The sequence below is a fragment of the Ideonella sp. sgz306126 genome, assembly GCF_056032705.1.
Window position 1 is genome coordinate 56,239 of the sequence record NZ_JBVYWP010000007.1, and the last position, 40,874, is coordinate 97,112.

Consider the following 40,874-nt stretch of genomic DNA (forward strand, 5'->3'; position numbering starts at 1 on the left):
CCGCGACATCGCCCGCCGAGGCCAGCGCCCAGATGTCCTTGAAGGCACCGACGCGGCGCCGCGCCTGCGGCACCAGGGCCGGATCGAAGCGCCCCAGCGGGCTGACCAGGTAGTCCACGTCGGCCAGCGACGACGGGCCCAGCGCCTGGCGCACCCGCGCGAGCTGCGGCGCGGCATGGCGGTCGTCGTCGCGGGCCCGTGCGCAGAAGAATTGCAGATCCTGCAGCAGGCGCTCGGGGACGTCGCTCACCCCTCGCTCCATCGCGCCCAGATGGGCCGAGAGCCGCGAGGTCATGCGCTGGCTGAACGGGTCGGCCCCCAGCAGGCCGGCCGCCTGCGCTTCATAAAAGGCCGACGCGAGCTGCCACAGCCCGGCCGTGCGCCCTTGCGCGCCGGCGGCCAGCCCGCCGAAGAGTCGGCTCATGCGCCGCTGGGCCTCGGTGTCGCCGCGCATCGTGCCGAGCATCGCCGATTCGATCGCGCTGCGCACCCGGGCGTCGGGGCGGAGCGGCGCCGCCGGGGCCGGCAGCGTGTTCAAGGCCTCGGCCGGCGGGGCCTGCCACAGGTCGGCCGGGTGGATGCGGTCGGCACCGGCCAGCGTCAGTGCGGCGCGGTACTGCGGGAACATCGCCAGCGGCGACACGTCCTGTCCGGCCAGCAGGCGCTGCAGGTAGTCGAGCGTGGCGAAGGACACCCGTTCGAGCACGGCGACCGCCTCGGCGCTGACCCCGGCCGGGTTGGCGGCCAGCCGCTGCAAGGCCTGCTCGGCCGAGTTCAGGCAGCGCGCCGGAGCCGGCAGGCCGATCATCTGCAGCGCCCCGACCGCCTGGTGCACCAGTGCGCGCGCCTGCAGCAACGCGGGGGGAACGACGTCGTCCTGGCCGCCCGCCATCGTGGGCCGCTGGTCCAGGTCGCGCAGGTGGCGCCGCAGCGACTTGTTGGCGGTGTCCAGCGTGCGGCGCAACTCGTCGCGCACCCAGGCCAGTGCGCTCAGATCGCCAGGCAGCTCTTGCTCGCGGGTGGGGTCCATGGTGTGGGCAGAATGTGTCCAGGGGCCGATCAGGCGATCTTGAAGCGATCCACCGACTGGCGCAGTTCTTCGGCCGTGCGCGACAGGTCGTGCACCATCTGCGCGGTCGACCGGGTGCCGTCGCCGGTCTGCTCGGTCACCGCGAAGATGTGCTGGATGTTGACCGCCACCACGTTGGCGGAATCGGCCTCCTGGCGCGCCTGCTCGGAGATGTGTGCGATCAGCGACGAGAGCTCGCGGGTCACGCGGTCGATGTCGCCCAGCGCCGCGCCGGCCGCGTCGGACAGCCGCGCGCCCTGCACCACGCCCTGGGTGGAATGCTCCATGGCCGCGACGGCATCCTGGGTGTCGGTCTGAATCGTCTTGACCAGCGCGGCGATCTGCCGGGTCGCATCGGCCGAGCGCTCGGCCAGCCGCTGGACTTCCTCGGCCACGACCGAGAAGCCGCGGCCGGCCTCACCAGCCGATGCGGCCTGGATGGCAGCGTTCAGCGCCAGCACGTTGGTCTGCTCGGTGATGTCCGAAATCAGCTCGGTGATTTCGCCGATCTCCTGCGACGACTCGCCCAGCCGCTTGATGCGCTTGGACGTCTCCTGGATCTGCTCGCGGATCGCGTTCATGCCGCCGATCGTGTCGGCCACGGCCTGACGACCGTTCGACGCCGCCTGCAGCGACTGGCGCGCCACGTCGGCCGTCTGCTGGGCCTGGGCCGACACCTGGTTGATGCGACCGGCCATCTGCAGCACCGACTCGCCGGTCTCGCGGATTTCGCGCAACTGCTCGGTGGACGCGGCCAGCAGCTCGGTCGAGGTGTCCTCGACCTGCTGCGTCGTGCCGGTCACCCGCGCCGCGGTGCTTTGCACCTGGGCGACCAGCGAGCGCAACTCTTCCACGGTGTAGTTCACCGAGTCGGCGATCGCCCCGGTGATGTCCTCGGTCACCGTCGCCTGCTGGGTCAGGTCGCCCTCGGCCACGGCCTGCAGCTCGTTCATCAACCGCAGAATCGCGGCCTGGTTGGCGTCGTTCACGCGCTTGGCCTCGCGCTCCAGGGCCTCGGCCGCCAGCCGCTGCTGCTCGGCCTGCGCCGCGCGCTGGGCCTGACCACGCACATAGAGGCGCAGGAAGCCCAGGCCGCCCAGCACCATCGCAGCGCCCGACAGCAACAGCACCAGCATGTGGCCCAGCCCCAGGCCGCCGCCGGCCTCCAGATCGGACTGGACGGCCTCGAGGCCCTTGCGCAGCGGCTCGCTGTCGCCGACGATGGCCGCCTGGGCCTCGCGCGCCGACACCAGGCCCTGCAGGTTGCCGAGAATGCCGCTGGCCTGGACCCGGGTCTTGTCGTACTCGGCGATCAGCTGCTCCAGGCGCTCGCGGGTGGCGGCGTCGCGGGTGCCCGGCAGGTGCAGGTCGGCACTGCCCTTGAGCAGGCCATCGGCGATGTCGCGGAAGGTGTTCAGATCCTTGCCGAGCAGGAACACCGCCTCGGGGCTGACGCCTTCGAGCGTCAGGAATTCGTTCGCGCTCTTGCCGATGCGCTGGGTCAGCATCACCAGCTCGCCCACCGCCGAGACCTCGGAGGCCGATGCGCCGGACTGCAGCTTCAGCGACGACACGGTCTCCGCCAGCTCCAGCAGGTCGGACGACTGCCGATTGATCTGGTGCAGCGACTGCCCCACCTGGGTCAGCGTGGTCTGCTGGGCCAGCACGATGGCGGCGTTCTTCTCGGCCCGGTCGATCAGCGGCAGCAAGGGGGTGATGTCCGCATGGGCCTTGCCGCCGATCGCGTCGATCTGCGCGTTGCCCTGGGACAGGCCGCGCAGGTTGCTGGCCAGCACCTGGCCGCTGTCGCGCACTTCCGGGAACGCCGCGGGGTTGCCCACCAGCGCCTGCGACACCGACTTGGCCAGACGCTGGGACTGCATCAGGGCCTGGCCCGTCGCCGCCAGCTGGCGCGCCTGGCGACCCGCCGACCCCAGGGCCAGCGCAGCGGTGACCGCGAAGACCACCGCGCCCGCCCCGATCAGGCCGAGCAGCAGGCGTTGCTGCTGCGCCACCGGCTGGGTGCCGATCAGCGGCAAGGCCGCGCCCCCCTCGTCCAGCACCGAAGCAGCCTCCAGGCGCGAGGCCACGGGATCACGCGCGGCCCCGTCGGTCGCCGCGGCGCCGGCGTCCGGCGACGACGCCGGCTGCTGCGCCGCCAGTCGCTGATCGATCTCGGACAGCAAGGCATCGACCTCCTCGTCGCCGGCCTCGGTGCCTTGAGGGGCCGGCATCGCCGGCGCCGGCGCCGCACCCGGTCGGAACTTGTTTTTCAGCTGGTCGAGCAAGCTCATCTCATCCTCGCAATCATCACGGCCCGCCCGGGGCCGCTGGCTTCTTATCGGGTTCCCGGCTCAATCCGCCGCCACATCGAGAAAACGCGGATCTTCAGCCAGCGCCAGCAGATCCAGCGCCTGCCAGGATCGGCCCGCCGCATCGCGCCAGCAGGCGTCGGCGAACCGCGGCTGCCCCGCGGCCGGCGCGGCCGGCAGGCGCTGCAACTGCGAGGTGTCGCGCAGCCCCATCAAGCGGTCGACCTGCAGGGCGCAGTTGACCCGCAGCGCCGTGTTCATCACCACCAGCTGGGCGCCCGCCGGCGCAGGGCCGTGTTCGCGCAAATGCAGAAAGCGGGCCAGATCGACCACCGCATGCAACTGGCCGCGCAGGTTCGCCACGCCGGTCAGCCAGGGCGCCGCGTGCGGCACCGGCAGCACCGCCTTGGCGGCATGGATCTCGCCGGCCTGGGTCAGCGGCAACAGCAGCCCGGCGCCGGCGCATTCGACCGCCAGCCAGCCCGCGTCGCGCGGTTGCTCGCGCACCGCCTGCAGACGCTGCGCCAGTCGGACCTGCAATTCCCGCAGAGCTTCCTTGTTCGACATCGGTCAGGAGCGCAGCGCCGCGAGGCGGCTCAGCCCAGCGCCTCGATCTTGGCCATCAATTCCGCCGCATCCACCGGCTTGACGACGTAGTCGCGCGCACCCTGGCGCAAGCCCCAGACCCGGTCGGTTTCCTGACCCTTGCTGGTGCACATGATGACCGGGATGCCCGCGTAGCGGGGGTCGCGCGTGATCGTGCGGGTGAGCTGGAAGCCGTTGGCGCCCGGCATCACGACGTCCATCAGGATCAGGTCGGGCTTGTGCTCGGCCAGGCGGCGCATCGCTTCCTCGCCGCCCTCGGCGGTGGCCACGCTGAAACCGCGGCGCGTCAGCAGGTCCGACAGATAGAACAGCTCGGTTTTCGAGTCGTCGACGAGAAGAATGTGCTGGATAGGCATGCGCTGGGTCCCCGGCCAAGGATCAGCCGCCGCGGTGTCTTCGAAGGAAGACGAAGTCCACGTCATGATGATCAGTCATTGTGGGAGCGGAACTGGGCGACGACGCGCAACAGCTGCTCCTTGGTGAAAGGTTTGGTGAGATAGTCGTCCGAACCGACCATGCGGCCACGGGCCTTGTCGAACACGCCGTCGCGCGACGACAGCATGATCACCGGCACGCCATGGAACCGCGGATTGCGCTTGATGATCGCGCAGGTCTGGTAGCCGTCCAGCCGCGGCATCAGGATGTCGCAGAAGATCAGGTCCGGCTCGTGATCGTTGACCTTGGACAAGGCGTCGAAGCCATCTTCGGCGAGCACCACGTCGTAGCCGCCCTGGCGCAGGAAGATCTCCGCGCTGCGCCGGATCGTGTTGCTGTCGTCGATGACCAGCACCTTGGTCGCCGCCGTGGTCGGTCCTGACGCCGTTTCGTCGCTCACCTCGCGCCCCTCAACGTCGGTTCTTGCCCAGCGCCTGGCGTACCTGCCGGGCCGGCAGGCAACGCGCGGTTCGCGCTCAGATCTGAACCATTTCGAAATCTTCCTTGCGCGCGCCGCATTCAGGACAGGTCCAGTTCATCGGCACCATGGCCCAGGTCGTGCCGGGAGCGAGGCCGTGTTCGGGATCGCCCGCCGCTTCGTCGTAGATCCAGCCACAGATCAGGCACATCCAGGTTCGGTATTCGCTCACGGGTCCGATGCCACTCACTACAATTGGCAGCGAGTATAGCGATGGCCCCCAGGCGAAAGCCAAGGGTTTGTCGGCACATGCACAACAATGCTCAAACTTTTCCTGAAGTTGCCGGCCGGCCCATCCGATCGTTCGCGCATCCTCTTCTGCCAGGCCCCACTGAATGACCACTGACACCCTCCCCGCTGCCGGCAGCCTGCCCGAAGAGACCGGCGACGCGCCGGTGCCGGCCTGCGTGCTGAGCTTCAACGCGAGCGATCCCAGCGGCGCCGCAGGGCTCAGCGGCGACATCGCCACGATCGCGGCCATGGGGGCCCATGCGCTGCCGGTGGTCACCACCGTGCTGATGCGCGACACGGCCGAAGTGTTCGACCAGCACGTGATCGATGACGACGCCGTGGTCGAGCAGGCGCGCGGCATCCTCGAAGACGTCACCGTCGGCGGCTTCAAGGTCGGCTTTCTGGGCAGCGCCGAGAACGTCAGCGCGGTGGCGGAGATCCTGTCCGACTACGCCGAGGTGCCGCTGGTGGCCTACCTGCCGAACCTGTCCTGGATGGAGGAGGACGACCAACAGACCTACCTCGACGCCTTCCGCGAGCTGATCCTGCCGGCCTGCGAGGTGCTGGTGGGGAGCCACAAGACGCTGACCGACTTCCTGCTGCCCGACTGGGACAACGAGCGCCCCGCCTCGCCGCGCGAGCTGGCAGTGGCCGCCACCGAGCACGGCGCCGAATTCGTGCTGGTCACCGGCGTGATGCTGGCGGCCGCCAAGGGCGCCAGCCAGTTCGTCGACAACGTGCTGGCCTCGGCCCAAGGGGCGCTGGCGGGAGAGAAGTTCGAGCTCTTCGAGGTGTCGTTCGTCGGAGCGGGCGACACGCTGTCGGCGGCGCTGGCGTCGCTGCTGGCGGTGGGCAGCGAACTGCAGGCCGCCGTGGGCGAAGCCTTGCAGTTCCTCGACCAGAGCCTGGATGCCGGATTCCGGCCCGGCATGGGCAATGTGGTGCCCGACCGTTTCTTCTGGGCCTTGCCGCCCGAAGAAGAAGGCGCCGAGGGCGACACCCCGCCCGAACCCGGCAACCCCCTCGATTCCCTGCCCCCTGGAGCTTCGCGCCGTGTCCACTGATTCCACCAACGCCCAGTTGTTCGAGCGCGCCCAGCGCAGCATCCCCGGCGGCGTCAACTCGCCGGTACGGGCCTTCCGCGCGGTTGGCGGCACGCCGCGCTTCATCGCCCGTGCGCAGGGTGCCTATATGTGGGACGCCGAAGGCACGAAGTACATCGACTACATCGGCTCCTGGGGCCCGATGATCCTGGGCCACGGCCACCCTGCCGTGCTGGACGCCGTGCTGAAGGCCGCGCACGAGGGCTTCAGTTTCGGCGCTCCCACCGAGCGCGAGATCGAACTCGCCGAGGAGATCATCCGCCACGTGCCCAGCATCGAGCAGGTGCGCCTGGTCAGCTCGGGCACCGAGGCCGGCATGAGCGCGATCCGCCTGGCGCGCGGCGCCACCGGCCGCAGCAAGATCGTCAAGTTCGAGGGCTGCTACCACGGCCATGCCGACGCGCTGCTGGTCAAGGCCGGCTCGGGCCTGGCCACCTTCGGCCACCCCACCAGCGCCGGCGTGCCGCCCGAGGTGGTGCAACACACGCTGGTGCTGGAGTACAACAACCTCGAACAGATCGAAGAGGTCTTCAAGACCCAGGGCGACGAGATCGCCTGCGTGATGATCGAGCCGATCGCCGGCAACATGAACTTCGTGCGCGCCCAGGTGCCCTTTGTGAAGCGCATCCGCGAGCTGTGCGACCAGCACGGCGCGCTGTTCGTGTTCGACGAAGTGATGACCGGCTTCCGCGTCGCGCTGGGCTCGGCCCAGAGCGTCTACGCCAAGGCGATTCCCGGCTTCCGGCCCGACATCTCGGTCTTCGGCAAGGTCATCGGCGGCGGCATGCCGCTCGCTGCGTTCGGCACCAGCCGCAGGATCATGCAGAACCTGGCGCCGCTGGGCCCGGTCTACCAGGCCGGCACGCTGAGCGGCAACCCGGTGGCCACCGCCTGCGGTCTGGCCACGCTGAAGGAAATCGCCAAGCCCGGCTTCTACGAGGCACTGGGTGCCAAGACCCGGGCGCTGGTGGCCGGCCTGACCCAGGCGGCGCGCGCCGCGAACGTTCCCTTCGTCGGCGACAGCGAAGGCGGCATGTTCGGCTTCTTCTTCGCCGATGCGCTGCCGCAGAACTACGGCGTCGTGATGGCCACCGACAAGGAACGCTTCAACCGCTTCTTCCACGGCATGCTGGATCGCGGCGTGTACCTGGCGCCGGCCTTGTACGAAGCCGGCTTCGTCAGCGCCGCCCACACCGAGGCCGACCTCGCCGCCACCGTGGCGGCGGCCACGGCCGCGCTCGCCGCGGCATGAGCGACCTCCGCCTGACGAGCTTCGCCGGCCAGCCCGCGCTCGCGCTGCGCGCGCCCGACGGCGCCCGCGCCACGGTGCTGCTGCACGGGGCCCACCTGGTGTCCTGGGTGCCCGCCGGCGGCGAGGAGCAGCTCTACCTGTCGCCGACCACGCGGTATGGCACCGGCGCGTCGGTGCGTGGCGGCGTGCCCGTCGTCTTTCCGCAGTTCAACCGGCGCGGCCCCCTGCCCAAGCACGGGCTGGTGCGCACGCGCACCTGGGAAGCCGCGGAATCCGTGGTGCGCGGCAGCCATGCGATCGGCGTGCTGCGGATCACCGACGACATCGCCACCCGGGTGCACTGGAGGCACGGCTTCGAGGCCGAGCTGACCGTGAGCCTGGCCGGCCAGGAGATCGCCATCGAGCTGGCCGTCACCAACACCGGCGACACGCCGTTCGACTTCACCGCGGCGCTGCACACCTATCTGCGCTGCAACGAGCTGCTCAAGCTGCAGCTCGAAGGCCTGCAGAACCACGGCTACGAAGACTTTCTGAACGGCGGCGCGGCGGGCGAACAATGGGGCGACGTGCTGACCTTCGTCGGTGCCATCGACCGCGTCTACCACCGGGTCGAGGCCCCTTTGACGCTGCGCGAGCTGGGCCGGCGCACCCGCATCGCCATGAGTGGCTTCGACGACGTGGTGGTCTGGAACCCCGGTGACGACGGCGTTCAGCAGCTCGGCGACCTGCCTGACGAAGACTGGCGCCGCATGCTCTGCGTGGAAGCCGCCCGCCTCCGCGAGCCGGTGCACCTGGCACCCGGCGACGACTGGGCCGGCATGCAAACATTGACCACCGCGTAACGCCCAGGGCAAGCCCTTCGCGGGCGGTCGCCGCCTGAACTCCCCAGCTTCTCTCCCCATGCACATCCACATCCTCGGCATCTGCGGCACCTTCATGGGCGGCATGGCGGCGCTCGCCCGCGAAGCGGGCCACACCGTGACCGGCTGCGATGCCAACGTCTATCCGCCGATGAGCGACCAGCTGCGGGCGCTGGACATCCGCCTGATCGAAGGCTTCGGCGCCGACCAGCTGGCGCTCAGGCCCGACGTCTTCGTGGTCGGCAACGTCGTGTCCCGCGGCAATCCGCTGATGGAGGCCATCCTCGACGACGGCGCGCCCTACACCAGCGGCCCGCAGTGGCTGGCGGCGAACGTGCTGCAAGGCCGCCACGTGCTGGCCGTGGCCGGCACCCATGGCAAGACGACCACCACCTCGATGCTGGCCTGGGTGCTGGAGCACGCCGGGCTGCAGCCGGGCTTTCTGGTCGGCGGCGTGCCGCAGAACTTCGGCATCTCGGCGCGCCTGGGACATCTTCGCGCCGGCGCGCCGTTCGTCATCGAGGCCGACGAATACGACACGGCCTTCTTCGACAAACGCAGCAAGTTCGTGCACTACCGGCCCCGCACAGCCGTGCTGAACAACCTCGAGTTCGACCATGCCGACATCTTCGCCGACCTGGCCGCCATCGAGACCCAGTTCCACCACCTGGTGCGCACCGTGCCGGCACGCGGCCGCTTGGTCGTGAACGCCCGCGAAGAAGCCTTGCAGCGCGTGCTGGCCCGCGGCTGCTGGAGCGAAGTCACCCGCTTCGGCAGCCGCAAGGAAGAGCCCGGCAGCCTGCGCGCGCGCGGCGAGCCGTCGAGCTTCGACGTGCTGCGCGGTTCGATGAAGATCGCCCGCGTCGAGTGGCCGCTGCTGGGCGAGCACAACCAGTTGAACGCGCTGGCGACCCTGGCCGCCGCGGAACACGTGGGCGTGCCGCCTGAGGCCGCCGCCGCCGCCCTGGCCGAATTCCAGAATGTGCGCCGGCGCATGGAGCTGCGCGGCGAGGCCGGCGGGGTCAAGGTCTACGACGATTTCGCCCACCACCCGACGGCCATCCGCACCACCGTCAACGGCCTGCGCCGCAAGGTCGGACCGCAGCGCATCCTGGCCGCCTTCGAGCCGCGCTCGAACACCATGAAGCTCGGCACGATGAAGGCCCAGCTGCCCTGGGCGCTGGAAGAATGCGACCTGGCCTTCTGCCACGGCGGCGGGCTGGGTTGGGATGCCCGCGAGGCGCTGGCGCCGATGGGCGAGCAGGCCCAGGTCTGCGACACGGTGGACGCGACGGTGGCCGCCATCGTCCAGGCCGCGAAAGCGGGCGACCATGTGCTGTGCATGAGCAATGGCGCCTTCGGTGGCATCCACGACAAGCTGTTGCAGGCCTTGGCCGCGCGCGCATGACGGACGCGACGGGCCGTGCGCCGGGCGCACCCGTGACCCATCTGCTCTACCTGCACGGCTTCCGCTCGTCGCCGCAATCGGCCAAGGCGCAGCAGGTGGGCGCCTGGATCCGTGCGCACCGGCCGGCGCTGCAGTGGTGCTGCCCTCAGCTGCCGCCTTCGCCGCGCGACGCATTGGCGCTGCTGCTCGCCACCACGTCCGGCTGGCCACGCCAGCACATGGCGGTGATCGGCAGCTCGCTGGGCGGCTTTTACGCCACCGTGCTGGCCGAACGCCTGGGCTGCCTGGCCGCGCTGCTGAACCCCGCCGTGGACCCGGCGCGCGACCTGGCCCGGCACCTGGGCGAGCAGACGGCCTTTCACAACCCGCAGGAGCGCTTCTTCTTCCGTGAAGAATTCATCGCCGAGTTGCGTGCCATGACGCCCACCGCGCTGACCCGGCCCGAGCGCTACTTCGCCGTCATCGCCAAGGGGGACGAAGTGCTGGACTGGCGCGAGATGGCCGCCCGCTACGCCGGCGCCCGCATCCGCCTGCTCGAAAGCAGCGACCATGCACTGTCCGACTTCGATGCCGACCTGCCCCACCTGCTCCATTTCCTGCAACTGACCTGACGAGACCCCTCATGCGCTTGAAAGACAAGATCTGCATCATCACCGGCGCGGCCCAAGGCATCGGCCTGGCCACCGCGCTGAAATTCGCCCGCGAAGGCGCGACGGTCGTGGCCTGCGACATGAAGGCCGCGGCCGTCGACGAGGCGGTGGCGGAGTGCCGCAGGCTGGGCGCCGCCGCCGAAGGCTTCGTCGTCAACGTCACCGACCGGGCCCAGGTCGACGCGATGGTGGCGGCGGTGAAGGCGAAGTTCGGCCGCATCGACGTGCTGGTCAACAACGCCGGCATCACGAAAGACGCGCGGCTGCAGAAGATGACGCTGGAGCAGTTCGACGCGGTGATCGACGTCAACCTGCGCGGCGTCTTCCATTGCAGCCAGGCGGTCGCCGACACCCTGGTGGCCCAAGGCGCGGGCGTGATCCTCAACGCCTCCAGCGTGGTCGGCCTCTATGGCAACTTCGGCCAGACCAACTACGCCGCCAGCAAGTTCGGCGTGATCGGCTTCACCAAGACCTGGAGCCGCGAACTCGGCCCCAAGGGCGTGCGTGTGAACGCGGTCGCGCCGGGTTTCGTCGAGACGCCCATCCTCGACAGCATCCCCGACAAGGTGCTGGACCACATGCGCGAGCAGGTGCCGCTGCGCCGCCTGGGCCATCCGGACGAGGTCGCCAACGTCTACGCCTTCCTGGCCAGCGACGAGGCCTCGTACGTCAACGGCGCGGTGCTGGAAGTCTCGGGCGGCATGACCGTCTGATCGGCCGCTGCGGCGCAGGCCGCTGGCGCATCGCCGCCGGCCGCACCCGACCTGAGACAATCCGGCCCGATGTATGCCCTCTTCGATGATGCCGGGAAATTTCTCGCCGGCCGCGTGATGTCCGAAGCCGACAGTTCGGTGCAAATCGAGCTCGATTCCGGCAAGCGCGTCAAGGTCAAGTCCGCCAACGTGCTGCTGCGCTTCGACGCGCCGCCGCCGGCGGCCTTGATCGCCTCCGCCCAGGCCCGGGCCGCCGAGATCGACCTCGACCTGGCCTGGGAATTCGCGCCCGACGGCGAGTTCAGCTTTGTCGATCTGGCGCGCGACTATTTCTCGGCCCAGGCCGGCCCGGAACTGCAGGCCGCGGCACTCTTTCGGCTGTTCGAGGCGCCGCACTACTTCCGCCGCGCCGGCAAGGGCCAGTTCAAGAAGGCCCCCGAGGACATCGTCAAGGCCGCCCTGCTGGGCATCGAGCGCAAACGGCAGCAAGCGCTGCAGATCGAGGCCTGGGCAGCCGAACTGGTGGCCGGCGGGTGCCCGGCGCCGATCCGCGAGCAGCTCTACAAGATCCTGTTCAAGCCCGACAAGAACGCGCCCGAGTACAAGGCCGTGGTCGAGGCGGCCAGGACGAGCCAGCAGGCGCCGCTCGACCTGCTCAAGAGCGCCGGCGCGATCAGCAGCCCCTACCAGTTTCACTGGCGGCGCTTCCTGTTCGACCAATTCCCCAAGGGTCATGCGTTCCCGGCCCTGGACGCGCCGGCGATCCAGGACGCGCTGCCGCTGGCCCCGGTGCAGGCGTTCTCGATCGACGATTCGCAGACCACCGAAATCGACGACGCGCTGTCGGTCACCGGCCTGGGCAGCGGCAGCATCGTGCTGGGCATCCACATCGCCGCGCCGGCGCTGGCCTTCGGGCCCGACTCGCCGCTGGACAAGCTCGCGCGCGATCGCCTCTCCACCGTCTACATGCCGGGCTGGAAGCTGACCATGCTGCCCGACGCAGTGGTGCAGAACTACACCTTGCTGGAAGGGCGCGACTGCCCCGCCGTGAGCCTGTACCTGACCCTGGACGAAGCCTCGCTGGCCGTGCAGGCCACCGAGACCCGGCTGGAGCGGGTGCCGATCGCCGCCAATCTGCGGCACGACCAGCTCGACGAGGTGATCACCGAAGCCTCGCTCACCGGCGACGCGGTGGCCGACTACCCGTTCGCCGCCGAGATGGCCTTCTGCTTCCGCCTCGCCCGGCATCTGAAGGCCGCTCGCGAGCAGGTGCGCGGCAAGCCCGAGCTGTTCAACCGGCCCGACTACAGCTTCAAGCTGGACCGCGACCCGAAGGCGACCGGCGGCGACGGCGAGCCCGACGGCAGCGAAACCGTGCGCATCGGCGAGCGCCGGCGCGGTGCGCCGCTGGACCTGATCGTGGCGGAAGCCATGATCCTGGCCAACAGCACCTGGGGCGGCTGGCTGGCCGAGCTGGGCGTGCCCGGCATCTACCGCAGCCAGGCCAGCCTGGCGCCCGGCGTCAAGGTGCGCATGGGCATCAAGCCGGCGCCGCATGCCGGCATGGGCGTGGCGCAGTACACCTGGGCCACCTCGCCGCTGCGCCGCTATGTGGACCTGGTGAACCAGTGGCAGATCATCGCCTGCGCCCGCCATGGCAACACGGCGGCCCTGGCCGCGCCGTTCAAGCCCCGCGACGCGACGCTGTTCTCGATCATCTCGGCCTTCGACGGGGCCTATGCCGCCTACAACGGCTTCCAGCAGGCGATCGAGCGCTACTGGACGATGCGCTGGCTGGAACAGAACGGCGTGACCGAACTGGATGCCAGCGTGATGAAGGATGGCCTGGTGCGCGCCGACACGCTGCCGCTGGTGTTCCGGGTGCTGGGCTGCGAGCCGCTGGCGCGCGGCACCCACGTGCGGGTGCGCGTGACCGGCCTGGACCTGCTGACGCTGGAGATCCATGCCAGCCTGCTGGCGCGCCTGGAGGACACCGCCGCCGCGCCGGGCAGCGAGGACGAGGCCGAGGACGACCCGGCCGCCGAGGCGGCCGACGGCCTGGCGCTGGCCATCGATCTGGACGACAGCGCGGTCTCGCCCGCCCCTGGCGAGACCGCCGCGCCACCGCCCTGACCGAGCGCGCCTGCCATGTCGATGCGCTCCGGCCGCCGCGCTCTGCCGCACCTGAAGCCGCCCAGCACGCTGCAGTGGGCGCTGCTGGTGTCGGTCGGCGTGCACGCCGCCTTGCTGGCCGTGCGCTTCGTCGACCCCGCCGGTTTCAACCGCGTCTTCGACGACACGCCGCTGGAAGTCATCCTCGTCAACACCCGCTCGAACGAGAAGCCCGCCAAGGCCCAGGCCATCGCGCAAGCCGATCTGGCCGGCGGAGGCGAGGCCGACAAGGGACGCGCCACCACGCCTCTGCCGCCTTCGGAGACGACTCTTCCGGGCGACGACCTCGACGCCGCCGAGCGCCAGGTGCAGCAGATGCAGGACATCCAGCAACAATTGCTGGCCCAGATCCGACGCCAAGTGGCGCTGCTGCCGCCCCCCGATCCGTCGCGGCTCAGCGCGACCCCCGAGCAGGCCGACCAGGACGAGCGCCGCCGGCAGATGCTGCACATGCTGGCCGAGATCGAGAAGCGCATCAACGAGGAAAATGCGCGCCCCAAGAAGCGCTACATCAGCCCGGCCACCCGCGAAGAGGTCTATGCCACCTACTACGACAACCTGCGGCGCCGGATCGAGGCGCGCGGCACCCGTGACTTCCCCGAACTGGCGGGGCGCAAGCTCTACGGCGAATTGACGATGAACCTGACCGTCGACGCCCAGGGCCGGGTGGTCGACGCCGAGGTCGTGCGGCCGTCGGCGTCGGCCGAGCTGAACCGCCGCGCGGTGGCCATCGTCCACGCCGCCGGGCCGTTCGGGCCGTTCAGCCCGGCCATGCGCCGCCAGGCCGACCAGATCGTGGTCACCTCGCGCTTCCGCTTCACCCGCGCCGAAAGCCTGGAAACCAGCATGGGCGCCTCGCCGCACTGAACCTGTTCAGATCGCCTCCCACGCCACCGCCGCCATGTCCATGCCCCCCTCCCCGCCCCACCCCGACCGCTACGCCGTCGTGGGTCACCCGGTCGCCCACAGCCGGTCGCCCTTCATTCATGCGGCGTTCGCCGCGCAGACCGGCGACGCGCTGCACTACGACCGGCTCGAAGCCCCGCTGGACGGATTCGCCGCCACGGTGCGCGCCTTCGCCCAGAGCGGCGCCAAGGGCTGCAATGTCACCGTGCCGTTCAAGTTCGAAGCGTTCACGCTGTGTCCGCGCCGCACCGAACGCGCCGACCTGGCACAGGCCGCGAACACCTTGCGCTTCGACCCCGAGGGCTGGCTGGCCGACAACACCGATGGCGTCGGCCTGATCGCCGACATCGAGCAGGGCGCCGGCACGGCGCTGGCCGGCACCCGGGTCCTGCTGATCGGCGCCGGTGGCGCCGCCGCGGGCGTGCTGGGGCCGCTGCTGGAGCGCCGCCCGGCCGAGGTGGCCGTGGCCAACCGCAGTCTGCAACGGGCCCAGGATCTGGTCGCCCGCCACGCCGCGCTCGCCCGCCGGCAGGCCGTCGTTCTCCGGGCCTGCTCTCTGGCCGACGCCGGGGCGGCCTACGACGTGGTGCTCAACGCCAGCGCCAGCAGCCTGGGGGGCGGCGCGGTGCCGGTCGCGCCCGAGGTGCTGCGTGCCGGCGGCCTGGCGGTCGACCTGATGTACGGTGCCGCCGCCGCCCCGTTTCTGGCCTGGGCGACCGAGCACGGCGCCACGGCGCGCGATGGGCTGGGCATGCTGGTCGAACAGGCTGCCGAGGCGTACTGGCTGTGGCGTGGCGTGCGTCCCCGGACCGCGCCGGTGCTGGCCGAATTGCGGCAGCAACTCGCCGGGCAGGCAGCACGCCGATGATCCGCCGCGCCTGGCAATCCGGGGTCCGACTGGCGGCGCTGGTGCTGCTGTGCGGCCTGTCGCTGCAGCTCTATTTCCTGGGCCGCGTCGCGCTGATGCGCTGGGTCGATCCGCAGTCCAGCAGCTTTCAGCGCAGCGAGGCCTGGCGCCTGCTGCGCGAGAAGCACCGCGTCGACTGGAGCCAGCAATGGGTGCCGGAGACACGCCTGTCGTCGAACCTCAAGCGGGCCGTGATCGCCAGCGAGGACGCGGACTTCGTCGAGCACGATGGCGTCGAGTGGGATGCGATCGAGAGCGCCTGGCAGCGCAACCAGAAGGCCGAGCTACGGGCCGACAAGCTCAACCAGCGCATCGAGCGGCAGGACGCGCGGCGCAAGGTGCCGGCCAAGGCCCTGGTGACACCGAAGGTGGTGGGCGGCTCGACGATCTCCCAGCAGTTGGCCAAGAACCTGTTCCTCTCGGGCGAGCGCAGCCTGGTGCGCAAGGGCCAGGAAATGCTGATCACCTTCATGCTCGAAGGACTGCTGGACAAGCGCCGCATCCTGACGCTGTACCTCAACAACGTCGAGTGGGGCGAGGGGGTGTTCGGCGCCCAGGCGGCGGCGCGGCACTACTTTCGCGTCGATGCGGTCCAGCTGAGCGTCGGACAGGCGGCGCGGCTGGCGGTGATGCTGCCGGCGCCCAAGCGCTTCGAGAAGAACCCGGGGTCGGCCTACGTGGCCGGACGTTCGGCCACCATCGCCGCCCGGATGGGCGCGGTCGAGCTGCCCTGACGGACCCGGTCCGGCATCAGGCACACTGCTCCATGGCTTCGCTGACCGATGAGATCGCCGTCGCCGCCGCCCGCCTGGTGGTGGAAGAAGGCATGGACTACGCCAGCGCCAAGCAGCGCGCGGCGCGGACCCTGGGCCGCCACGGCGGTCGCCAGGGCCCGCTGCCCGGCAACGAGCAGCTCGAAGACGAGGTCCGCGACTACCTCGCGTTGTTTTGTGCCGAGACCCAGCCTGGTGAATTGAGGCAGTTGCGCGAAATCGCCGCGCGGTGGATGTCGCGGCTGGCCGAATTTCGGCCGCACCTGGGCGGCGCCGTCTGGCGCGGCACCGCCACCCGGCGGTCGCAGATCATCATCGACCTGTACTGCGACGACCCCAAGGCCCCGGAGATCCTGCTGCTCAATCGCGGCATCGCCTTCGACAGCGACAGCCCTGGCGACGCCGAATCGCTGGTCCTGAGCCTGGCCGAACCCTGCCCGGCGCTGGACGAGCTCGTCACGCTGCACCTGGTGATCAGGGACCACGACGCCCTGCGCGGCGCGCTCAAGCCCGACGCCCGCGGGCGCCCTTGGCGGGGCGATCTCGCCGCACTGCAACGCCTTCTGGAGTCCGAAGCATGAGTTTTTCACGGCGTCACGGCCTGTACGCCCTGGCCGGCCTGGCGGCACTGGGCGCGGGTCTGGTCTTCAACGAGCGGCGCCTGGCGCCGGGCCACCCGTCCGACGCGGCGCTGGACCGACTCTGGGCCGCCGAATTCGACACGCCGGGCGGGGCCCGCCTGCCGTTGGCGGCCTTTCGGGGCCGGCCGCTGGTCGTCAACTTCTGGGCCACCTGGTGCCCGCCCTGCGTGCGGGAACTGCCGGAGCTGGACCGCTTCGCCAAGTCGGCGGCGGGCGGCTGGCAGGTGCTGGGAGTGGCGGTCGACCAGGCCGACGCGGTGCGCCGCTTTCTGAACCAGACGCCGGTGAGCTACCCGATCGCGCTGGCCGGCAGCCAGGGCCTGTCCCTGGTCCATGATCTGGGCGACGACGCGGGCGGCCTGCCGTACAGCCTGGTGATCGGGGCGGACGGTCGCATCCAGCAACGCAAGGCGGGCGCCACGACCTTCGACGAGCTGCAGACCTGGGCCCGGGCCGGCGCCTGAGGCCCGCGTGGGCCCGTGGGCTGGCGCGATCCATCGGTTCCTGCACCACCCTTGCTCTGCAAGCCATATTTTGCGCGTAGCTGCTTACAACTCCCCCCAAAAAGCGTAAAGTGCGGCCTCCTTCATTGTCAGACATGATCAGAAGCAGATCGTTCACGGCATCGGAATGTCGGTGCCGAGCTCGGTCCGGTCGCGAACTCCGACCCATTGAACTCGGGGCAGCCTCGCCGGAGAGATGACTCCGGTGTCAGCGATCAACGCCAATCGGCACAAGATCGAAGACAATCCGACCCATTTAGCAAAATCAGCAGCCTGCCTCGTCAGCACCCCGGCGAAACGCCTCGGATGGCCCCGGTGGCCCCAGCCCGACGACGCACCCTGTCTCTTCCAGAGAAAGTACCTCCATGGATCTGCGCAAGCTCAAGACCTTGATCGACCTCGTGTCCGAGTCGAACATCACCGAACTAGAAATCACCGAAAACGAAGGCAAGGTCCGGATCGTCAAGTCCGGGCCCACCGCGGCCGTGGCGATGCCGATGGCCAGCCTGCCAGCGGCGGCCCCCATGGCGGCGCCCACGCCGCTGGCCGCGCCGGTGGCGGCCGAGGTACCGCCCGCCGCACCCACCGGCCATGTCGTCAAGTCGCCGATGGTGGGCACCTACTACGCCTCGTCGACGCCGGGCGGCAAGCCCTTCGTGGAGGTCGGCAGCGCGGTGAAGGAGGGTGATCCGATCTGCATCATCGAAGCGATGAAGATCATGAACGAAATCGACGCCGACATCGCCGGCACGATCACCCAGGTGTTGGTGGAAAACGGCCAGGCGGTCGAATTCGGCCAGCCGCTGTACGTCATCGGGTAAGCGGCGGCATGTTCAAGAAGATTCTGATTGCGAACCGCGGCGAGATCGCGCTGCGGATCCAGCGCGCCTGCCGGGAGATGGGCATCAAGGCGGTGATGGTGTATTCCGAGGCCGACCGCGACGCCAAGTACGTGCGCCTGGCCGAAGAGGCGGTGTGCATCGGTCCGGCCGCCTCCAACCTCAGCTACCTCAACATGCCGGCGATCATCTCGACCGCCGAGGTGACCGACGCCGAGGCCATCCATCCCGGCTACGGGTTCCTGTCGGAGAACGCCGACTTCGCCGAACGCGTCGAGCAGAGCGGTTTCACCTTCATCGGCCCGACCCCCGAATCGATCCGCATCATGGGCGACAAGGTCGCGGCCAAGCAGGCGATGATCAAGTCCGGCGTGCCCTGCGTCCCCGGTTCGGAGGGCGCGTTGCCTGACGATCCGAAGGAGATCATCCGCATCGCCCGCACGGTCGGCTACCCGGTGATCATCAAGGCGGCCGGCGGCGGCGGCGGGCGCGGCATGCGGGTGGTGCACACCGAGGCAGCGCTGATCAACGCGGTCCAGATGACCAAGACCGAGGCCGGCGCCGCGTTCGGCAACCCGGCGGTCTACATGGAGAAGTTCCTCGAGAACCCGCGCCATGTCGAGATCCAGATCCTGGCCGACGAGCACCGCAACGCGGTCTGGCTGGGCGAGCGCGACTGCTCGATGCAGCGCCGCCACCAGAAGATCATCGAGGAGGCGCCAGCGCCGGGCATCCCGCGCCGGGTGATCGAGAAGATCGGCGATCGCTGCGCCGCCGCCTGCAAGAAGATCGGCTACCGCGGCGCGGGCACCTTCGAGTTCCTCTACGAGAACGGCGAGTTCTACTTCATCGAGATGAACACCCGGGTGCAGGTCGAGCATCCGGTGACCGAGATGGTGACCGGCATCGACATCGTGCAGATGCAGATCCGCGTCGCCGCCGGTGAGAAGCTGCCGTTCACGCAGCGCCAGATCCAGATGCGCGGCCACGCGATCGAGTGCCGGATCAACGCCGAGGACCCGTGGAAGTTCGTGCCCTCGCCCGGGCGCGTCACCGCGTGGCACCCGCCGGGCGGGCCCGGCGTGCGGGTGGATTCGCACGTCTATGCCAACTATTTCGTGCCGCCGAACTACGACTCGATGATCGGCAAGATCATCGTCCATGGCGACACCCGGGAGCAGGCGCTGGCGCGCATGCGCACCGCGCTGCTGGAAACCGTGGTCGAGGGCATCCAGACCAACATCCCGCTGCACCGCGAGCTGATGGTCGACAAGGGCTTCATCGGCGGCGGCACCAGCATTCACTACCTCGAAGCCTGGCTGGAACAGCATCGCCGCTGACCCCCTCGCCCCGCGCGTGGCCTGACAAAGCGAAGTTCACACGATGTCCCTGCATGAACTGGTGCTGACCGCACCCCAGGCCCTGGTGGAGCCGGTTTCCGAGGCTTTGATGAACGAGCTGGACGCGCTGTCGGTGTCGGTGGAGGACGCCGATGCCGACACCGAGGCCGAGCATGCGCTGTTCGGCGAACCGGGCATGCCGCCGCCTCGCGCGGGCTGGGATCGCTCGACGCTGAAGGCCTTGTTCGACAGCGAGACCCTGGCCCAGGACGCGGCGACGCTGCTGCTCGCGCAGGACTGGACCGCGGGCCTGCAGGTGAAGGCGATGGCCGCGGTCGCGCCGCAGGACTGGGTCCGCCTGACCCAGTCGCAGTTCGCGCCGGTGCCGATCACCCCGACGTTCTGGATCGTTCCGAGCTGGCACGACGCGCCGCCCGAGGCCGAACGGGTGCTGCGCCTGGACCCCGGCCTGGCCTTCGGCACCGGCACCCATCCGACCACCCGCATGTGCCTGCACTGGATCGCGACCCAGGCACCGGCCGGCGGCTGGCCGCGCGTGCTCGACTACGGCTGCGGGTCGGGCATCCTGGCGATCGGTGCCGCGCTGCATGGCGCCCAGGGCATCGATGCCGTCGACATCGACCCGGCCGCCATCGAATCCACCGCCGCCAACGCGCTGGCCAACGGCGTCGCGCTGCGGGCCGGCGGACCGGAACTGGCGCAAGGCCTTTATCCGCTGGTGCTGGCCAACATCCTGGCGACGCCGCTCAAGCTGTTGGCGCCGTTGTTGTGCGGCCATCTGGGGCCGGGCGCGCAGCTGGTGCTGGCGGGCATCCTGGAGCGCCAGGCCGACGAGCTGAAGGCAGCCTATGCCCCCTGGCTGCAGCTGGAGGTGCTGAACCGCGACGACGGCTGGATCCTGATGGGCGGCCAGCGGGCCTGAGCCTGCGGCGAGCCGGCCGGCCGTGGCGAGCTCCGACCTGCGCTGATCCGGCGCCGCTGCCATGGCATCATCCTTCCCATGACCCTGGCCACGCGCTGTCCTGCCTGCGGCACCACGTTCCGCGTCGTGCAAGACCAGTTGAAGGTCTCCGGCGGCTGGGTTCGCTGCGGCCATTGCCACGAAGTCTTCAACGGGCTCGAAGCCTTGTTCGAGTTGCCGCCGGAGCCGCCGGCCGGCACCGCCCCGCCGACTCCCGCGCCGCCCCCGCCGGACTTCGCCGCCACCCGGCCGTTCGAGATGCCCGACGAAGACGAGACGGAGCGCATGCCGCTGGACCTGTCCGAGCCGCGTTCGTGGCGGGAACCGGGCCGTGATCCCCCGGCAGCGCCTGCGGTGTCGCCGCCGACGCCGGGGGGAATGCCTTCGCACCTGTGGCTGGACCGGAGCGAGCCGCCGACACCGTCGCGCCCTGCGCCCCCACCGCCCGAACCCGTCGAGCCGTCGCTGGCAGCACGCGCCGCCGCCGCAGCCACGGCGCACGAGTCCGTGTTCAGCGACGAGTGGCTGCGGGTGCCGGAGGACACCACCTCGCCCCCCCTGGCCGCTGCCGATGCGGCGGACGCGATCCTGCCGTCGCCCGCGGCGCCGCAGCCGGTGGCTGAGCCCGGCCCGCCCGCCTTCGTGCGCCAGGCCGAGCGGGCCGCGCGCTGGCACCGGCCTCGCGTGCGGGCGGTGCTGGGCGGCGCCAGCGCCCTGCTGGCGACCGGCCTGTTGTTGCAGATCGCTCACCAGCAGCGCGACCAGTTCGCCGCCCGCTGGCCAGTGCTGCACGCCCCGCTGGCCGCCTGGTGCCGGCTCGAGGGTTGCCGCCTGGCCCCGCCTCGCGCGTTGGCCAGCCTGGTGCTGGACAGCAGCAGCCTGACCAAGACCGCCCAGGACCAGGTGCTGCGTTTCGAGGCCGATCTTCGCAATACCGGCACGCACCCGGTGCGCGCGCCGGCCATCGAGCTGAGCCTGGCCGATCCGATGGGCCGCCAGGTGGTTCGCAAGGTGCTGCTGCCGGAGCAGCTGTCGGCCCCACCGCAAGGCATCGCCGCCGACGGCGTCTGGCACGTCGACGCGCGCCTGCAGGTGGGCGATCTGCGCATCGCGGGCTTCACCGCCGAAATCTTCTACCCCTGAGTGCGCATCCCGCGCGCCCCGGGCCCTTCCCTCCCACGTCCCTTCCTCATGGCCTGTCTCGTCTGCGGTTCCCTGGCTTTCGACACCATCACCACCTTTGCCGGCCGCTTCGCCGAGCAGATCCTGCCCGAGCAGGTGCACATCCTGAACGTCTCGTTCCTGGTCCCGACGCTGCGGCGCGAGTGGGGTGGCTGCGCAGGCAACATCGCCTACACGCTCAACGCACTGGGTGGCCAGGCGGTGGTGATGGCGGCCCTGGGCAACGACGGCGCGAGCTACCTCGAACGCCTGTCGGCGCTGGGCATCGACACCGCGCAGGTGCTGACGGTGGATGACAGCTACACGGCCCAGGCCATGATCATCACCGACGCCGACAACAACCAGATCACCGCCTTCCACCCTGGGGCCATGCAAGAGGCTCACCGCATCGCGCTGCCGCAGCGCGATGACCTCCGGCTGGCGATCATCGGCCCGGACGGGCGCGAGGCGATGTTGAGGCGCGCCCGCGATCTCGCGGCAGCCGGCATTCCGTTCGTGTTCGACCCGGGCCAGGGACTGCCGATGTTCAACGGCGACGAACTGCGCCAGTTCATTGCGCAGGCGCGCTGGGTCGCGGTGAACGACTACGAAGCCAAGATGCTGTGCGACCGCACCGGCCTGTCGTTGCGATCGCTGTCCGAATCGCACCTGGCCGGGGTCATCGTCACGCTGGGCGCCGCGGGCTGCGAGGTCTGGGTCCAGGGTCAGTGCACCTTGGTCCCCGGCGTTCCGGCCGAGGCCGTGGTGGACCCGACCGGCTGCGGCGACGCGTTCCGGGGCGCGCTGCTCTACGGCCTGGAACAAGGCTGGGAGCTGCCGCGATGCGTCGCGCTGGGCAATCGGCTGGGCGCGCTGAAGATCGCCGCGAGAGGCGGGCAGAACCACCGCATCGATCGCGCCGCGCTGGGCCTGTGAGCGCCGCCGGCGCCCAGGCGGCACGGGTTGCCGCCGCGAGGCGTCAGCCCGGACCGGCGCCGGCCGCCGCCAGGCGCTGCGCCAGCCACCGGCGCACCGCCGCCTCGGGCAGATCGATCTCGACCTGCTTGTGGCGTGACGCGGCGCCGCGCAGCAGACGCACCGCGCGGCGCGCGAGGCCGAGTTCGTCCGCCAGCCAATCGGTCAGGCGATCATTGGCCTTGCCGTCCACCGGCGGCGCCGCCAGACGCACGCGCAGCGCGCCGTCATGCAGGCCGACGGCTTCGGTGCGCTTCGCGTTGGGCACCACCGACACCACCAGAACGGTCCGCTGCCCCCCTTTGCCGATCACGCAACGAGGCTCCCCCGCTCCAGCCGGAGGCTGCTGAGGTTCGGACGCTGGACGGCTCGGCGACATAGGGCAATCGGTGGGATCGAAGGGCGAGTGGGCCAGGCGTGGCCCGGAGCGCGAAAAAAAGCCCGGCCGAAGCCGGGCCTTTCAGGCGCCACCCCGAAGAGCGGCGTCGTTCGCTCAGGGCTTGTTGCCCGTCGGGAACGGCCAAGCGGCGGCGGGGCTCAACGCGGTCTTGGCTGCAGGCGCCGCAGGCGCAGCAGCGGGCGCGGGAGCGGCCGCCTTCTTCGCAGCCTTCTTCGCCGCCGGCTTCTTCGCTGCCGGCTTCTTCGCCGCTGCAGCCTTCTTCGGGGCCGCCTTCTTCGCAGCAGCCTTCGGGGCCGCCTTCGGAGCGGCCTTCTTCGCAGCGGCCTTCGGAGCAGCCTTCTTCGCCGGTGCCGCCTTCTTCGCCGCGGCCTTCGGAGCGGCCTTCTTCGCCGGTGCCGCCTTCTTCGCAGCGACCTTCGGTGCAGCGGCCTTCTTCGCCGGTGCCGCCTTCTTCGCAGCGACCTTCGGTGCAGCGGCCTTCTTCGCCGGTGCCGCCTTCTTCGCCGCCGCCTTCGGAGCAGCCTTCTTCACGGCGGCCTTCGGTGCGGCCTTCTTCGCTGCGGCCTTGGGAGCGGCCTTCTTCGCCGGTGCAGCCTTCTTTGCAGTTGCCATTTCAAACTCCTTGATCAAGTTGCAAAAACACCAGGTTGCTCGATACAACCCGGCAATCCACCGCCCGTGGGTTTGTCACGTGTCCCCGATGCGGTGAATGGGGAACCGGCCCGCGGCGCTGCTTCGTTCGGCAGCGCTCGACCCGGGCCGAGGATCTTGATCTCTCACAGGTGCTGACTGGCTGCGGTCACTCGGGCTGACACGTCACCAGCCGAAGGGCTTGCGGGCCCCTCGGCACTGAACCCGGCGCGAGGCCGTGCGCAAGCACGGCCTCGCGTCCGGGCTCAGTCCCAGCTCAAAGCGCCACCGGACTGGTATTCGATGACGCGGGTTTCAAAGAAATTGCGTTCCTTCTTCAGGTCGATCATTTCGCTCATCCAGGGGAACGGGTTTTCCTCGTTCGGATACAGCGCCTCCAGGCCGATCTGCGTCGCACGGCGGTTCGCGATGTAGCGCAGATAGCCCTTGAACATCGACGCGTTCAGACCCAGCACGCCACGCGGCATGGTGTCTTCGGCGTAGCGGTATTCCAGCTCGACGGCTTTCTCGAACAGGCCGCGGATCTCGGTCTTGAACTCGGCCGTCCACAGGTGCGGGTTTTCGAGTTTGATCTGGTTGATCAGGTCGATGCCGAAATTGCAGTGCATCGACTCATCGCGCAGGATGTACTGGTACTGCTCGGCCGCGCCGGTCATCTTGTTCTGCCGCCCCATCGCCAGGATCTGCGTGAAGCCGACGTAGAAGAACAGGCCTTCCATCAGGCAGGCGAACACGATCAGGCTCTTCAGCAGCGTCTGGTCGGCCTCGGGCGTGCCGGTCTTGAACAGCGGGTTCATGACCTGGTCGATGAACGGGATCAGGAACTCGTCCTTGTCGCGGATCGACTTCACCTCGTGATAGGCGTTGAAGATCTCGCTTTCGTCGAGACCGAGCGATTCGACGATGTACTGGTACGCGTGGGTGTGGATCGCCTCTTCGAAGGCCTGGCGCAGCAGGAACTGGCGGCATTCGGGCGCGGTGATGTGGCGGTAGGTGCCGAGCACGATGTTGTTCGCGGCCAGCGAATCGGCGGTGACGAAGAAGCCGAGGTTGCGCTTGATGATGCGACGCTCGTCTTCGCTCAGGCCGTTCGGGTCCTTCCAGGTCGCGATGTCGCGCGACATGTTGACCTCTTGCGGCATCCAGTGGTTGGCACAGGTGGCGAGGTATTTTTCCCAGGCCCACTTGTACTTGAACGGCACCAGTTGGTTGACGTCGGTCTGGCCGTTGATGATGCGTTTGTCGGCCACGTTGACGCGGCGGTCGCTGCGCGCGACCACCGAACCGCTGGGTGTGGCGGCAGTCGCAACGGAAGGGGTCACCGGCGTGGCGCCGGCCAGCGCGGCGATGGGTGACGGAGGCACGAACCGCGTATCGACTGGAGGCTCGAACGCAGGCGCTTGAACAGATTTCGGCGGGTGTCGAACGTCGTCTTCCCAGACCAGCATGTGCATGTTTCCTATGGCGTGAAATTATCGGAGTGTTGTGTCGAAACACCAAGCACTTCTTGACATCAAAACGCGTGCGTTGTTGCGGTGGTGCATCGCTGCAGCGCACTCATCACGAAGGCCTCGGCCGTCGCGATGAAACGCGCTCGGCAATGCATAGCGACGAGCACGCAACGCACGCATCGACGATCACTGACAGGCTTCGCAACTCGGGTCGTCGACCGCACAGAACTTGATGTCGGTCGCCGGTACCGCAGCCAGCATCGCCTGCGCCTGCTGCGCTGCCGCGTCGAGTGCCGACAGGCCGCCGCCCACGCTGCCCGAACTCGCCACCGCGTTGTGGGAGTTGGTCGAGATGGTCGACTTCTCGGCGTGCGTGGCCGCCATCGTGCGCAGGTAGTAGGTGGTCTTCAGGCCGCGCACCCAGGCCAGCTTGTAGGTGTCGTCGAGCTTCTTGCCCGACGCGCCGGCCATGTAGATGTTGAGCGACTGCGCCTGGTCGATCCACTTCTGGCGGCGCGCCGCGGCTTCCACCAGCCACTGCGTCTCGACCTCGAAGGCCGTGGCGTAGAGCTGCTTCAGCTCGTCGGGCATGCGGTCGATGCGGCGCAGCGAGCCGTCGTAGTGCTTCAGGTCCATCACCATCACCGAGTCCCACAGGCCCAGTTTCTTCAGGTCGCGCACCAGGTACTCGTTGACCACGGTGAACTCGCCCGACAGGTTGGACTTGACCGACAGGTTGCCGAAGCAGGGCTCGATCGACGCGTCGACGCCGATGATGTTCGAAATGGTGGCCGTCGGGGCGATGGCGACGCAGTTGCTGTTGCGCATGCCGTGGGTGGCGATGCGCTGGCGCAGCGCGGGCCAGTCCAGCGTGCTGCTGCGATCCACGTCGACATAACCGCCGCGCTGCTGGGCCAGCAGGTCCAGCGAATCGATCGGCAGGATGCCCTGGTCCCACAGCGAACCGCGGTAGCTGCTGTAGCGACCGCGCTCGGCCGCCAGTTCCGACGAGGCCTGGTAGGCGTAGTAGCAGACCGCCTCCATCGAGCGGTCGGCGAACTCGACCGCCGCCTGGCTGGCGTAAGGCGTGCGCAACTGGTAGAGCGCATCCTGGAAGCCCATGATGCCCAAGCCCACCGGACGGTGGCGCAGGTTGGAGTCGCGCGCCTTCTTGACCGCGTAGTAGTTGATGTCGATGACGTTGTCGAGCATGCGCATCGCGGTGGCGATGGTCTTCTGCAGCTTGGCATGGTCAAGGGTCTTCTGGCCGTCCGCGCCGTCCTTCAGGTGCTGCGCGAGGTTGACCGAACCCAGGTTGCAGACCGCGATCTCGTCGCCGTTGGTGTTCAGCGTGATCTCGGTGCACAGGTTGCTGGAGTGCACCACGCCCACATGCTGCTGCGGCGAGCGCACGTTGCAGGCGTCCTTGAAGGTGATCCACGGATGGCCGGTCTCGAACAGCATCGAGAGCATCTTGCGCCACAGGTCCTTGGCGGGCATGCGCTTGAACAGCTTGATCTCGCCCCGGTCGGCCTTGGCCTCATAAGAGGTGTAGGCCTTCTCGAACGCCGCGCCGGTCAGGTCGTGCAGGTCCGGGCAGGTGGACGGCGAGAACAGCGTCCAGTCGCCGCCTTCCATCACGCGCTTCATGAACAGGTCCGGAATCCAGTTCGCGGTGTTCATGTCGTGGGTGCGACGGCGGTCGTCGCCGGTGTTCTTGCGCAGCTCCATGAACTCTTCGATGTCCAGGTGCCACGTTTCCAGGTAGGCACAGACCGCGCCCTTGCGCTTGCCGCCCTGGTTCACCGCCACCGCGGTGTCGTTGACCACCTTCAGGAACGGCACCACGCCCTGGCTCTTGCCGTTGGTGCCCTTGATGTAGCTGCCCAGCGCGCGCACGTTGGTCCAGTCGTTGCCCAGACCGCCGGCGAACTTGGACAGCAGCGCGTTCTCCTTCAGCGCTTCATAGATGCCGTCCAGGTCGTCGGCCACCGTGGTCAGGTAGCAGCTGGAAAGCTGCGAGCGGCGCGTGCCGGCGTTGAACAGCGTCGGCGTGCTGGACATGAAGTCGAACGTGGACAGCACGTTGTAGAACTCGATCGCGCGGGCCTCGCGGTCGATCTCGTTCAGCGCCAGGCCCATCGCGACGCGCATGAAGAAGGCCTGCGGCATCTCGATGCGCTGCTCGTCGATGTGCAGGAAGTAGCGGTCGAACAGGGTCTGCAGGCCCAGATAGTCGAACTGCATGTCGCGCTCGGCGTTCAGTGCCTGGCCCAGCCTGGACAGGTCGAACTGCATCAGCTTCTCGTCCAGCAGTTCGGCCTCGACCCCCTTCTTGATGAACTTGGGGAAATACTCGGCGTAGCGCGCCGGCATCTCGGCCTGCATCACCTCCTCGCCCAGGATCTCCTTGCGGATGGTGTGCAGCAGCAGGCGCGCGGTGGCGCGGGTGTAGGCGGGCTCGTGCTCGATCAGCGTGCGGGCTGCCAGGATGGCGGCCTTGTACACCTCGTCCAGCGGCACGCCGTCGTAGAGGTTGCGGTGCGTCTCGGCCAGGATGGGCTCGGCCTTCACGTCGGCGCCCAGGCCGGCGCAGGCCGACTCGATGATGGCGACCAGCCGCGCCTCGTCGAGCGGCGCACGCTGGCCCTTGTCGACCACGTGGATCGCGTTCGGCGCGCTCGCCCGTGCCGCCACGCCCTGCTTGGCGCGCTCCTGCGTGCGGCGCTCGCGGTACAGCACATAGGCGCGCGCCACCTCATGGTGGCCGCCGCGCATCAGGCCCAGTTCGACGTGGTCCTGCACGTCTTCGATGTGGAAGGTGCCGCCGCCCGGACGCGAGCGCAGCAGCGCGCGCACCACCGTTTCGGTCAGGCCGTCCACCGTCTCGCGCACGCTGGCCGACGCCGCACCCTGGGTGCCGTGCACGGCCAGGAAGGCCTTCATCAGCGCGACCGCGATCTTGTCGGGGGCGAAGCCCACCACCGCGCCGTTGCGGCGGATGATCTGGTAGCCCTGGTAGGCGCTGGACGGCGATGCCGGCGCGGCGGCGTGGTCGGTGGGTGCGGCGGATGCCGGCGCGGCGGCGTCGGCGGCGTCGGCGGTGCTGGGACGGACTGCTTGCATGGGTTCCCCTCGTATGGACTCTGGTGTGGTTCAGGCCTGCAATGTGCAGAGGCCTCGCAACGCTTCAGCGCGATGCCGACGGGAGCGCTCGATCCGGGTCGAGGGTCTCGGCGGCTCGGGCCGCAACAAGGCGCGGCACGGCTGAAACGGGATGCGCGAGCTTAGCATGAAGGGGCACTATATCTGGGGGTTGAAGCCACTTCAACCACTACCTGTAGCGTGATTAGCCCACTTGACGATCGCGCGATTTTTCGACCTGCATCGCCGCAGGCCCGCGCCGCCCGGCCTCAGGCGCGGTGCAGCAGCGCGGCCGGAATCAGCGCGGCGTCCGCGCCCAGCCGGGTGCGCAAGGCCGGCCAGTCGAAGCCCGCGCCGGGATCGCCCTTGCGGCCGACGGCGACGTGCTCGTGGCCCACGACCTCGCGCACCGGATAGTGCGCGCACACGGCCTGCAGCAGCGGCGCCAGCGCGTCGTACTGCACGGGCTCGAAGCGGTCGCCCTCCAGGCCTTCGAGCTCGATGCCCACCGACCAGTCGTTGCAGTTGTCGCGCCCGCGCCAGCAGGAACGGCCGGCGTGCCAGGCCCGGTCGTCGCAGGAGACGAACTGCAGCACCCGGCCGTCCCGCCGCACCAGGAAATGCGCCGAGACTTCGAGGCCGCGGATCGTCTGGAAATAGGGATGGGCGTCCCAGTCCAGGCGGTTCTGGAACAAGGCCTCGATGGCGTCCCCGCCATACTCGCCGGGCGGCAGGCTGATCGAGTGCAGCACGACCAGCGTGATCGCCTCGCCGACCGGTCGCGGGCCGAAGTTGGGGGACGGCCGGCGCCGCGCCGGCTGCCACCAGCCTGCGTTCCAGGCGGGTGGCGTCGGGCTCACGCGGCGGTCCCGCCCGGCCCGCCGTCGCCCGGCACCAGCGACGGATCGTGCTCGGTGATGCCCAGCCGGGCCATCCGGTAGCGCATCTGGCGCAGCGACAGCCCCAGCCGCGCCCCGGCCGCCGTGCGGTTGAAGCCATGCTGCTCCAGCGCCCGCACCAGGATGCCGCGCTCGACTTCGTCCAGGTGCGCCGCCAGGTCGGCCGGCAAGGGCGCGGCATCGGCCGGCAGCGAAAAATCGGCCGGCAGGCCTGGCAGGCTGAGGTCGTCGCTGACCGTATCGACCAGCAAGGCCTGCGGCAGCCCCAGGTCGTCGACCGTGATCACGTCGCCCGACGACAGCGCCACCGCGCGGTGCAGCAGGTTCTCCAGCTCGCGCACGTTGCCCGGGAAGGCATAGCCCGCCAGGCGCGCGCGGGTGTCCAGCGCCAGCACCGGCACCGGCAGCACGCCGGCCTCGCGGGCGATGCGTTCGAGCAGCGCGTTGCACAGCGGCTCCAGGTCCTCCATGCGCTCGCGCAGCGGTGGCACCGGGATGCAGATCACGTTCAGCCGGTAGTACAGGTCCTGGCGGAACCGGCCCGCGGCCACCTCGGCGCCGAGGTCCTTGTGGGTGGCGCTGACGATGCGCACGTTCAGCGGCAGCTCGGCCACCGCACCGACCGGCCGCACCGCGCGCTCCTGGATCACCCGCAGCAGCTTGGACTGCATCGCCAGCGGCAGGTCGCCGATCTCGTCGAGGAACAGCGTGCCGCCGTTGGCCGCCTGGAAGAAGCCTTCGCGATCCTCGGCCGCGCCGGTGAACGCGCCCTTGCGGTAGCCGAAGAACTCCGCCTCCAGCAAGGGTTCGGGGATCGCCCCGCAGTTCACCGCCACGAACGGCTGGCCGGCGCGGGCGCTGACGCTGTGGATGCCGCGCGCGACCAGTTCCTTGCCCGTGCCCGACTCGCCGTGCACCAGCACCGGTGCCATGCTGCGCGCCACCTTCTCGACCAGTTCGCGCACCTGGCGCATCACCTCGGAGCGGCCGACCATGCGGCCGAGCGGGCCCTCGCTGCCGGCCGCCGGACGCGCCACCTCGACCACCGCCGAGCGCCCCATCGCCGAGGCCACGACGGCGCGGAACTGGCGCAGGTCCACCGGCTTGGTCAGGTAATCGAAGGCACCCGCCTTCAGGGCTTCGACGGCGTTCTCGGCCGAGCCGTAGGCGGTGACGACGATGATCTTTTCCGCGCGCCGCGCCTTCTCCAGCCGGTGCAGCAGTTCCATGCCCGAGCCGTCGGGCAGCCGCATGTCGGTGATCACCAGCCGGAACACCTTCTGCTCCAGCAGCGCCCAGGCCTCGGCCACGGTGGCCGCGGTCTCGACCTCGTGGCCCTCGCGCAGCAGCGCCAGCTCGTACAGGGTGAGCAGGTCGGGCTCGTCGTCGACCACCAGCACGCGGTTGGACTGGAAGGAATCGGTCATAGATGCAGACGGCCGGGGGACTCGATCGTGTCGCGCCGCATCACGACCTGGAACACGTTGGCGTGGACGTCGCCGCGGCGTTTCAGGTAGTCGATGCTGGCGCCGTGGCGCTCGCACAATTCGCGGCAAATATACAGGCCGAGACCGGTGCCCCGGCTGCGCGTGCTGTGGAACGGCTCGAACAGGTGGGCCTCGACCTCGGCGGCGATCGGTTCGCCGTCGCTGGAGACCGCCAGGCGCACCAGCGGCGCGTCCAGCGCCTGCACCGTCACGCGCACCGCGCCGGGGCCGCTGCCGGCATGGCGCGCGGCGTTCTCCAGCAGGTTGACCAGCACGCGGCGCAGATGGTCGCCGTCGAACACCGCACCCAGCGGTTCGGCGGGCAGGCTGACCTGGAGACGGCTGTCGTTGCCCAGCGCCAGGCCGACGGTGCGCGCCCATTCGCTGCAGATCGCCGCCACCTCGGCCGTCAGGTCGATCGTCCGCGACGGCGCCTTGCTGCCGGGCGCCGCCTCCATCACGTCCTCGACGATGCGCTTGAGCCGGTCGACATTGTCCGAGACGATGCGCACCAGGCGCTGCTGGTCGGTTCGCAGCACGTCTTCCTGCAGCAGCGAATTGGCCTGCGAGATCGCCGCCAGCGGGTTGCGGATCTCGTGCGCGATGCCGGCCGAGATCCGCCCCATCGCCACCAGCCGCTCCTGGCGCTGCCGCGCCAGCACGCTACGCAACTCCTCGACGAACAGCACGCCCAGCATCTCGTCGCGCCGCGCTTCGCCGCCGCTGCTGCGCAGCCGGGTGCTGCGCGTGAAGCGCCCCCGCACCCGCACCGAGCGCGGCGCCTCCTTGTCGAAGGACAGCGTCAGGTCCAGGCCCGAGGCCGGCCATTGCCCCGCCTGATAGGCCTGCTCGACGGCCTCGAACAACGGCCGCCAGCCGGCCTGCGACAGCAGCGAAAACGGCGCCGGCGGACAGCGGTTGTCCTCGGCGAGCAGGGCGCGCGCCGCCGGGTTCGCGGCGCGCACGCCGCCGCGCCGGTCGACCACCAGCACGCCGTCGCTCATCTCGTCGATCACCAGCCGGTTGAGTTCGGCCTGCTGCAGCGCCAGCGACAGGTTGTCGCGCGCCGAGCGCTCCTGCCGCGCCAGCCGGCTGGCCATCTCGCCCGACACCAGCACCACCACGAACAACCCGATCCCCGCCAGCCCGGCTTGCGACAGCATGCCCGGCAGGCCGACGTCGAAGCCGGCATGGAACCAGGCCGCGGCGAGCAGCATTAGCGCCACCGCCGCGGCAGTCGCCAGCGCCGGCATGCGCGGGCTCAGCACCCCCGACACCATCACCGGCAGGACCAGCAGCGCGGCGTGGTTGATGCTGCCCCCCGGATCGACCCAGTGCATCGCGCTGAAGGCCAGCAGGTCCGCCCCCACCGTGGCCCACCACAGGCGGCGGCTGATCTGGGGCCCCTGGCGCACCCGCCCGGCGTGGCGCGTCCACCAGCCGCTGGCCACGGTCTGCACCAGATAGGCCAGGGTCAGTCCCGGCATCAACCAGTGATCGCGCGCGCCCAGCCAGAGGCTGACGCCCTGGACCGCGACCAGGGCCAGCGCCAGCATCACGCGGGCGGCAACGTAGGTGTCCAGGATGCGCAGGCGGGCACCGGCGTCGCCGCCCGCACCGCTGCGGCCGGCGGACCTGGAGGCGCCGCGCTCGTGTTCGCTGTCGCCGCCGCCGGGGCTGAAGTCCGACAGGGCGTCGGCCAGCAGTCCCAGCCGCGTGTCCTCGCCCAGGCCCAGCGCACCCAGGCGCGAATCGGCGGCGTCGCTCAGGGCCGAGGAGCGCGGCTCGGCGGTCATCGGCTCGGGCTGCGCGAGGCGCCCAGCCGCCGATGTTCAGGGCCGCAGAACAGCTGGCCGCGGTCGTCGATGAAGGCGTCGGCCCGCGGCAGGTGCACGCCGCAGCGTTCGCACGCCACCATCGGCTGCGGCGGCGGCGGCGCGGCCGGCGCACGCCGGCCGGCGGCGGGCCGCTGATGGCGGCCCAGCCACAGCTTGACGCCGATCACCACCACCAGCAGGGTCAGCAGAAACTTGAACATCTCGGTCTCAGGCCGGCGGCCGCTGCAGGATCACTTCCAGCACGAAGCGCGATCCCACATAGGCCAGCAGCAGCAGCAACGTGCCCGCGTACAGCCAGCGCGTGGCCTGCCGGCCGCGCCAGCCGCGCCACTGGCGCCCGGCGATCAGCCCCGCGAACGTGGCCCAGCCCAGCAGCGACAGCACGGTCTTGTGGTCGCGCCAGCGCCAGTTCGGCTGCACCATCCCGAGGATCAGCGCCAGCGTCAGCACCACGAAACCGGCCTCGACGAAGCGGTAGGTCAGGCGCTCGAGCTTGAGCAGCGGCATGCCGAAGGCCATCGGCGGCCCGGCCGAGCGCTTGCGCAGCCGCTGCTCGGCTGAGTCGAGCATCAGCGCGTGCAGCACCGCCGCGCCGAACAGGCCGTACGAGGTCAGGCCCAGCACCCAGTGCATCGGCGCCCAGCGCGATTCAGCCACCACCAGCACGTCGCCCGGGTAGAGCCAGGCCAGCGTGACCGCCGCGGCGCCGCACAGCGCCAGCACGCGGCGCACCTCGGCCACCGGCACCACGTGGCTCTCGACCGCATACACCAGCAGCACCAGCCAGACGGTGAACGACAGCACCGGCGAGAAGCCCAGGCGCAGGCCATGGGCCCCGTCACCCCACAGATCGGCGCTGAACGCCAGCACCATCGCATGGAGGATCCAGGCGGCGGTGAACAGATAGGCCGGCCAATGGCGACGCGGCTCCGCCGGCAGGCAGGCCAGGCCGTAGCCGGCGATGGCCAGCCATGCGAACAAGGCCTCGGGTGGGGCGGATAAAATCATCCCCACAGTTTACCGGCGCCCCAGCCGACCACCCGCCGCCGTTTCGCGCGGCCGCGCCAAGGAGCGCAACCCGATGGCCACCACCCTTTCCGACCGCCTGTCGCGCCTGGTCAAAACCATGCGCGGCCAGGCCCGCATCACCGAAGCCAACGTGCAGGACATGCTGCGCGAGGTCCGCATGGCCTTGCTGGAAGCCGACGTGGCGCTGCCGGTGGTGCGCGACTTCATCGCCCGCGTCAAGGACAAGGCGCTGGGCCAGGAGGTGGTGGGCTCGCTCAACCCGGGCCAGGTGCTGGTGTCCGTGGTGCAGAAGGAGCTCGCGGCGACGATGGGCGAAGGCGTCGCCGACATCAACCTGAATGCGCAGCCGCCGGCGGTGATCCTGATGGCCGGCCTGCAGGGCGCGGGCAAGACCACCACCACCGCCAAGCTGGCCAAGCACCTGATCGAAAAGCGCAAGAAGAAGGTGCTGACCGTCTCGGCCGACGTCTACCGCCCGGCCGCCATCGAGCAGCTGAAGACCGTCACCCGGCAGGCCGGCGCCGAGTGGTTCCCCAGCGAGCCGAACCAGAAGCCCAAGGACATCGCGCTGGCCGCGCTGGACTGGGCGAAGAAGCACTACTTCGACGTGCTGCTGGTCGACACCGCCGGCCGGCTGGCGATCGACGAGGCGCTGATGGCCGAGATCCGCGAGTTGCACGCGGTGCTGAACCCGGTCGAGACGCTGTTCGTGGTCGACGCGATGCAGGGCCAGGACGCGATCAACACCGCCAAGGCCTTCAAGGACGCGCTGCCGCTGACCGGCATCGTGCTGACCAAGCTCGACGGCGACTCGCGCGGCGGCGCCGCGATGTCGGTGCGGCAGATCACCGGCGCGCCGATCAAGTTCGCCGGCGTGTCCGAGAAGATCGACGGCCTGGAGGTGTTCGATGCCGAGCGCCATGCCGGCCGCGTGCTGGGCATGGGCGACATCGTCGCGCTGGTCGAGGAGGTCACCAAGGGCGTCGACCTGGCCTCGGCCCAGAAGATGGCCGAGAAGCTGCGCTCCGGCAGCGGCTTCGACCTGAACGACTTCCTGGCCCAGATCAGCCAGATGAAGAAGATGGGCGGACTGGGCAACCTGATGGACAAGCTGCCCAGCCAGCTCAGCGCCAAGGCCGGCCAGGCCGACATGGACCGCGCCGAGAAGGACATGCGGCGCATGGAAGGCATCATCAATTCGATGACGCCGCTGGAGCGCCGCAAGCCCGAGCTGCTCAAGGCCACCCGCAAGCGCCGCATCGCCGCCGGCGCCGGCGTGCAGGTGCAGGAAGTCAACCGCCTGCTCAACCAGTTCGAGCAGATGCAGGGCATGATGAAGAAGATGAAGGGCGGCGGCCTGATGAAGATGATGAAGCGCATGGGCGGCATGAAAGGCATGATGCCGCCCGGCTTCCCCGGCGCCTGAGCCGCATGCCCGACACTCCCCCGCCAGGCGCCCCCGGCACGCCCCCGACCCCCGACGTCGCCGTGATCGGCGCCGGGCCGGCCGGCCTGATGGCGGCCGAAGCGCTGTCCGATGGCGGCGCCCGCGTCATGGTGTTCGACGCGCAGCCGTCGGCCGGCCGCAAGTTCCTGCTGGCCGGCAAGGGCGGCCTGAACCTGACCCACTCCGAGCCGCTGCCAACCTTCATCGCCCGCTACGGCGACCAGGCGGCCTGGGTCGCGCCGTGGCTGCAGACGCTGGGCCCGCAAGACCTGCGCGACTGGGCCCGGGGCCTGGGCGTGAACACCTTCGTCGGCAGCTCGGGCCGGGTCTTTCCCGACGAGATGAAGGCCGCGCCGCTGTTGCGCGCCTGGCTGCACCGGCTGCGCGCGGCCGGCGTGCAGTTCCAGATGCGCCACCGCTGGCTGGCCGGCACGCTGGACGCAGCGGACGCCGACGGGCGCCTGCGGCTGCGATTCGCCACGCCCGAGGGCGAGCGCAGTGTGCGGCCGCGCGCCGTGGTGCTGGCGCTGGGCGGCGCCAGCTGGTCCCGCCTGGGCTCGGACGGTGCCTGGTTCGCGCCGCTGCAAGGCCTGGGGCTGGACGTGGCAACGCTGCAGCCCGCGAACTGCGGCTTCGACGTCGGTTGGAGCGAGCACCTGGCCACCAAGCACGCTGGCGCGCCACTCAAGGGCGTGGCGATCGAGTTCCGCGATGCGCAGGGCCGGCACTTCCGCCGCAAGGGCGAATGCGTGCTGACCGCCACCGGCCTGGAAGGCAGCCTGGTCTACGCGGCCTCGGCCTGGCTGCGCGACGAGATCGCCGCCCACGGGCAGGCCACGCTGAACCTGGACCTGCTGCCCGACGTCGCGCCCGCGGCGCTCGCCGCGGCGCTGGCACGCGGCCGCGGCGCGCGCTCGCTGGCCAACCACCTGCGCGAACACGCCGGCCTGTCCGGCGTGAAGGCCGTCGTGCTGCGCGAAGGCCTGGACGCGGCCGGGTGGGCTGCGCTGTCGGGCGATGCAGCGCGGCTGGCGGCGCGCATCAAGGCCTTGCCGCTGACGCTGCGCGCGCCGCGACCGATCGACGAGGCGATCAGCAGCGCCGGCGGCGTGCGTGCCGGCGCGCTGGACGCCGCCCTGATGTGGCGCGATCGGCCCGGCGTGTTCTTCGCCGGCGAGATGCTCGATTGGGAAGCGCCCACCGGCGGCTACCTGCTGAGCGCCTGCTTCGCCAGCGGACGGGTGGCGGGGCGCGGCGCGCTGGCCTGGCTGGCCGGCCCGGCCGGCTGATCCCGCCCGCCTACATCGACCAGATCCGCGGCGTCTCGGCCGGCAAGCCCCACAGCAGGTCGCGCCAGCGGGCGCGCACCTCGCGCCACAGCGCGAACAAGGGCTCCACCCGCGGCGCCAGTGCGCGGCACAGCACCACGCGCGCATCGGGCGAGGTGGCGCCGGCCCGGGCTTGCAGCAGGTGGCCGTCGAAGGCGTCGCGGGCGCTGTCGAGCAGGCGCTGGCGCAGTGCGGCGTCGAACGCGCTGCCGCTGGCGCACCACAGCGTTCCCAGCACCCGCTGGCCGGCGAAGCCCAGCGGCGAATCGAGCAGGGCCCGGTCGGCGGCGTCGATCCGGCCGCGCTCGCGCCAGGCGCCGGCCAGTTCCAGGTGCTGCAGCAAATGGCCGTGGTCGAAGGCCTCGCCCGCCGCCGGCAGGCCCAGCGCCAGCATGTCCCAGCCCAGCAGGCCGGCGCCCGGCGCCAGCTCGAAGTGCAGCCGGTTCTCGGCCCGGCAGCCGCGGTAGGCGATGGTCTCCATCGGCAGCCACTCCAGCCGGGCCGCCTCCGCCAGCCGGGCGTCCAGGCCCTGCACCGCCCGCTCGCCGGCGCTGCGGTAGAAGCGGGTCGCGCCGGGCGTGGTGATCACCGCATGGGTACCGGCGGCCTGCCGGAGATCGATCTGCAGCACGTCGCCGCCGACGATGCCACCCGGCGGATGCACCAGCACATGGTGGCAGATGCGCTCTCCCTCGGGATACAGGCGCTGCAGCACGCGCAGCGGACCGTGGTGGCGGTCGAGCGCGGTGGTGCGTTCGCCGTCGCGGCGGTAGTCGAGTTGCAGGTGCCCGTGCCAGCTGCGCCCGGTGGCGTCAAGGATCGGCGCGGCGTCAGCGCCGCGCAGAGGCCCGCCGCGGGCCCGCCCCGCCAGGTCGGGGATCGGCATGCCGGGGTGCTCGAACATCGCTCAGCGGGCGTGCCAGAAGCTGCGGTGCAGCTCGGCGATCTCGTCCTGCAGCGCGGGCACCGGGCCGATCACCTCGATCGCCTTCTGCCCGCGGGCGAACAGCTCGCGGCAGGGCAGCGACAGCGTCGGGTTCTCGGCATGGTTGCCGGTCAGCGCGAGCAGCGCCTCCTCGGTCATGCCGTACACGAGGCGGCCGATGTGGGCCCAGTACTGGGTGCCGGCGCACATGGCACAGGGCTCGACCGTGGTCACCAGCGTGCAGTCCCACAGCATCTCGGCGCCGAAACGCCGGGCCGCCTCGCGGGCCAGCACCGCCTCGGCGTGGTTGACGCCATCGACATTGCCCTGCTCCAGCAGCACGGTCTGGCCATCGGGGGCGACCAGCAGGGCGCCGAACGGGTGGCGCCCCTCGTGCATCGTGGCACGGGCCAGCTCGTTGGCGTGGCGCAGGTGGCGCTGAATCAGGTCAGGGGACATTCGGTTTCGCTCCATCAGGCGGGTCCAGCGGTCCCTCCGGTCAGACGCGTTTCTAACATGGCCGCGCGACCGGCCCGGGCGCCGCCGCGCACACCCCGGCAAGCTAGGTGTTGCGGCTCGTGCCCGCCGCGCCGCACAGTGCGGGGGCCGGCCCGCCGGCCGGTACCCACAACACCGATCAGGAGCACGCCATGGCCCTCAAGTCTCAGCATCGTTTCGGCTGGGTTCCGGACGTTCCGGACCAGCGCGACCACCTCTACGCCGCGCCGATGCCGGTCAAGGCACCGCTGCCCAGCCAGGTCGACCTGCGCAAGAAGTGCCCTGCCGTCTACGACCAGGGCCAGCTGGGCAGCTGCACCGCCAATGCGATCGCCGCCGCGGTGCAGTTCGACCGCATGAAGCAGAAACTCAAGCCGGCCTTCGCACCCTCGCGCCTGTTCATCTACTACAACGAGCGGGTGATGGAGGGCAGCGTGAACTCCGACAGCGGCGCGATGATCCGCGACGGCATCAAGAGCGTGGCCAAGCAGGGCGACTGCCCTGAGAAGTCCTGGCCCTACGTGATCTCGAAATTCGCCGACAAGCCCACGCCGGCCTGCTACCAGGAGGCGCTGAAGTACAAGGCCGTGCAGTACCAGCGCGTGGTGCGCAGCCTGATGCAGTTCAAGGGCTGCCTGGCCTCGGGCTTCCCGTTCGTGTTCGGCTTCACCGTCTACGAAAGCTTCGAGAGCGCCGAGGTCGCCAAGACCGGCATCGCCCCGATGCCCGGCCTGAAGGAGCAGGCGCTCGGCGGGCACGCCGTGCTGGCCGTCGGCTACGACGACGCGGCGCAGCGCTTCATCGTGCGCAACTCCTGGGGCAGCGGCTGGGGACAGGCCGGCTATTTCACGCTGCCCTATGCCTACCTCGGCGAGGCCAACCTGTCGGACGACTTCTGGACCGTCCGCCTGATCGCGGCCTGACACCGCACCCCCGGTGCCGACGCCGCCCGCCCACCGCCTGGCCTGGGCCGATGCCGGGCGCAGCGTGTCCGTGGTGGTCGGCCAGCAGATCGAGCTGTGCCTGCCGGAGACCCCCGGCAGCGGCTTCGTCTGGCAAGCCGACCCGGGCGGCGACGCCGCCGCGCTGCTGAGCCTGCAGGCCTCGGCCTACCGGCCACCGGCCGCGGCGGGCCCGCCGGTGGGCGGCCAGGGGCTGCGCACGCTGCGCTACCGGGCGAGCCAGGCGGGGCACGGCCAGCTGACCCTGCGCTGCGAACGCGCGGGCCGCGAGGCGGCTAGCGCCGGCCCGCGCTTCAGCGTCACGCTGATCGTGCGGCCGGCGGAACCGCCGGGCTGAGCCCGTGCAAAAAAGGGGCGACGCGCCGGCCTGTCAGGCCGCCGGCGCCGGGCCCAGCCCCAGCTCCAGGCCCAGGCGATCGAGGTTCTGCTCGTTGGCGGGCTCGACGATGTGCCGGACCGCCTGGGCGACCGTGGCATCGGCGAAATCCTGCTCCCAATAAAGCAAGGTGCCCGTGGCCGTGGGCTCCAGCGTGATGGTCAACTGGAAGTGCGGCGCAGACAGATGCTGGATCACCAGCTGCCGATCGGGCTCGATGCGCGAGAACATGGACTCGTTGGCGTAGGTCGTCCCGTCCGGGCCGATCATGGTGAAGATCCATCGCCCCCCGGTCCGGAACTCGAACACCTCGAAGCGATTGCGGAAGCCGCTGGGCCCCCACCACCGGGCCAGACGCTCTGCGTCTTGAAGGGCCGCGAAGACCGCGGCGGGAGGCACGGCCAGCGGCCGGCGGGTGCTGAACAGCGTCATGGGCGGACCTCACGCGCTTCGACGTGCCTGGCAAAACGGTCCAGGATGGCTTGCCAACCCTGCCGCTGCTGTTCCACCGGGTGGTCGGATTCGGCATCGAAGGTGACGCGCACCGCGACGCCGTCGGGGCCGTCAACGAACTCGACCGTCCCCGTGCGGTCTCCGAACGCATACGCGATCAGCTCGTTGGGCACGATCCGGGTATACGTCCCGGCGAAGTCGAAGCCGAAGCTGCCGTCCTTGGCTTCCATGCGCGACGTGAAGGCCCCGCCCACGCGCAAATCGACCGTGGCGTGGGTCGTGTGCCAGTCATCGGACGCGGTGTTCCACTGCTGGATGTCGTCCGGCGTCGTGTAGGCGCGCCAGACTTCGGCCACGGGCGCCTTGACGAGGGTCTCAACGGTGATCTTCATGGCGGTGACTCCCTGGGGTAGGCAACGGAGGACCTCGAGCGTAACGGCAACGCGGCGCGCCCGCCACAGCGAGCGGCTCGCCTTTCCCGTGTCGCTACTTGACGTAGTAGCCGCTGACCCGCCAGGCGCCATCCTTGTCGCGCATCGGCGTCACGGTTTCGATCGCGCCTGACTTGTTCGCGAACTCGGTCTCGTAGCGGATGACGACGTACTCCCCTTCGGGCGCGCCTGGAAGGCTGCGCGCGAAGGTGGCGGACTTGAGTTGTCGGGTCTTGACGGCGCCCAGGGGCGCGCGGACGTTCGAAACCGCCTTCTCCCAATCCGGTTCCGTGATGGCGGCCTTGAAGACGGAGGCCGCGTCGCCCCAGCTCTCGCCATACTTGCCGCTGTCGGTGAGCCTGAGCCAGCGCTGCGCCGCGACCTGCGCCTGAGCGCTGGCATCGCTGTCGGTGGCGGCTGCCGAGAAGGCAGCGAGAGCGACAAATGCCGCTGCGAGGATGCGCATGATCTTCATGGTTGACTCCACGGGAAGTCCCGGTGAGGGGTTAGGCCGCATCGTGGTAGCGCGCGTAGATGCATGTGTTCCGCAGGGTTCCGTCTGGCGCTCGGCGCTCGTCACGCAGAGTACCTTCGAGGACGAAGCCCGCGCGCTCCGCTACGCGCCTCGATTGAGCATTCTCCTCATCTGTGACGAGCTCGACTCGAACTGCGTTGACATACTCAAAGGCATAGGCGGTCAAAGCGCGAACAGCTTCTGTCATGAAGCCGCGGCCTGTCGCCTTAGTCCTGCACCAGTAGCCGACCTCTGTTTTCGGTGTTTGCCAGACGGTGCGATGAAGGCCGGCCGAGGCAACGAAGCGACCGCTCGACTTCTCAAAGGCAAAGAATGGCAGATCTCGACGGGCGATGAAGTTGGACTCCGCATTGCGGCAGTACATCTCTGCGGACTCGAGCGTCTGCTCTGCGGCTACCCAAGGGAGGGACGCAAGAAAGCGGCCTAGTTCAGGCAGAGACTCGGTAAGGGCGTCGTACAGCGCTGGGCCGTCGCCCGTGCGCGGGGGACGCAGAGTCAATCGAGGCGTCTCAATAGACGGCGGCAGGTTGAGGAGGATGGGTTCCAGCAACGGAGCGCCTCGTTGGGGTTGTATGCGGCCTAACGAATGAAAGGGACTTCCCCGTCCCGAACTAGCCGCGTTGCGGCAACCGGCAACTGAGTGCCACGATGGGAAGTGCGGTTTCTCATCAACTCATCCGGAAGGGGAAGTCCATGACGATTCT

At 69.9% G+C, this 40,874-nt stretch carries 42 protein-coding genes (1 of these 42 running past the window's edge); 21 read left to right on the forward strand and 21 right to left on the reverse strand.

The features are described from left to right. The 6 genes from AC0N04_RS17195 to AC0N04_RS17220 all read right to left on the reverse strand — a co-directional run. Positions 1 to 931, reverse strand: partial view of a hybrid sensor histidine kinase/response regulator gene (locus tag AC0N04_RS17195; protein WP_474283697.1) — the start only. Its footprint begins 4,877 nt before the window's first position; the window shows 931 of its 5,808 coding nt (coding positions 1–931); its start codon is at positions 929 to 931; its stop codon lies off the left edge, out of view. Positions 932 to 1,059: 128 nt separating this feature from the next. After that, positions 1,060 to 3,363: a methyl-accepting chemotaxis protein gene (locus tag AC0N04_RS17200; RefSeq protein WP_474283617.1), complete on the reverse strand. Its 2,304-nt coding sequence runs from the start codon at positions 3,361 to 3,363 to the stop codon at positions 1,060 to 1,062. A 60-nt stretch (positions 3,364 to 3,423) separates the two neighbouring features. Then, entirely contained in the window at positions 3,424 to 3,948 is a 525-nt protein-coding gene (locus AC0N04_RS17205; protein WP_474283619.1) for a chemotaxis protein CheW, read from the reverse strand. A gap of 29 nt (positions 3,949 to 3,977) precedes the next feature. Further along, positions 3,978 to 4,343, reverse strand: coding sequence for a response regulator transcription factor (locus tag AC0N04_RS17210; RefSeq protein ID WP_474283621.1), 366 nt, complete (start codon positions 4,341 to 4,343; stop codon positions 3,978 to 3,980). A gap of 71 nt (positions 4,344 to 4,414) precedes the next feature. Next, complete coding sequence (locus AC0N04_RS17215) at positions 4,415 to 4,822, reverse strand: response regulator (protein ID WP_474283623.1); 408 nt, start codon at positions 4,820 to 4,822, stop codon at positions 4,415 to 4,417. Between the two features lie 76 nt (positions 4,823 to 4,898). Next, the gene (locus AC0N04_RS17220; protein WP_474283699.1) at positions 4,899 to 5,051 is read right to left on the reverse strand and encodes a rubredoxin; all 153 of its coding nucleotides are present in this window, start codon (positions 5,049 to 5,051) and stop codon (positions 4,899 to 4,901) included. A gap of 184 nt (positions 5,052 to 5,235) precedes the next feature. Between AC0N04_RS17220 and thiD the strand changes: the two genes are divergently transcribed. The 17 genes from thiD (at position 5,236) to AC0N04_RS17305 (ending at position 22,277) form a co-directional block, all read left to right on the forward strand. Continuing rightward, positions 5,236 to 6,195, forward strand: a complete 960-nt coding sequence (thiD, locus tag AC0N04_RS17225) for a bifunctional hydroxymethylpyrimidine kinase/phosphomethylpyrimidine kinase (RefSeq protein ID WP_474283625.1) — start codon at positions 5,236 to 5,238, stop codon at positions 6,193 to 6,195. Next, a complete protein-coding gene (hemL, locus tag AC0N04_RS17230) occupies positions 6,185 to 7,486 on the forward strand; it encodes a glutamate-1-semialdehyde 2,1-aminomutase (protein WP_474283627.1) in 1,302 nt (433 codons plus the stop codon). The genes thiD and hemL overlap by 11 nt, the downstream gene beginning before the upstream one ends. Continuing rightward, complete coding sequence (locus AC0N04_RS17235) at positions 7,483 to 8,328, forward strand: D-hexose-6-phosphate mutarotase (RefSeq protein ID WP_474283629.1); 846 nt, start codon at positions 7,483 to 7,485, stop codon at positions 8,326 to 8,328. Before hemL ends, AC0N04_RS17235 begins: the two co-directional genes overlap by 4 nt. Positions 8,329 to 8,386: 58 nt before the next feature. Beyond that, entirely contained in the window at positions 8,387 to 9,754 is a 1,368-nt protein-coding gene (gene mpl / locus AC0N04_RS17240; protein WP_474283631.1) for a UDP-N-acetylmuramate:L-alanyl-gamma-D-glutamyl-meso-diaminopimelate ligase, read from the forward strand. After that, positions 9,751 to 10,365 carry a YqiA/YcfP family alpha/beta fold hydrolase gene (locus AC0N04_RS17245; protein ID WP_474283633.1) on the forward strand — a complete coding sequence of 205 codons (615 nt, stop codon included), beginning with the start codon at positions 9,751 to 9,753 and terminating at the stop codon, positions 10,363 to 10,365. Before mpl ends, AC0N04_RS17245 begins: the two co-directional genes overlap by 4 nt. Before the next feature lie 11 nt (positions 10,366 to 10,376). Continuing rightward, positions 10,377 to 11,117, forward strand: coding sequence for a 3-oxoacyl-[acyl-carrier-protein] reductase (fabG, locus tag AC0N04_RS17250; protein WP_474283635.1), 741 nt, complete (start codon positions 10,377 to 10,379; stop codon positions 11,115 to 11,117). A 69-nt stretch (positions 11,118 to 11,186) separates the two neighbouring features. Continuing rightward, on the forward strand, positions 11,187 to 13,250 hold the full coding sequence (locus AC0N04_RS17255) for a ribonuclease catalytic domain-containing protein (protein ID WP_474283637.1): 2,064 nt from the start codon (positions 11,187 to 11,189) through the stop codon (positions 13,248 to 13,250). Positions 13,251 to 13,265: 15 nt separating this feature from the next. Further along, complete coding sequence (locus tag AC0N04_RS17260) at positions 13,266 to 14,156, forward strand: energy transducer TonB family protein (protein ID WP_474283639.1); 891 nt, start codon at positions 13,266 to 13,268, stop codon at positions 14,154 to 14,156. A gap of 40 nt (positions 14,157 to 14,196) precedes the next feature. Then, positions 14,197 to 15,063 (forward strand): shikimate dehydrogenase, encoded by an 867-nt coding sequence (aroE, locus tag AC0N04_RS17265; RefSeq protein ID WP_474283701.1) that lies wholly within the window; start codon positions 14,197 to 14,199, stop codon positions 15,061 to 15,063. Then, positions 15,060 to 15,836, forward strand: coding sequence for a transglycosylase domain-containing protein (locus tag AC0N04_RS17270; RefSeq protein WP_474283641.1), 777 nt, complete (start codon positions 15,060 to 15,062; stop codon positions 15,834 to 15,836). Before aroE ends, AC0N04_RS17270 begins: the two co-directional genes overlap by 4 nt. Before the next feature lie 32 nt (positions 15,837 to 15,868). Then, positions 15,869 to 16,456 carry a hypothetical protein gene (locus AC0N04_RS17275; RefSeq protein ID WP_474283643.1) on the forward strand — a complete coding sequence of 196 codons (588 nt, stop codon included), beginning with the start codon at positions 15,869 to 15,871 and terminating at the stop codon, positions 16,454 to 16,456. After that, positions 16,453 to 16,980, forward strand: coding sequence for a TlpA family protein disulfide reductase (locus AC0N04_RS17280; protein WP_474283645.1), 528 nt, complete (start codon positions 16,453 to 16,455; stop codon positions 16,978 to 16,980). The genes AC0N04_RS17275 and AC0N04_RS17280 overlap by 4 nt, the downstream gene beginning before the upstream one ends. Before the next feature lie 404 nt (positions 16,981 to 17,384). Then, positions 17,385 to 17,840: an acetyl-CoA carboxylase biotin carboxyl carrier protein gene (accB, locus tag AC0N04_RS17285; protein WP_474283647.1), complete on the forward strand. Its 456-nt coding sequence runs from the start codon at positions 17,385 to 17,387 to the stop codon at positions 17,838 to 17,840. 8 nt (positions 17,841 to 17,848) lie between these two features. Then, positions 17,849 to 19,198: an acetyl-CoA carboxylase biotin carboxylase subunit gene (accC, locus tag AC0N04_RS17290; protein ID WP_474283649.1), complete on the forward strand. Its 1,350-nt coding sequence runs from the start codon at positions 17,849 to 17,851 to the stop codon at positions 19,196 to 19,198. Positions 19,199 to 19,241: 43 nt separating this feature from the next. Then, positions 19,242 to 20,141 carry a 50S ribosomal protein L11 methyltransferase gene (gene prmA, locus AC0N04_RS17295; protein ID WP_474283651.1) on the forward strand — a complete coding sequence of 300 codons (900 nt, stop codon included), beginning with the start codon at positions 19,242 to 19,244 and terminating at the stop codon, positions 20,139 to 20,141. A gap of 78 nt (positions 20,142 to 20,219) precedes the next feature. Further along, positions 20,220 to 21,323, forward strand: coding sequence for a DUF3426 domain-containing protein (locus AC0N04_RS17300; RefSeq protein WP_474283653.1), 1,104 nt, complete (start codon positions 20,220 to 20,222; stop codon positions 21,321 to 21,323). 48 nt (positions 21,324 to 21,371) lie between these two features. Further along, on the forward strand, positions 21,372 to 22,277 hold the full coding sequence (locus tag AC0N04_RS17305) for a carbohydrate kinase family protein (protein WP_474283655.1): 906 nt from the start codon (positions 21,372 to 21,374) through the stop codon (positions 22,275 to 22,277). A 43-nt stretch (positions 22,278 to 22,320) separates the two neighbouring features. On the opposite strand, the gene AC0N04_RS17310 is transcribed toward AC0N04_RS17305, so the two are convergent. The 9 genes from AC0N04_RS17310 to AC0N04_RS17350 all read right to left on the reverse strand — a co-directional run bounded on the left by AC0N04_RS17310 (position 22,321) and on the right by AC0N04_RS17350 (position 33,194). Continuing rightward, the gene (locus AC0N04_RS17310; RefSeq protein ID WP_474283657.1) at positions 22,321 to 22,629 is read right to left on the reverse strand and encodes a DUF167 domain-containing protein; all 309 of its coding nucleotides are present in this window, start codon (positions 22,627 to 22,629) and stop codon (positions 22,321 to 22,323) included. Positions 22,630 to 22,809: 180 nt separating this feature from the next. Further along, complete coding sequence (locus AC0N04_RS17315) at positions 22,810 to 23,328, reverse strand: histone (protein WP_474283659.1); 519 nt, start codon at positions 23,326 to 23,328, stop codon at positions 22,810 to 22,812. 284 nt (positions 23,329 to 23,612) lie between these two features. Continuing rightward, positions 23,613 to 24,815 (reverse strand): ribonucleotide-diphosphate reductase subunit beta, encoded by a 1,203-nt coding sequence (locus AC0N04_RS17320; protein WP_474283661.1) that lies wholly within the window; start codon positions 24,813 to 24,815, stop codon positions 23,613 to 23,615. Positions 24,816 to 25,004: 189 nt separating this feature from the next. Beyond that, positions 25,005 to 27,944 carry a ribonucleoside-diphosphate reductase subunit alpha gene (locus tag AC0N04_RS17325; protein ID WP_474283663.1) on the reverse strand — a complete coding sequence of 980 codons (2,940 nt, stop codon included), beginning with the start codon at positions 27,942 to 27,944 and terminating at the stop codon, positions 25,005 to 25,007. A gap of 287 nt (positions 27,945 to 28,231) precedes the next feature. Then, entirely contained in the window at positions 28,232 to 28,822 is a 591-nt protein-coding gene (gene ampD / locus AC0N04_RS17330) for a 1,6-anhydro-N-acetylmuramyl-L-alanine amidase AmpD (RefSeq protein WP_474283665.1), read from the reverse strand. Next, positions 28,819 to 30,288: a sigma-54-dependent transcriptional regulator gene (locus AC0N04_RS17335; RefSeq protein WP_474283667.1), complete on the reverse strand. Its 1,470-nt coding sequence runs from the start codon at positions 30,286 to 30,288 to the stop codon at positions 28,819 to 28,821. Before AC0N04_RS17335 ends, ampD begins: the two co-directional genes overlap by 4 nt. Then, positions 30,285 to 32,144: a sensor histidine kinase gene (locus tag AC0N04_RS17340; protein WP_474283669.1), complete on the reverse strand. Its 1,860-nt coding sequence runs from the start codon at positions 32,142 to 32,144 to the stop codon at positions 30,285 to 30,287. Before AC0N04_RS17340 ends, AC0N04_RS17335 begins: the two co-directional genes overlap by 4 nt. Then, the gene (locus AC0N04_RS17345) at positions 32,141 to 32,386 is read right to left on the reverse strand and encodes a PP0621 family protein (RefSeq protein ID WP_474283671.1); all 246 of its coding nucleotides are present in this window, start codon (positions 32,384 to 32,386) and stop codon (positions 32,141 to 32,143) included. The genes AC0N04_RS17340 and AC0N04_RS17345 overlap by 4 nt, the downstream gene beginning before the upstream one ends. 7 nt (positions 32,387 to 32,393) lie before the next feature. Then, positions 32,394 to 33,194, reverse strand: coding sequence for a cytochrome C assembly family protein (locus AC0N04_RS17350; protein ID WP_474283673.1), 801 nt, complete (start codon positions 33,192 to 33,194; stop codon positions 32,394 to 32,396). 73 nt (positions 33,195 to 33,267) lie between these two features. Between AC0N04_RS17350 and ffh the strand changes: the two genes are divergently transcribed. Both ffh and AC0N04_RS17360 read left to right on the forward strand, forming a co-directional pair. Further along, positions 33,268 to 34,641: a signal recognition particle protein gene (ffh, locus tag AC0N04_RS17355; protein WP_474283675.1), complete on the forward strand. Its 1,374-nt coding sequence runs from the start codon at positions 33,268 to 33,270 to the stop codon at positions 34,639 to 34,641. 5 nt (positions 34,642 to 34,646) lie between these two features. Further along, entirely contained in the window at positions 34,647 to 35,951 is a 1,305-nt protein-coding gene (locus AC0N04_RS17360; protein WP_474283677.1) for a BaiN/RdsA family NAD(P)/FAD-dependent oxidoreductase, read from the forward strand. Between the two features lie 10 nt (positions 35,952 to 35,961). Here the strand turns inward: AC0N04_RS17360 and AC0N04_RS17365 are convergent, their stop codons facing one another. Both AC0N04_RS17365 and AC0N04_RS17370 read right to left on the reverse strand, forming a co-directional pair. Continuing rightward, positions 35,962 to 36,894, reverse strand: coding sequence for an urease accessory protein UreD (locus AC0N04_RS17365; protein ID WP_474283679.1), 933 nt, complete (start codon positions 36,892 to 36,894; stop codon positions 35,962 to 35,964). A gap of 3 nt (positions 36,895 to 36,897) precedes the next feature. Continuing rightward, positions 36,898 to 37,374 carry a nucleoside deaminase gene (locus AC0N04_RS17370; protein WP_474283680.1) on the reverse strand — a complete coding sequence of 159 codons (477 nt, stop codon included), beginning with the start codon at positions 37,372 to 37,374 and terminating at the stop codon, positions 36,898 to 36,900. 191 nt (positions 37,375 to 37,565) lie between these two features. Here AC0N04_RS17370 and AC0N04_RS17375 point away from each other — a divergent pair, with 191 nt between their 5' ends. Together AC0N04_RS17375 and AC0N04_RS17380 are read left to right on the forward strand one after the other, a co-directional pair. Continuing rightward, complete coding sequence (locus tag AC0N04_RS17375; protein ID WP_474283682.1) at positions 37,566 to 38,336, forward strand: C1 family peptidase; 771 nt, start codon at positions 37,566 to 37,568, stop codon at positions 38,334 to 38,336. A gap of 13 nt (positions 38,337 to 38,349) precedes the next feature. After that, on the forward strand, positions 38,350 to 38,712 hold the full coding sequence (locus tag AC0N04_RS17380; protein ID WP_474283684.1) for a protease inhibitor I42 family protein: 363 nt from the start codon (positions 38,350 to 38,352) through the stop codon (positions 38,710 to 38,712). A gap of 33 nt (positions 38,713 to 38,745) precedes the next feature. Here the strand turns inward: AC0N04_RS17380 and AC0N04_RS17385 are convergent, their stop codons facing one another. The 4 genes from AC0N04_RS17385 to AC0N04_RS17400 all read right to left on the reverse strand — a co-directional run bounded on the left by AC0N04_RS17385 (position 38,746) and on the right by AC0N04_RS17400 (position 40,720). Next, a complete protein-coding gene (locus AC0N04_RS17385; protein ID WP_474283686.1) occupies positions 38,746 to 39,183 on the reverse strand; it encodes an SRPBCC domain-containing protein in 438 nt (145 codons plus the stop codon). Beyond that, on the reverse strand, positions 39,180 to 39,596 hold the full coding sequence (locus tag AC0N04_RS17390; RefSeq protein ID WP_474283688.1) for an SRPBCC family protein: 417 nt from the start codon (positions 39,594 to 39,596) through the stop codon (positions 39,180 to 39,182). Before AC0N04_RS17390 ends, AC0N04_RS17385 begins: the two co-directional genes overlap by 4 nt. Positions 39,597 to 39,690: 94 nt before the next feature. After that, positions 39,691 to 40,110, reverse strand: a complete 420-nt coding sequence (locus tag AC0N04_RS17395; protein ID WP_474283691.1) for a DUF4019 domain-containing protein — start codon at positions 40,108 to 40,110, stop codon at positions 39,691 to 39,693. 31 nt (positions 40,111 to 40,141) lie between these two features. Further along, positions 40,142 to 40,720, reverse strand: coding sequence for a GNAT family N-acetyltransferase (locus AC0N04_RS17400; protein ID WP_474283693.1), 579 nt, complete (start codon positions 40,718 to 40,720; stop codon positions 40,142 to 40,144). Between the last annotated feature and the right edge of the window lie 154 nt (positions 40,721 to 40,874).

Coding starts and splice junctions, on each gene's coding strand:
- ffh (WP_474283675.1), top strand. CDS start 33,268: ATGGCCACCACCCTTTCCGACCGCCTGTCGCGCCTGGTCAAAACCATG.
- AC0N04_RS17350 (WP_474283673.1), bottom strand. CDS start 33,194: ATGATTTTATCCGCCCCACCCGAGGCCTTGTTCGCATGGCTGGCCATC.
- AC0N04_RS17235 (WP_474283629.1), top strand. CDS start 7,483: ATGAGCGACCTCCGCCTGACGAGCTTCGCCGGCCAGCCCGCGCTCGCG.
- AC0N04_RS17260 (WP_474283639.1), top strand. CDS start 13,266: ATGTCGATGCGCTCCGGCCGCCGCGCTCTGCCGCACCTGAAGCCGCCC.
- AC0N04_RS17365 (WP_474283679.1), bottom strand. CDS start 36,894: ATGTTCGAGCACCCCGGCATGCCGATCCCCGACCTGGCGGGGCGGGCC.
- AC0N04_RS17390 (WP_474283688.1), bottom strand. CDS start 39,596: ATGAAGATCACCGTTGAGACCCTCGTCAAGGCGCCCGTGGCCGAAGTC.
- AC0N04_RS17220 (WP_474283699.1), bottom strand. CDS start 5,051: ATGTGCCTGATCTGTGGCTGGATCTACGACGAAGCGGCGGGCGATCCC.
- AC0N04_RS17205 (WP_474283619.1), bottom strand. CDS start 3,948: ATGTCGAACAAGGAAGCTCTGCGGGAATTGCAGGTCCGACTGGCGCAG.
- AC0N04_RS17395 (WP_474283691.1), bottom strand. CDS start 40,110: ATGAAGATCATGCGCATCCTCGCAGCGGCATTTGTCGCTCTCGCTGCC.
- AC0N04_RS17270 (WP_474283641.1), top strand. CDS start 15,060: ATGATCCGCCGCGCCTGGCAATCCGGGGTCCGACTGGCGGCGCTGGTG.
- AC0N04_RS17370 (WP_474283680.1), bottom strand. CDS start 37,374: ATGTCCCCTGACCTGATTCAGCGCCACCTGCGCCACGCCAACGAGCTG.
- thiD (WP_474283625.1), top strand. CDS start 5,236: ATGACCACTGACACCCTCCCCGCTGCCGGCAGCCTGCCCGAAGAGACC.
- aroE (WP_474283701.1), top strand. CDS start 14,197: ATGCCCCCCTCCCCGCCCCACCCCGACCGCTACGCCGTCGTGGGTCAC.
- accC (WP_474283649.1), top strand. CDS start 17,849: ATGTTCAAGAAGATTCTGATTGCGAACCGCGGCGAGATCGCGCTGCGG.
- AC0N04_RS17335 (WP_474283667.1), bottom strand. CDS start 30,288: ATGACCGATTCCTTCCAGTCCAACCGCGTGCTGGTGGTCGACGACGAG.
- AC0N04_RS17255 (WP_474283637.1), top strand. CDS start 11,187: ATGTATGCCCTCTTCGATGATGCCGGGAAATTTCTCGCCGGCCGCGTG.
- prmA (WP_474283651.1), top strand. CDS start 19,242: ATGTCCCTGCATGAACTGGTGCTGACCGCACCCCAGGCCCTGGTGGAG.
- AC0N04_RS17360 (WP_474283677.1), top strand. CDS start 34,647: ATGCCCGACACTCCCCCGCCAGGCGCCCCCGGCACGCCCCCGACCCCC.
- fabG (WP_474283635.1), top strand. CDS start 10,377: ATGCGCTTGAAAGACAAGATCTGCATCATCACCGGCGCGGCCCAAGGC.
- accB (WP_474283647.1), top strand. CDS start 17,385: ATGGATCTGCGCAAGCTCAAGACCTTGATCGACCTCGTGTCCGAGTCG.
- AC0N04_RS17200 (WP_474283617.1), bottom strand. CDS start 3,363: ATGAGCTTGCTCGACCAGCTGAAAAACAAGTTCCGACCGGGTGCGGCG.
- AC0N04_RS17275 (WP_474283643.1), top strand. CDS start 15,869: ATGGCTTCGCTGACCGATGAGATCGCCGTCGCCGCCGCCCGCCTGGTG.
- AC0N04_RS17305 (WP_474283655.1), top strand. CDS start 21,372: ATGGCCTGTCTCGTCTGCGGTTCCCTGGCTTTCGACACCATCACCACC.
- mpl (WP_474283631.1), top strand. CDS start 8,387: ATGCACATCCACATCCTCGGCATCTGCGGCACCTTCATGGGCGGCATG.
- AC0N04_RS17320 (WP_474283661.1), bottom strand. CDS start 24,815: ATGCTGGTCTGGGAAGACGACGTTCGACACCCGCCGAAATCTGTTCAA.
- AC0N04_RS17375 (WP_474283682.1), top strand. CDS start 37,566: ATGGCCCTCAAGTCTCAGCATCGTTTCGGCTGGGTTCCGGACGTTCCG.
- AC0N04_RS17385 (WP_474283686.1), bottom strand. CDS start 39,183: ATGACGCTGTTCAGCACCCGCCGGCCGCTGGCCGTGCCTCCCGCCGCG.
- AC0N04_RS17245 (WP_474283633.1), top strand. CDS start 9,751: ATGACGGACGCGACGGGCCGTGCGCCGGGCGCACCCGTGACCCATCTG.
- AC0N04_RS17340 (WP_474283669.1), bottom strand. CDS start 32,144: ATGACCGCCGAGCCGCGCTCCTCGGCCCTGAGCGACGCCGCCGATTCG.
- AC0N04_RS17325 (WP_474283663.1), bottom strand. CDS start 27,944: ATGCAAGCAGTCCGTCCCAGCACCGCCGACGCCGCCGACGCCGCCGCG.
- AC0N04_RS17315 (WP_474283659.1), bottom strand. CDS start 23,328: ATGGCAACTGCAAAGAAGGCTGCACCGGCGAAGAAGGCCGCTCCCAAG.
- AC0N04_RS17345 (WP_474283671.1), bottom strand. CDS start 32,386: ATGTTCAAGTTTCTGCTGACCCTGCTGGTGGTGGTGATCGGCGTCAAG.
- AC0N04_RS17300 (WP_474283653.1), top strand. CDS start 20,220: ATGACCCTGGCCACGCGCTGTCCTGCCTGCGGCACCACGTTCCGCGTC.
- AC0N04_RS17280 (WP_474283645.1), top strand. CDS start 16,453: ATGAGTTTTTCACGGCGTCACGGCCTGTACGCCCTGGCCGGCCTGGCG.
- AC0N04_RS17210 (WP_474283621.1), bottom strand. CDS start 4,343: ATGCCTATCCAGCACATTCTTCTCGTCGACGACTCGAAAACCGAGCTG.